Origin of the sequence: Paraburkholderia sp. J11-2, from assembly GCF_905220185.1 — a bacterium.
Taxonomy (GTDB): domain Bacteria; phylum Pseudomonadota; class Gammaproteobacteria; order Burkholderiales; family Burkholderiaceae; genus Paraburkholderia.
This window is the reverse complement of record NZ_CAJMYY010000004.1, coordinates 286608-343287: the sequence shown is the minus strand read 5'-3', so window position 1 is coordinate 343287 and position 56680 is coordinate 286608. Positions and strand designations below refer to the sequence as shown.

Here is a 56680-nt window from a genome sequence, read left to right as displayed (position 1 = left end):
TGTCGACGCTGCGCCAACTCGGCGGCATTTCGGGCTTCCCGAAACGCGACGAGTCGCCGTATGACACGTTCGGCACCGCGCACTCGAGCACGTCGATCTCGGCGGCGCTCGGCATGGCCGTGGCGAGCAAGCTCAAGGGCGACAACGCCATGGGCATCGCCGTGATCGGCGACGGCGCGATGACGGCCGGCATGGCGTTCGAGGCGCTGAACAACGGCGGCGTCGAAGACGACGTGCCGCTGCTCGTCATCCTCAACGACAACGACATGTCGATTTCGCCGCCGGTGGGCGCGCTCAATCGCCATCTCGCGCGCCTCATGTCGGGCCGCTTCTACGCCGCCGCACGCGCAGGCGTGGAGCGCGTGCTGCGCCATGCGCCGCCGGTGCTCGACCTCGCGCGCAAGCTCGAAGAGCACGCGAAGGGCATGATCGTGCCGGCCACGCTGTTCGAGGAATTCGGCTTCAACTACATCGGGCCGATCGACGGTCACGACCTCGATTCGCTGATCCCGACGCTGCAGAACATCAAGGAACTGCGCGGCCCGCAATTCCTGCACGTCGTGACGAAGAAAGGCCAGGGCTACAAGCTCGCCGAAGCCGACCCGGTCCTGTACCACGGTCCCGGCAAGTTCAACCCGGCTGAAGGCATCAAGCCGTCGGCAACGCCCGCGAAGAAGACCTACACGCAGGTGTTCGGCGAATGGCTGTGCGACGCGGCCGAGCTCGACCACCGCGTGATCGGCATCACGCCGGCCATGCGCGAAGGCTCGGGCATGGTGGAGTTCGAAAAGCGCTTCCCGGACCGTTACTACGACGTGGGCATTGCCGAGCAGCACGCGGTGACGTTCGCGGGCGGTATCGCAGCCGAGGGCCTGAAGCCCGTGGTCGCGATCTACTCGACCTTCCTGCAGCGCGCCTACGACCAGCTGATTCACGACGTGGCGCTGCAGAACCTGCCGGTCGTGTTCGCCATCGACCGCGCGGGTCTCGTCGGCGCCGATGGCGCGACGCACGCGGGCGCCTACGATCTCGCGTTCATGCGCTGCATTCCGAACATGATGATCATGGCGGCGTCCGACGAAAACGAATGCCGCCAGATGCTGTACACGGCACTCCAGCAGGACTGCCCGACGGCCGTGCGCTACCCGCGCGGCGCGGGCACGGGTGTTGCGACCGTCAAGCAGATGGCCGCGCTGCCGGTGGGCAAGGGGGAAGTCCGCCGCGAGAGCAAGGCGCCGGCAGGCAGCCGCATTGCGATTCTCGCGTTCGGCACGATGGTTGCGCCGTCCCTCGCCGCAGCGCAAGAGCTGGACGCCACCGTGGCGAACATGCGCTTCGTGAAGCCGCTCGACGCGGAACTCGTGAAACAGCTCGCCGAAACGCACGATTACATCGTGACCGTGGAGGAAGGCTGCATCATGGGCGGCGCCGGTTCGGCCTGCGTGGAAGCCCTCCTTGAAAGTGGGGTTATCAAGCCCGTACTACAATTGGGCCTCCCCGACCGCTTCATCGACCACGGCGACCCGGCAAAGCTGCTGGCGGGCTGTGGGCTCGACGCAGCAGGGATCGCGAAGTCCATTCGCGAACGCTTTCTCGACAAGGCGGCGAATGTGTCCGGCAAGTCGGTGATGCGCGTCGCGTAAGGTCGATCGAGGCTGCTCCAGGTTAATTGGCGCCTCGCGCCAGACCATTCACATTTGAACTGGCGGGCGGGTTTCGTACCCGGCTTTCCGCCAGCAAACGCCGGCTCATGCCGGCGTTTGCCATTTGCGCGCCGCACTCGGCGCGGCTTGAGGATAAGAACATGAATCAGATGAACCCGGCCTTCGTGATGCCGGACGTCCAAAGCTCCGTCGATACCCGTCAGATCGTGATCCAGCGCGTGGGCGTGAAGGCCGTGCGCCATCCGCTCACCGTGAAGACGGGCGCGGGTGACGTCCAGCCGAGCGTCGGCATGTGGAACCTCGACGTTCATCTGCCGGCCGACCAGAAGGGCACGCACATGTCGCGCTTCGTCGCGCTGCTCGAAGAGAACAAGGCGCCGCTCGAGCCCGCCACGTTCCGCGCGATGCTGGCAGCGATGCTCGCGAAACTCGAATCGCAGGCGGGCCGGATCGAAGTCACGTTCCCGTATTTCGTGAAGAAAGTCGCGCCGGTTTCTGGCGTGGAAAGTCTGCTGGACTACGAAGTGACGCTCACGGGCGACGTGCGCAACGGTCAAACGCGCCTCTTCCTCAAGGTGCTCGTGCCCGTGACGAGCCTGTGCCCGTGTTCGAAGAAGATCTCGCAATACGGTGCGCACAACCAGCGCTCGCACGTGACGATGAACGTCGAGTTCGAAGGCGATCTACCGGTTGAGGACCTCATTCGCATTGCCGAAGAAGAGGCGTCGTGCGAACTGTGGGGCCTGCTCAAGCGCCCGGACGAGAAGTTCGTGACCGAGCGCGCGTATGAAAACCCCAAGTTCGTCGAAGACCTCGTGCGCGACGTGGCCGTGCGCCTGAATGCCGATGCGCGCGTGATCGCCTATACGCTCGAAGCCGAAAATTTCGAGTCGATCCATAATCACAGCGCCTACGCCGTGATCGAGCACGACAAGCGCGTGGCGTAAAGCTGGCCGCCTGGTTGCGCCATCCGCAAAAAAGCCGCCCTTGGGCGGCTTTTTGCTTCTACGGCGGCAAGCACGTTACTGCACAAGCGACGTCGAATCCCGGCGCACTTCATTTCACTCAGACAAGCATTGCTTTGTAATCCTGACATTCTTTTCCTAAATATTTCCTTGAGCCCTTTCTGAACTGTCGCGCTTTCGCCAGCGCAGCATACGCGGTTTCGCATAGACGAACGCGCGCTTGAGGTGCGGCAAGGCTACAGCCTGCCTTCGTCGTTATAACTCCACTTCGGTGCAACGTCATCACGCGCCGGCATACGCACCCGCGAGCGACGGCCAACGCATCAATGAGAAACAGTCAGTGGAGGAGACATCATGGGCTTTTGCATAAAGAGCATTTGCGGTGCAGCACTGATTCTGGCGGTGAGCGGTGCGAGTGCGCAAACGAGCGTCACGTTGTATGGCGTTGCCGACGCGTTCGTCCAGTTCCTCAACAATGGCGGCAAGCAATCGTGGTCGCAACGCAGCGGAGGGGGTGTGCCGTCGCGCTTCGGCATCAAGGGCTCGGGGGATCTCGGCGGCGGCCTGAGAGCCGTATTTACGCTCGAAAATGGTTTCAACATCAACAATGGCACTGCCTTTGCCGATACGGGCGCCATGTTCTATCGACAGTCGTGGGTGGGGCTTGCGCACGAGAAGTACGGCACGGTCTCCCTGGGGCGCCAGTATCAGCCGACTTTCTGGGTGCTCTACCCAGGCGACCCGTTCCTTGCCAATGAAGTGATATCGCTGCTAGCCGCAGCGGGCAATGTCGTCGACCGTAATACGGTTGGCTTGCAGTCGAGCGGCGGGCGCTCGAGCAATTCGGTCGTCTATCGGTCACCGAGTCTCAAAGGGCTCCAGCTGCTGGCCATGTACGCGTTCCAGTCCAGCGTGACACAGCCTGCGCCGCAAACGAACGGCAATATCGTCGATGTTGCCGCCACGTGGTCGGGCTATGGTCTCTATGCGGGGATTGCGTACCAGTATCAGCATCCGGGCACGAAGACTCTGGCCAGCTTGCCGTCCGTCCTGAATACGGCAGGAACCGAGCATTTCAATACTGCGCTCGCTTATCAGATAGGGATCGTCAATCTTCAGTTCATCTACGGATATCATCGCCCGAAGCACGACGACGCGAGTCCGCTCGCGACGCAGCTTTCGGCCGTGCATTCGTATAGCTTGATACAAGCCGGCGCCACGGTTCAAGTCACGCCCGCGGATTCAATCGAAATCGCGGCGCTGCAACGCGCCGTACGCGGCGTGCATGACAATATGTGGGCCGTGCAACTGGGTGTCGACCACAGTCTTTCGAAGCGGACGTCCATCTATGCGCGCGCGGGCTACATGAAGAACAATGGCTCGTCCACGATGAGCTGGTCTGGCGTGAGCGTGACGGCCCCGGCTACCAAACAAACGCTGGCAGTCGTAGGCATGACACAGCGTTTCTGAGTTTCAGGTGTTGGCGGATCGATCCGCGATGCGCTCGGCGCTTACTGCGCGAGCGAAGTCAAATCCCAGCGCGGCTTCACCGTGAACGCATAATCGCGCGTGGCTTGCTCGGGCCAGCGCTTCAGGCGCAGCGCGCCCGCGAGCGCGATCATCGCGCCGTTGTCGGTGCACAGAGACAAATCGGGGTAATGCACCTCGAAGCCGCGCTTTTGCGCCGCCGCCGAAAGCGTCTCGCGCAACTGCTTGTTCGCACCCACACCGCCCGCCACCACGAGGCGCTTCATCTTCGTGCGCTTGAGCGCGGCGAGCGACTTCGCGGCCAGCACCTCGACGGCGGCATCGACGAAACCGCGCGCGATATCGGCCTTGCCCTGTTCGCAGATATTCGTGCCGAGCTTCTTCACTTGCGTGAGCACGGCCGTCTTGAGTCCGCTGAAGCTGAAGTCGAGATCGCCCGAATGCAGCATCGGGCGGGGCAGTTCTACCGCGCCAGGTGTGCCGAACTCCGCAAGGCGCGAGACTTCAGGGCCGCCCGGATAGCCGAGGCCAAGCAGCTTGGCCGTTTTGTCGAAGGCTTCGCCGGCGGCGTCGTCGAGGGTTTCGCCGAGGGTTTCGTACACGCCCACGTCGGTCACGCGCATCAGTTGCGTGTGGCCGCCCGACACCAGCAGCGCGACAAACGGAAACGGCGGCGGCGCGTCGACCAGCAGCGGCGAAAGCAGGTGCCCTTCGAGATGGTGAATGCCCACGGTCGGACGATTCCAGGCCATGGCGAGCGCGTTGGCGATGCTCGCGCCCACGAGCAGCGCGCCCGCGAGGCCGGGACCTTGCGTGAAGGCGATGGCGTCGATGTCGCTTTTCGCCGCGCCGCTCTTCGCGAGCACTTCCTCGAGCAACGGCAGCGCGCGGCGGATATGGTCGCGCGAGGCAAGCTCCGGCACGACGCCGCCGTACTCGCGGTGCATGGCGATCTGCGAGTGCAGCGCGTGCGCGAGCAGGCCGCGCTCGCTGTCGTAGAGCGCGAGGCCGGTTTCGTCGCAGGAGCTTTCGATGCCGAGAACGAGCATGATGTGGGTCGCGGCGACAGTTTCGCGCGGGACGAACCGCTAAAAACCGTCGCTAAATCAAGAATTAAGAGAACATAAAAGTATAGCAGCGCGCGTGAAAGCCGGCTGGGGGCCGCAAGCGGAGCCCCCCGCGGACAAGCCCCGCCGCCGCACAGGTAGAATGCGCGCCATGGAATCTTTCGACATCGCCGTGATCGGCGCAGGGGCGGCCGGCATGATGTGCGCGGCGGTGGCTGGCCAGCAGGGCGCCCGCGTGGCGTTGATCGACCACGCCCCGCGCCTAGCGGAAAAAATCCGCATCTCGGGCGGCGGGCGCTGCAACTTCACGAACCTGCACGCGAGCCCGGCCAACTATCTTTCGAACAACCCGCATTTCTGCCGTTCGGCGCTCGCGCGCTACACGCCGCGCGACTTCCTCGCGCTGCTGCGCCAGCATCGCGTGACCTGGCACGAAAAGCACAAGGGCCAGCTTTTCTGCGATCAGTCGAGCGAGACGATCATCGATGTCCTGCGCGCCGAATGCGACGCCGGCCGCGTGTCGTGGCGCCGCCCGCTGCCGGTGGAAGCAGTGAGCCATGCCGACGGCGCGGGCTTTACGCTCGGCACGCCGCAGGGCGAGATACGCGCGAAAGCGCTCGTGATCGCGACGGGCGGCCTGTCGATCCCGAAGATCGGCGCTACCGATTTCGCGTATCGCGTTGCGAAGCAGTTCGGCCACAAGCTGATCGATACGCGTCCGGCGCTCGTGCCGCTCACGTTCGCGCAGGACGAGTGGACGCCCTACGTGCCGCTCGCGGGCGTGTCGCTCGAAGTTCACGTGGCGACGGGCGAGCGCAAAACCGGCGGCGCCTTCGATGAAGACCTGCTCTTCACGCACCGAGGCCTTTCCGGACCCGGCGTCTTGCAAATTTCGAGCTTCTGGCAGCCGGGCCAGCCGATCCGCGTGAACTTGCTGCCCGAGCACGATCCGGCGGCGGCCTTGATCGAGGCCAAGGGCGCGACGAAACGCCAGATCGGCAATCTGCTCGCCGAGTGGGTGCCGGCGCGGCTAGCGCATGTGTGGCTGGAGGCGCATCAAGTGAAGGCCGACGCACGTATCGCCGATCTGCCGGATAAAACGCTGCGCAAGATCGGCGAAGGGCTCGCCCAGTGGACGCTCACACCCACTGGCACCGAAGGCTACAAGAAGGCGGAAGTCACGCGCGGCGGCGTGGACACGCGCGAGCTTTCCTCGGCGACGATGATGAGCCAGCGCGTGCCTGGCCTCTACTTCGTGGGCGAAGCCGTGGACGTGACGGGTTGGCTTGGCGGCTACAACTTCCAGTGGGCGTGGGCCTCGGGCGTCGCGGCCGGGGAGGCCGCCGCCCAGTATTCGGCGAGCGCAAGCTGATTTTCTGACCGACACGCACTGCCGAATCTCTCGCGGTTGACCCGAGTCATGGTTGCCTGGGCGCCCGAGGTTCACGCTTGAATACCTGACCATGAGGAAAAGGTACGAAACGTGAATCGAGAGGAACAGCAGCACATTGAGGCAGTGCGCGGGCCACTGCGGCGAATCATGATCGCGGTGGACGATTCGAAGGCATCGACGCAGGCGCTGCGTTTTGCGTCGCGAGTGGTGCCACGCGACGCCCACGTGCGGATCGTGTGCGCGGCCGAACAGCCGCGCGCGTGGAATGCGGGCGGCGCTTACACCGCGGGCGACGCGTGGATGACGGACGCGCTCAGTGTCGCGCGCGACGAATATCTCCACGCGGCCGAGCGCACGCTCGAGCAGGCGATGGCGGCGTTCAACGGGCAAGTGGCCCTGGTCGAAGGGCAGGTGGTCGGTCTTTCTGCCGAGGCAGGCGCCGTCGTGCCGGCGCTAGCCGATGCGGCGCGTGACTGGCAGGCCGAGATGCTGATCGTCGGCACGCGGCACCAGGGGCGCATGAAGCGCTGGATCGACGGCTCGGTTTCGGGCGCGCTCGCGGTTTGCGCGCCCTGTCCGCTGCTGGTCGTGCCCGTGGAGTACGACGAAACGCGCGCTCACGCGCCGCTTGCCCGCATCCTGCTGGCGACGGACGGCAGTCCGGCCTCGGCGCAGGCGATCAACGCGGCGGTGCGGCTGGCCGAACCGCAAACCACGTTGCGCGCGGTTTATGTCGTGGACCGCAGCAGTGTGGCTGGCGACCCGGTGCCGGGATCGGTGCTCGAAGACGCGCTCACCGACCTTGGCCGCAAGGCGCTGGCCGGCGCGCACGAGCCACTCGAAGCGTCAGGCAGTGCCTATGAAACCGCGCTCGTGGCCACCGCTCGCCTGCGCGACGACATCGCCCACACTGTGTTGCGCGACGCGCAGGACTGGCAGGCCGATCTCGTCGCACTCGGCACGCAGGGCCGGCGGGGCGTCGCTCGCTGGCTGCTCGGCAGCGTGGCGCAGCGTGCCATCGAGATCACGCATGTGCCGCTGCTGCTCGTCGGGCCGGGCGCTGCCTGATGCCGCGCAGCCCCGCCAGGGAAGGCTCCGGGCGCGGTCGACCCCCTCGCATGGGATTGGGGTTTCCCCCCAAGCAGGCGCACGATGCGCAAACCCGGAACTGCTATACTCAATCCTCTTTACCCCCGATCCGTTATTGGAAAATGACGACCATCCGCGTAAAAGAAAACGAACCCTTTGAAGTTGCCATGCGCCGCTTCAAGCGCACGATCGAGAAGAACGGTCTGTTGACCGAACTTCGCGCGCGCGAGTTCTACGAGAAGCCTACGGCTGAACGCAAGCGCAAGAAGGCGGCGGCGGTGAAGCGCCACTTCAAGCGTCTGCGCAGCCAGATGTTGCCGAAGAAGCTGTACTGATTCTGGCGTCGCCGTGGCGCGTGGCCGCGCAGTTCCAGCGTGGACTTCGCGTGAGCTTCGCGGCGACGTGGACAGCCGGCCCGCGGCCTTGGGTGACTTAGCGCAACGCGGCCGCCGCTGCCCTCTGGTGTGGTCGCAACCATGTCGAATTTGCGCCAACCCGCCTGGAAGCGTTTCCAGGCGGGTTTTTGCATTCCAGCAACCCCAACGTATTTCAGGTGAGTGATGAGTCTCAAAGACCAGATTAACGACGACATGAAAGCCGCGATGCGCGCGCGCGAAAGCGAACGCCTTGCCACGATTCGTCTGCTGCTCGCCGCTATCAAGCAACGTGAAGTCGACGATCGCGTGACGCTCGACGACGCCGGCATCACGGCGGTCATCGACAAGATGATCAAGCAGCGCAAGGACTCGATCAGCCAGTTCGAGGCCGCGGGCCGCACCGATCTCGTCGAGAAGGAAGCCGCCGAGCTGACCGTCCTGGCCGCCTACATGCCCGCGCAGCTCTCGGATGCCGAGATCGCCGCCGAAGTGCAGGCCGCCGTCGCCCAGGTGGGCGCAGCCGGGCCGCAGGACATGGGCAAGGTGATGGGCGTGCTCAAGCCGAAGCTCGCCGGGCGCGCCGACATGACGGCCGTTTCCGGGCTCGTCAAAGCCGCGCTCTCGAAGTAAGCGCAACCGGTTCGCACGCGGCGCCGGCCCGGCCCAGGGGCGACGCCGCGAGGCCCGTACGTGATGTATTCGGGCCGCGCGAGCCCTGGTTGCCCAAGCGCGTTCGCTTCGATGATTCCGCATTCGTTCCTGCAAGACCTGCTGAACCGCGTCGATATCGTCGACGTGGTGGGTCGCTACGTGCAGCTCAAGAAGGGCGGCGCGAACTTCATGGGCTTGTGTCCGTTCCACAACGAGAAAAGCCCTTCGTTCACAGTTAGTCCAACCAAACAGTTCTATCACTGCTTCGGCTGCGGGGCGCACGGTACCGCCATCGGCTTCCTCATGGAGCACGCGGGCCTGACGTTCCCCGAGGCCGTCGAACAACTCGCCCAGTCGGTCGGCCTGACCGTGCCGCAAGAGCCTTCGCCCCTGCGCGGCGGCGGGGCTGGTGCGGCCGGCGGCTATGCGCCGGCTGTCTCGAAGGCCGTGTCCACCGCGCTTTCCGATGTCATGCAGACCGCGTGCGACTACTACCGCAAGCAGCTGCGCAGCGCGACCAACGCCATTCAGTACCTCAAGAAGCGCGGCCTCACGGGCGAAATCGCCGCGCGTTTTGGCCTCGGCTACGCGCCGGATGGATGGCAGAACCTCGAATCTGCGTTTACCAACTATCGCGACGACGCGCTCGTGGAGTCAGGCCTCGTCATCGTCAGCGAAAAGCAGGACGCGCAAGGCCAGTCGCGCCGGTACGACCGCTTCCGCGACCGTGTGATGTTCCCGATCCGCAACGTGAAGGGGCAGGTCATAGGATTTGGCGGCCGCGTGCTGGATGGCGGCGAGCCCAAGTATTTGAATTCCCCGGAAACGCCGCTATTTAACAAGGGCAGCGAGCTGTACGGGTTGTTCGAGGCGCGCCTCGCGATCCGGGAACAGCGCTATGTTCTGGTGGTGGAGGGGTACATGGACGTCGTCGCGCTTGCGCAGCTGGGTTTCCAGAACGCCGTGGCGACGCTCGGCACCGCGTGCACGCCGATCCACGTGCAGAAGCTCATGCGGCAGACCGACACGGTGATCTTCAGCTTCGACGGCGACTCGGCGGGCCGCCGCGCCGCGCGGCGCGCGCTCGACGCGTGCCTGCCGCACGCGGCCGACAACCGCACGATCCGCTTCCTGTTCCTGCCGCAGGAGCACGACCCGGACAGCTACGTGCGCGAATTCGGCGCCGAGGCGTTCTCGGAGCAGGTCGAGCGGGCCATGCCGCTGTCCCAGTTCATGCTCAACGAGGTGCTGGCGGACAAGGAACTGGACCAGCCGGAAGGGCGTGCCCGGGCGCTGTTCGATGCGAAACCGCTGTTGCAGGCGCTGCCGGCGAATGCCCTGCGGGCGCAGATCATGCACATGTTCGCGGACCGCCTGGACGTGCCGTTCGAGGAAGTGGCCGCGCTGTGCGAAGTCGACGCGCGCATCGCCCAGGCGGCGCGCCAGGCGCCGGCACGCAAGGACCGGCACCTTGTGACCGGTATCGAGCGCAAGGCGCTGCGCAACCTCGTGATGCACCCGCGTATCGCGTCGCAGCTCGACGAAGAGGCCGAAAAGGCGCTGATTGGACTGACGCGCCACGGCGAGTTGTTCGAGGAAGTGACCACTCACGCGCGGGCACTGGGCGACGCGGCGGAATTTCAGCTGCTGTCGGACCTGCTGAGAAATGGGGCCAATGCTCCAACCTTCGAGGAGATTTTTCGCGAAATTCTGGACTATGATGAAAACGTTCGGGATTTGCTGATGAAAAATCCGGAAGATGGCGCTGCGCTAGAGGAGCGCCGCGAGCAGGAGCGGCTCGTGAGCGAAGAATTGACGGCGGCAATCCTGAAGATGCGGTACGACGCCTGTTGCGAGCGGCTGGACGCGCTTTCGCGGCAGTCGCGACATACGCCTGAGGAACTTGCCGAATTGATGTCACTGAATCAGACGCGGGCTGACATGAAGCGTCAGCTCGGTTTGTAAGGGAAGGACCGCACAGGGGGATTATTGCCCTGCGTGGTAAAATAACAGGTTTTCAGCGGTTTGTTTTTGTTTTTTCCGGGCGGACATAATGGGTTGGGGTAACCCATGAATGTTCAGTTTTCCAGCAAGGGGCGGAATGGCAATGGCAAAGACTACAGGCGGAAAAAAGGCAACCGGCAAGGGCTCGACGGAGCCGACCAGCAAGGTCACAGAGGCCGCAGTTGCCAGTTCTTCCGCCCGGTCGTCGGGCAGTGAGTCCACCAACCGTTCTGAACCGGCTACCCGGAAGAGGTCGATGACTGTTTCGGCTGCGCGAGCAGCGCCTGCACGTGCGGCGAAAGCCGTTACGCAGCCGGCAACGAAGCGGTCCGGTTCGAGAAGTGCAAGGGAAGTGCCTGCCGTCGAGGACGATGCGGCAGAGCGCGAGGCTCAAGCATCCACGGTTCACGAGGCTGTTGTCCAGCAGCCGCGAGTCGAGACACTAGCCGGTACGGCGAACTCCATGACGAAAAAGCTGAATGAAGTACCCGTCGATGACGACGCAAACCAGAGCGAAGACAGCACCCCCGCCGCGGGCAAGGTCGAAAAGACCACCCGTGCGCGCGACCGGCGAGCGAAGGAGAAGGCGCTGCTGAAAGACGCGTTCGCGTCGTCGCAGCCCGGCACCGTCGAGGAGCTCGAGGAGCGCCGCACGAAGCTGCGTGCGCTCATCAAGCTCGGCAAGGAGCGCGGCTTCCTCACCTATGCGGAAATCAACGATCACCTTCCGGACAACTTCACGGAAACCGAGGCGATCGAAGGCATCATCAGCACGTTCAACGACATGGGCGTGGCTGTCTATGAGCAGGCCCCCGACGCGGAAACGCTGCTGCTCAACGACAACGCGCCGAACGCTTCATCGGACGACGAAGTGGAAGAGGAGGCAGAAGTCGCGCTCTCCACCGTCGACTCCGAATTTGGCCGCACGACCGACCCGGTGCGTATGTACATGCGCGAAATGGGCACGGTCGAGCTCCTCACGCGCGAAGGCGAAATCGAAATCGCCAAGCGCATTGAAGACGGCCTCAAGCACATGGTCATGGCGATCTCCGCTTGTCCGACCACGATTGCCGACATCCTCGCCATGGCCGAGCGCGTGGCGAACGACGAGATTCGCGTGGACGAACTCGTCGACGGCCTGATCGATCCCAACGCCGAAGACACCGACGGCTTCAACGCCAAGGAAGCGGAAGAGATCGAGAACGAGGACGAAGAGGAAGAAGCCGAAGAGGAAGAAGAAGAGGAGGAGGAAGAGGACGACGGCGCGGCGCAGGCGACGGCCAACGCGGCGCAGCTCGAAGCCCTCAAGCGTGCCTCGCTCGAAAAATTCGCCCTCATCAGCGAATGGTTCGACAAGATGCGCCGCGCGTTCGAGAAGGAGGGCTACAAGTCGAAGTCCTATCTCAAGGCGCAGGAAACCATCCAGAACGAGCTGATGTCGATCCGCTTCACGGCGCGTACCGTCGAGCGTCTGTGCGACACGCTGCGCGCGCAGGTGGACGAAGTGCGCCAGGTCGAACGCCAGATTCTTCACACGGTCGTGGACAAGTGCGGCATGCCGCGCTCGGAGTTCATCGCGCGATTCCCGGGCAACGAAACCGACCTCGAGTGGTCGGAGAAGATCGTTGGCGAGAGCCATGCGTATAGCGGCATTCTCTCGCGCAACATTCCGGCCATTCGCGAACAGCAGCAGCGCCTGCTCGATCTGCAGGCGCGCGTGGTGCTGCCGCTCAAGGACCTGAAGGAAACCAACCGTCAGATGGCGGCCGGCGAACTCAAGGCGCGCCAGGCGAAGCGCGAGATGACCGAGGCCAACCTGCGTCTCGTGATCTCGATCGCGAAGAAGTACACGAACCGCGGCCTGCAGTTCCTCGACCTGATCCAGGAAGGCAACATCGGCCTGATGAAGGCGGTGGACAAGTTCGAATATCGCCGCGGCTACAAGTTCTCGACTTACGCGACGTGGTGGATCCGTCAGGCCATCACGCGCTCGATTGCGGACCAGGCGCGCACGATCCGCATTCCGGTTCACATGATCGAGACGATCAACAAGATGAACCGTATTTCGCGGCAGATCCTGCAGGAGACCGGTCTCGAGCCGGATCCGGCAACGCTCGCCGAGAAGATGGAAATGCCGGAGGACAAGATCCGCAAGATCATGAAGATCGCGAAGGAGCCGATCTCCATGGAAACGCCGATCGGCGACGACGACGATTCGCATCTGGGCGACTTCATCGAGGACAACAACACGGTGGCGCCGGCCGATGCCGCGCTGCATGCCTCGATGCGCGATGTGGTGAAGGACGTGCTCGACTCGCTCACGCCGCGCGAAGCGAAGGTGCTGCGCATGCGCTTCGGTATCGAGATGAGTACCGATCACACGCTCGAAGAAGTGGGCAAGCAGTTCGACGTGACGCGCGAGCGGATTCGCCAGATCGAAGCGAAGGCGCTGCGCAAGCTGCGCCACCCGAGCCGCTCGGACAAGCTCAAGTCGTTCCTTGAAGGAAATTGAGCTTGATTAGCGTTTAATGCACGGAAGTCGCGTGCACGATGGCCAGGTCGGCCCGCTTTCGTGTAGTATGTCGGCCTGTCATCGAAAAGCCCGGCCTTTGGGTAGACCGGGCTTTTTTGTTGACGCATTGCCGTTCTTTTGTTCTCGCTACGCTTCGTAGCTTCGTGGGCCGGACGCCGTGTTGGTTGCAGGCAGCGGACTCATAATCCGCCTCCGAAAGGACGTCGTGGGTTCGAACCCCACCCGGCCCACCATTTCTCTTCTCTCGCCGGATCCTGGGCGTTCTGCCTTCCGTTCGATCAGAGATCGATAGGCATGCCTATCAATTTCGGTCAATTCTCGTCGCAACTACCTCAGCAGCCGCAATCACTCGCTGCTCGGCGCCATAGATTGCTGTGGCGACTCACCGAACAATCTCCGAAACATCGCGGTAAAAGCACCAAGCGTGCTGTATCCAGGATCGAGCGCAACGTGCGTGGCCACCCTGCCCAAAGCAAGCCAGGTCATCGCCTCGGCTGCACGCATATGCTGGCGCCAGTGTCCAAAGCTCATACTCGTTTCCTCCTTGAAATGCCGCGCAAGCATTCTGCCGCTGATACCGATCTCGCCCGCAAACGCTCACCGAGATCTACGGTATCCCGATGACGACACTTCCTCATCCGCACGGCGGCGCCGCGTCCATTGGCTTCCCGTTGTAGCCGGAGAAAAAGCGCGCTCGAGGTGGAAGATCGGCGCCACCTCGCTCGCGCGATGTGCGGTACGACGATTGCTGTCCCGGCTTACCGCTGCTCGAAGGCTTCGACAGAAGCGCGGGAAGAGGCCGGGGGGAACATCATGTCGGTCCGTACGAAACTCGATCGCTGGCGCAACGTCGGGCGTTTCGTTGTGCGACCACTCGAGCTGGGTTGCGCGCAATGTTCGCGCGGCAGTGGGCCGACGCTAATGTGCGCGGAGTGGCAGGATAGGAGTTCCGGCGGTTCGGGAGCGCAGCGTGCGCTTTCGCGAATTGCCTCAGAATGGATCCCCTCTTTTCACGGGAGAGTGACGATGGCCAAGTCTCATTCCTTGATGGTCGCTGCGGTGACCGCCCTTTCCATCGCGCTTGTACCGGGAATAGCCGGTGCGCAAACGAGCGCGCCCGACGCTTCGAACCCCGCCAGCATGACGAAAGCGCAGCGCAAAGAAGCACGCAAGGAAGCTAGGGCACGAAAGAACGCGGAATTGAAGAAACTCGAACAGAACGGATACAACCCGGCCACAGCAAACGACGCGAATTACCCCAATGATATTCAGAATGCCGAAAGAAAGGCAGCGTCGCCTGGTGCCGCGAGTCACTAGCGGAATATCTGTATGGGCCTAAAGACGAAATCATCAGCTTAATACGTCACGCCTTCGTACGAGGGCCCGCCGTTACTGCGTCCCACGTGTGCTTGACGATACGCTGCACGTCGGCCTTGAAGGCCTTTTCGTCTTCTGCGCTATCGATGAGCAGTGCCGACTCGCAGATCATGCGGCCGATCATCCGCGCCGCGAGCGGCACGTTCTTCGCCGCAGCGCTGCCGCGCGCTGCCTGCGCCTGCAGCGCTGCGCTCAACAGACCGAACGTGCTCGCTTCCTCTATTTCGCGGCAGCGGTCCGAGCCCAGCACCGCGGTTGCCGTTTCGAGCACGAGGTGCCGGTAGGTCGACTCCGAGCACACATCGAGGAACGCAGCGATGCCCGCGCCGACCCGCTGCGACGCCTGCGCAGCGGCGGAGGCGGCGCGTACGCGCGCCGCGGCATCGGCCTGCAGCGCGACGACGAGCGCATCGAGCAGGTCGGTCTTCCCAGAAAAATGGTGATAGAAAGCGCCGCGCGTCACGCGGGCCTTTTGCGCGATTGCCTCGAGACTGATCTGCTGATAACCGTGCGACGTGAACAGTTCGCGCGCGGCATCAAGCAGCGCTTCGCGTGTTGCGTCCGCATATTCGGCACGACGGGTCTTGAATGTTTCTGCCATGAGACCAGGAAGGTTGACTTTTCACAGACGCATCGTAGTATACATACACGATGTATGTGAAAATCATCGTGTATGTAGTCACGTTTATGGTGCAGATCAACCCTCACGAGGTCAGTCCATGACGGATTCCAGCCACACCGAAGCGAAGTACGTTCCCCCCACGGACCTGCAGTTGCACGCGGCGCAAGACATCGTGCGCCGTTTCGCGCAACGCTGGCGGCGCCCAGTTGCGGAGGAGTTGCGCGACCTGATGCATCCGGACACGCAGAACCTGATTCCGCCAATGTCGGTCCCCGCTAATTGCGAAGGCGTGGTCGAGCATTTCCGGCAGGTCCTGCAACAGCTACCCGATCTCAAAGTCGAGGTGATCCGCTGGGCGCCGACCGGCGACGCGGTGCTGGTCGAATGGCGAGCGCATGCAAGCGTCGCGGGAGAGTCGCTCGAATGGCAGGGCGTTGATCGCTTCAACGTACGCGGTGACCGCATGTACCAGGCACAGGTGTATTGGGACACGCGTGGGGTCGCGCAGCAGATTGCCGACGCCGTACGGCGCGCGCAAGAGCGAGCCGCCGCGCAAGGATAGCGGCGGCCAGCAAGGGCGCTGATCTTACGGCGCTCAGAAGCGTCTATGGTCGCTAGCCACGCGTAATGGCCGCTTCGAGCAAACAACCAAATTCGGACGCGAATTCGACCGAGACGCGCGCATGGACAGCGCCTTGTTTGTCAAAGAATCGCTGCGACCCTTCCAGTGTGAACACGCCTTCATGCCAGATGTTGGGGTGAATATAGAGACCCTGCTGCCCGTCGAAACGGAAGCAGACGAACTTCTGTGGCGTGATATCGTCGCCGGGCAATGCCAGCGGAACGTAGAACGGGTGACGATCGAGCGGGAAAAACAGTTGGCCGCCGTCCGGGTGATAGTTCGCATGCCAAATTAACATGCGTTCCGGTGTAGCCGCGCTGTCTTCACGTGCGTCGCCTGGCTCCGTTGCGTATGCGAGAACGTAGTTGCCGCTTACCGCTTCGTTTCGACCGTAGAGAATGTCACCGCGCCATTCGCTGACGAACGTGCCCTCGGTCGTACCCGCTTCGTCACCGGTTCCCGGGTCGATCGGCCTTGATCCCACAGCGGGCCATTGCACGATTTCCACGTGGCATGTGTCCGGATCGTCCACCAGCTTGCCGTAGCCATGCAGCGTTGCCGGAGTCGCGTCGACCACGGGCATCGCCACGCGCCGCAGGCCCCGAGGAAGGGCGGGGTTGAGGTAGTCGATCGCTTTGCTCATACGAATCTCACTGGAAATCAAGGGCTGGGCCTGCGTTCAGAGCGCCATGGGCACGAAGCTTGGAGTGTCCCGGCGGCGGGGCGTTCGCAGGATTCAGCGCCCTTTCAACGCTTGACGCTGCCGGGACGTGTCACCTTGACAGGCGGAGTTGGCCGTCCAACACCAGGGACATTCCTGGGGTGGCTTTGGGGGATCCCGCTTGACCTCATGTATTCCTGTGTGTGAATATTCATTCACGCAGGTGAATTTATGGTGACGCACTCATGTCGAGCCGATACGGGACGACTTGAAGGCTCTCCAACATCAGATATCTGTTGGCGGTGCACTTTCCGGCCGCGTCGCCGTGGTGATTTTTGCGTTTTCGGTTCTTATCAGTCAGTACTACAGATCAAAATGAACAAACCATCAACTCCAATCGCTGGATCGCTGCACGGCTTGCGCGTCGTAGATCTGTCCCGTGTTCTCGGCGGCCCCTACTGCACGCAGATTCTTGCCGACCACGGCGCGGAAGTCATCAAGGTCGAGCCGCCTGGCGGCGACGAAACACGCGGCTGGGGGCCGCCGTTCGACGGCGAGACAGCTTCGTACTTCCAGGGCGTCAATCGCAACAAGCTGGGCGTCGTGCTGGATCTCACGCAGCCGGCGGAGCGCGAACGCTTGCTCGCGCTGCTCGAAACGGCTGACGTACTGGTGGAGAACTTCAAGGTCGGCACGCTCGAGCGATGGGGGCTCGGTTACGACACCGTGCTGGCCGCGCGCTTTCCGCGGCTCGTGCATTGCCGCGTGTCTGGCTTCGGCGCGGACGGCCCGCTCGGCGCCTTGCCCGGCTATGACGCGGCGATCCAGGCGATGACCGGTCTCATGAGCGTCAACGGGGAGGCAGGTGGCGCGCCGCTGCGCATCGGCGTGCCGATCGTCGATCTCGTGACGGGACTCAATGCGGCCCTTGGCGTTCTGATGGCGTTGCGCGAGCGCGAGGTAAGCGGGCGAGGCCAGTTCGTCGAGTCGACGCTGTTCGATTGCGCGCTCTCGATCCTCCACCCGCACACGCCCAACTACTTCTACTCGGGCAAGGAACCGCAGCGCACCGGTAACGCGCATCCGAACATCACGCCGTACGACATGTTCCATACCGGCAACGGCGACATCTTTCTCGCGGTCGGCAACAACACACAGTTCGCATCACTTTGCAGGCTGATCGATGCGCAACACCTCGCCGACGATCCGCGCTTTACCGACAATCGCTTGCGCAGCCAGCACCGCAACGACTTGCGCGCGGAACTCGAGCAATGTTTCGTCCGCTGGGATGGTCCACAGCTTGCTGACATGCTTGTGCGCCACGGCGTGCCATGTGCACCGGTACTCGGCGTGGGTGCGGCGCTCGCGCATCCCCACGTCGACCATCGCGCGATGAAGGTCGAGATGGGGTCCTACCGCGGGATCGCGTCGCCAATCAAGCTCGCCCGCACGCCGGCCACCTACCGAAGCGCGCCACCGGCGCTCGACGAACATGCGGCACAGGTTTTCGGCGACCCATCGCGCGAGCAATAGCCGTCACATCGACAAGCTATCCAATCGCACCACGACAGCGGCATACGAAACGCCGCGCAGGAGACAGCAATGACACCTGGCAACCAGGCAGGAAGCAGGGCGCACACGGGGACTCGATCATGCTCGCGCTAATCGGCACGCTCGCGATCATCGCTCTCTTCACGCTGATCATCACGAAGCGTCTTTCGCCGCTCGTCGCGCTGATCGCCGTGCCCATCGTCGCCGCGCTCGCTGCGGGATTCGGCCTTTCCACGGCGAAGTTCATCGTCCACGGGGTGCAGAACATCGGCCCGGTTGCGGGAATGTTCGTATTTGCGATACTTTTCTTCGGTATCCTTACTGATGCGGGAATGCTCGACCCGATTATCAATGGTGTATTGCGCGTGGTGGGTTGTCATCCGCCGCGAATTGTCATGGGCTCGGCACTGCTTGCACTGCTGATTCACCTCGATGGTTCGGGCGCGGTCACGTTCCTTGTCACGCTGCCCGCGATGATGCCGCTCTATACCCGCCTCGGGCTCGACCGTCGCATTCTCGCGTGCGTCGCCTCGATGGCGGCGGGCGTCAACTTTCTCCCTTGGGTTGGACCCATGCTGCGCGCTTCCGCGGCCCTGCATATTCCGGGCACCGTCATCTTCTATCCGATGATTCCCGTGCAGATTGTTGGCCTGGTTTTCGTGTTTGGCACGGCATACGTGCTCGGAAAGCGCGAGGAAAGACGCCTCGGTCTCACGCGCGAGCATGCGGCCAGCATTGCCGCCACTCCACGCGTGCTTACGCCTGAGGAACTGGCGCTGCGCCGGCCTCAGCGCTTCTGGATCAATCTCGTGCTGACGCTCGTCGTGCTCGTGACGCTAGTGTCGGGCATCGTCGATCCCATGGTCATGTTCATGATCGGCACTGTGCTGGCGCTCGTCATCAATTACCCCGATGTGAACCAGCAGCGCGAACGGGTCAACGCCCATGCGAAGGCCGCCCTGATGATGGCGAGCGTGCTGCTAGCTGCGGGTGCTTTCACCGGCATCATGACCGGAACCGGCATGCTCAATGCCATGGCTGAAGTGGTTGTGCGCCATGTGCCGGCCGATCACGCGCGCCATATGCCATTCGCGCTGGGACTCGTTTCCATGCCGCTCAGTTTGCTTTTCGATCCCGATTCGTTTTACTTCGGTATCCTGCCTGTATTGGCGAAAAGCGGGGAACTGCTAGGCGTGCCACCCGTGCAGATGGCACAGGCGGCGCTCCTCGGGCAGATGACGACCGGCTTCCCCGTTAGCCCGCTCACGCCGGCAACGTTCCTGATTGTTGGCCTGACGGGTGTGGAACTTGCCGAGCATCAGAAGTTCACGATTCCCTTCCTGTTTGCCGCCACGGTGCTGATGGTGTTCACCGCGGTGCTGGTCGGTGTGTTCCCGCTTTAATACCGCTTTTGTTTACGCCTTGAGAGGAAGTCCGTATGAATTTCAACCTCAATGAAGACCAGCAGTCGATCGTCGCTGCAATTGAAAAGATTTGCGAACGTTTCGACGACGGCTACTGGCTCGAACGCGACCGCGAAGGCGGCTTTCCGCACGATTTTCACCGGGCACTCGCCGATGCGGGCTGGCTTGGCATTGCGATGTCGCCGGACTACGGCGGTTCCGGGCTCGGCATGACCGAGGCGGCGCTGATGATGCGCACGATCAGTGCTTCCGGTGCGGGGCTCTCGGGCGCGTCGGCTGTGCATATGAACATCTTCGGACTCAATCCGGTGCAGGTGTTCGGCAGCGAGGCGCAGAAGCAGCGATTCCTGCCGCCGCTCATCGAGGGCCGCGACAAGGCTTGTTTCGCCGTGACCGAACCCGACGCCGGCCTCGACACGACGCACCTGAAAACCCAGGCCGTGCGCGACGGCGATCACTATGTGCTCACCGGCCGCAAGATCTGGATTTCGACGGCGCAGGTCGCGAACAAGATGCTCATCATCGCGCGCACGACGCCGCTGGACCAGGTGGCGAAGCCTACCGATGGCCTGAGTCTTTTCTATACCGACCTGGACCGCACGCGAGTCGAAGTCCGCGAGATCGAGAAGATGGGCCGCAAGGCCGTCGATTCGAACATGCTCTTCATCGACGGCCTGCGCGTGCCGATGGAAGAACGCATTGGGGAGGAGGGCAAGGGCTTTCACTATTTGCTGCATGGCCTGAATCCGGAGCGCATCCTGATCGCCTCGGAGGCGGTGGGGCTCGGCCAGGCGGCGCTGCGCCACGCAACGCAGTACGCGAAAGACCGTGTCGTGTTCGGACGTCCCATTGGGCAGAACCAGGCTATCCAGCATCCGCTCGCGCAGGCGTGGATGGCGCTCGAAGCCGCGAACCTGATGGTCATGAAAGCGGCCACGCTGTACGACGCGGGCGAGCCGTGCGGCGCCGAAGCCAACGCCGGAAAATACCTGGCTGCCGAAGCGGCGTTTCAGGCGTGCCAGACGGCCATTGCTACGCTGGGCGGCATGGGTTATGCGAAGGAATACCACGTCGAACGCTATCTGAGGGAGTGTATGATTCCAAGGCTCGCGCCCGTCAGCCCGCAAATGATCATGTGCTTCATTGCGGAAAAGGTGCTCGGGCTGCCGAAGTCTTACTGACCACCGCAAGGGGCGCGCGCGCCGCCTTGCGACCCACTGCCCGACCCATGGACGTCAAACTCGTTGCCCGCACGCTCGACCTGTTCGAACTCTTCGCCGCCGAACAAAGACCATTGGCGCTCGCCGAAATGGCGCGGCTGCTGGAGGTGCCCGCATCGAGTTGCCTCGCGCTTGCCCGCACGCTTGTGAGCCGCGGCTATCTGTACGAGGTGCGCAAGCGCGGCGGCTACTATCCCACGCGGCGTTTGCAACTGCTCGCCAACGCGATCAATGCCGTCGATCCTGTGGTCCAGATGTTGCACCCCCGCCTTGTCGAGTTGCGCGACGCAACAGGCGAAACCGTCGTGCTTGGCAAGATCCATGGCACGCAGGTCGTCTATCTCGACGTGGTCGAATCGGAGAAGGCAGTACGCTACGCATGCGCACCCGGCTCGCTGCGCCCGTTGCATGCGAACTCGATCGGCAAGGTGATTTGCGGCGAACTCGACGCGCCGGCGCGCGATGCGCTTTTCGCAAGGCTTCAGTTCGAGCGGTTCACCGGCGCGACTGTCACCGATCTCGCCACGTTCATCGATCAGGTCAACGCCGCGCATGAGCGCGGCTGGTATGCGAACATCGGAGAGAGTGCGCCTGAACTTTCGGCGGTTGCCGTTGCCCTCGATTTCGGCGGCGACCTGTACGGACTCTCGATTGGCGGCCCGACCGAACGGATTCGCGAGCAACTGAACGAGCACGTGGCAACCCTGACCACCGCAAAGCAGCATATTCTCTTGACCTGGCAAAAGAGCGAGACTGACTGAGCTTCGCTTTTCTACGCACCATCCTCAAAGAACGTTCACGCCGCTGAAGCCAAAACCCTGGTTGACAACACTCGATCGTTTAATTAACGTACGTTAACTAAACGATCGTTCGATAACAGGAGGCGGCATGCAGTCCGATAAAGTACAACCCAAAGTCGTGCTCGTGATTGGGGCAGGAGATGCCACCGGGGGAGCGATCGCGTCGCGATTCGCCCGCGAGGGTTACATCGCCTGTGTGAGCCGCCGCTCGGCAGACAAGCTGGAGCCGCTGGTTGCACGTATTCGCGAGGCCGGCGGTGAGGCCTACGGGTACGGCAGCGACGCGCGTAAGGAAGAGGATGTCATCGCATTGATCGAGCGCGTCGAAGCCGAGCACGGTCCGATCGAGGCCATGGTGTTCAACATTGGCGCAAACGTGCCTTGCAGCATTCTCGAAGAGACGGCGCGCAAGTACTTCAAGATCTGGGAGATGGCCTGTTTTAGCGCATTCCTGAACGGCCGCGAGGTAGCGAAGCGGATGGTTGCGCGAGGGCGCGGGACGATTCTCTTTACGGGCGCGACGGCAAGCGTTAGGGGCGCGGCAGATTTCGGCGCATTTGCGGGCGCCAAGCATGCGCTTCGGGCGCTAGCGCAAAGCATGGCCCGCGAACTGGGGCCGCGTAACGTTCACGTCGCCCACATTATTGTCGACGGCGCCATCGACACCGACTTTATTCGCACGAACTTCCCTGAGCGCTACGCCCTGAAGGAAAAGGACGGCATCCTGAATCCGGAACACATCGCCGAGAACTATTGGTATTTGCACCAGCAGCCCCGCGACGCCTGGACGTTCGAGCTGGATCTGCGCCCCTACATGGAGCGTTGGTAAGCGCGGACTGCCGAAAGCGCTGCCGAAATGCGAGGGCTACTTCAGGGTATCGATGTCGAGCGCTTCACCCAGCAGCCGCCGGCTGGACGCGAGGATGTCGCGCCTTGTGCGCTCGCTTTCCACGGTGCGCGCAAGCAGAAGGGCGCCGACACATTGCGCCATGACTGCCCAGGCGGTGTCCTTGTCGTCGAGGTGAGCACTCCAGCTTTTCTGGATTCGCTTGAGCGCCTTTTCGACTTCCGCGCGCGCGGTGGGCGTGCCTCGAGCGATTTCCGGGCCGATCGCGGGTAGCGCACAACCCGATTCAGGATGCAGAACGTGGTACGTGCTCAGGTAGCTTCTCAGGCGTTTGCCTAGATCCGCTTCGGGTGCGCTGTCGTCTACCGCTAGCAGATCGGCGCTGTTGGACGCCTCCTCGCCTACGAGGGCGTCGAAGAGCGCCTGCTTGGAAGGAAAATGATTGTAGAACGCGGCGCCTGTCAGCCCGATCGACGCCATCAGCGCATCGATGCCCGTGGAAGCAAAACCGCCTTCCTTCGCAATGGCGCGGCTGCTTTCGATAAGTTTGCGGCGCGTTTCCTCTTTGTGCGAGCTTGAATAGCGCATGGTCAAGGTCTAGTCAGGATATCGAATCAGAATAGCATAACCTTCGTTCAGTTAACGTTCATTTATCAAAGACCTTTACGGGGCGTCCGATACGCATTGCATCAGGGACCGCAAAGGGTGTCAGGGGGAGAGATGGTGAAAACAGTAGAGTTCTACTTTGACTTCGGAAGCCCGGCGAGCTATCTCGCCTGGACGCAACTGCCGGCCATTGCTGCTCAAAGCGGCGCTGAGCTTGTGTATAAGCCAGTCCTGCTGGGCGGTATTCACAAGGCGACGAACAATGCGTCGCCGGCGGCCATACCTGCAAAAGGCGCATGGATGCAGATCGATCTCGCGCGCTTTGCCCGGCGCTATGGCGTCCAGTACACCCATAATCCGCATTTTCCGATCAACACGCTGATGCTCATGCGCGCCGCAACCGGTGCGCAGACGCATGACGAGCCACTGTTCCAGCGCTATGTCAGCACGGTGTTTCGTGCGATGTGGGAACACCCCCGCAACATGGCTGACCTTCCCACCGTGCACGCCGTTCTCGAGGGTGCCGATCTCGATAGCGCACGCCTGTTCCAGTTCGCAGAGGATCCCGCAGTGAAGGAGCGGTTGAAGCGGGAAACCGAGGCGGCCGTTGCACGAGGTCTCTTTGGCGCGCCGACGATGTTCGTGGGCGACGAGATGTTCTTCGGGCAAGACCGACTCGATTTCGTCAAGGAAGCATTGCGCTAGCCAGGCACACTGAATCGGCACAGATCACGGAACATGAGAAGGAGGCGAGCGTGCAACGGAAATGGCTTGAGCAGTATCCAATCGGTGTGCCTGCCGATATCGAACTTGAGGACTACGGATCGATAGCGGATTTCCTGACCAGAACGGCCGCGGCATATCCGGCCCGAACAGCACTATGTTGCGCAGATGTCGAACTCGATTTCGCCACGATGGCCGAGTTGAGCGAAGCGTTCGCGGCCTACCTGCAGGTCATCGAACGTCTGCCGCGTGGCAGCCGCGTCGCGCTCATGATGCCCAATGTTGCGCAATATTCCCTGGCGCTATTCGGAGTGCTCAGCGCGGGCATGGTTGTGGTCAACCTGAATCCGCACTACACCGAGCGGGAAGTTCGTTTTCACCTGGAAGACAGCGGAGCGACGATCCTCATCGCGTGGGAGGGCGCGGAAGCGGTGGCCCGTGCGGCAGCAAGCGAGTTGAATTGCCGATTGATTCTGGCGACGCCAGATGAGCTTGCCAAGCTCCCGCCCCTGCGAAGCGCTCCGCCGCGAACGCACGGAAATGCAGAGGCGGCGCAAACGACCTTCATCGCAGCGCTCGAAGCTGGACGTCATCGCTCGAGGCCGCAGTCGCCGGTGTCACCCGATGCCATTGCATTTCTTCAGTACACAGGCGGGACAACGGGAAATCCGAAGGCCGCCGTCTTGACTCACCGGAACGTCATGGCGAATGTTCTGCAGTTGTCGGCGTGGTTGCGGCCCGCATTGGATGGCGCGGACGTTTGCGTCGTGACCGTGCTGCCGATGTATCACATCATGGCGTTGACCGGTAACTGTCTGCTCTCGGCTGCGCGTGGCTGGAAGAACGTTCTCATTCCCGACCCGCGCGATCTTTCTACCCTTGTCGAGCAGTGGCGTAAGCATCGCTTTTCGTTTTTCGTAGGTGTCAACACGCTGTTCAACGCGTTGATGGATTTCGAGCCTTTTGGAAAACTCGATTTCGAAGGCCTCGCGTATACGTGTGGCGCGGGCGCAGCCGTCCAGCCGGTCGTTGCGGAAAAATGGCGCAAGTTGACCGGGTGTGCGCTTTCAGGCGGATACGGGCTGACTGAGGCGTCGCCTACCGTCTGCATGACGCCGGTTGGCGTGACCGGTCGCGAGCAAACAGTCGGGGTACCTGTGTCGTCTACCGAAGTGAAATTGCTCGACGACGAGGGGCATGAAGTGAAGGCTGGGACGCCCGGCGAAATCGTCGTGAAGGGCCCGCAGGTGATGGGTGGATACTGGAACCGCGCGGAAGAAACCCAATCGTCCTTTACGCCAGACGGTTTCGTTCGCACCGGCGACATCGCGGTAATGGACGCGCAAGGCTATGTCACCATCGTAGACCGGAAGAAGGACTTGGTTCTCGTGTCCGGCTTCAATGTCTATCCTAACGAGATCGAGAAAGTGGTCGCGAGCCATCCCGACGTTAGCGAGTGCGCGTGTATCGGCGTGCAGGACGCGAAGACCGGTGAAGCCTTGAAAGTGTTCGTCGTTGCCCGGAACTCGCGATTGACGGCCGACGCGCTGCAAACCTGGTGTCGCGAGAATCTAACGAGCTACAAGGTGCCGCGCCAGTTCGAGTTCAGGCAAACTCTCCCCAAGTCGACGGTGGGTAAGATTTTACGAAGGGCGCTGCGTTAGCCGATACGCAGGCTGAAAACGGCGCGTGCGCGCGGCCGATGTGACGCTCAGACGAACGACAGAGATCGCTATGCCTTCGCTCGCTGCGCAGCATCAGCGATTCTGTCCCGCACGACACCAATTGCCTGCTTGAGCGCGTAGACGTCCTGAAAATAGCGATACGGAATCCGTATCTGGCTCGCATTCGCGTCGATGTTTTCAATCTCGTCACGCCATTGTGCGATTTGTGAATGGGTTGGCTCGCGGCTGTTCCACACCTCGTCTTCCAGTGCCTTGATCTCGCGATACCAGACGATGAAGCGCTTTTTCATCCGTGCTTCGATGAGGCGTGGTAATGCCTGAATCAAACCGATGAGAAGCGCGGCGAACGGCACGAGGATCAACAGCCGCCGCTCAATCAGACTCGCAAGCCAGAATGGCAGATAGCGGTACAGGAACGGCTGTCCGGACTTGAAGTAGCGCGCGCTTTCGTCTGAGATTGGAAATTCTTCCGTTTTCAGATTGGGAAACGTGCCGAGCGGTGTGAAATAATCCTCGCCGCCGTGAACGGCGTGGGCCGCGTCGAGCAGCAGATAGACGAGAGCCGGATGCATCGTGTCTTTCGATACGAGCAGTGCGGTTGCCGCGAGCAGTGTCACGTCGCTGCGCGGCAGATCGTCGGCGACACTCGCCGACGCGCGCGGCAAGACGATCTTCGAAAGCGATGGGAACTTCTGTGCCAGTGCATCGGCCTGCGCGAAACTCATCAACTTCAGGTTGCTGTTCAGCAACGTCTTCTGCATGTCGGCGTCGGGTCTGCCGATGAAAAAAGCCGCGTCGATCTGGCCGCTTTCGAGCCCCTGATAAGCGGCAAGCGCGTCCATTTGCAGCAGTGTGGAGTTCTGGCTCGTGATGCCGCTATAGCCGAGCAATCCCTGCGCAACGTTGAGCAGGCCACTGCCGGGCACGCCCATCGAAATCTTCTTTCCGCGCAGTTGTGACAGCCGGTCGACCGTGGCGTCGCCGCGATAGAACACCCAGATCGGTTCGTACGAGACGGCCGCGATCGTCTGCAGATTGTCGGTTTCCTTCGGGCTGGTGGTGCCCGACTGAATGAAGCCGACTTCGTAGGCGCTATTCGGGTCCCTCAAACGCTCATAATTTTCCACCGAGCCCGAGGAACTGCGAATAACGAGCTTGATACCCGCGCGCTTCAGGATGGGCGCATAGCGATCCGCAAATCCACGATAGATGCCGCCGTCCGCGCCACTCGTCATGACGATGGTGCGCTGAAACGCCGGTTGGACGATGATCGCCAGGAGCCAGCCAAACGCTGCTAGCAGAACGACCACGCCGATGAAAAAGAGGCGTCGCCGCGCCCGGGTCATGGGCGCTTTCTGACTGCGGTGCAGTGTTGGATTGTGTCTCGGCATCGTTCTCGACCCCTTCGGGTTTTATCGCTAACAGGATCGCGGCGCACCCCGACCCGCAATGGCAAACAGACTTACGATACCAATGTTATTGGCTCGCACGGCTGTGTGAGGGCAGTGACATCGCATCGCCGAGTTTCTCCACAAGATATTCGGCGAAGACCGCTACCGCGGGCGGCACGGGCGGGCGGCTCGTGTACACGAGTTGCAGGCCGAGTTCGCTGCTCGATCGCCGCCAGGTCGGCAGCACGCGCACCAGTTTCCCCTCTGCCATGATCGAGTCGACGATCAACTGCGGCAGTTGCGCAATACCAAGACCGGCGACACACGCCTGCGTCAGCACTCGCATGTCGTTGACTGCGAACCGGCTTTTGATCGACACGTCCTGAATGCCGCGCGGACCCTCCAGACGCCAGCTGTTGCGACCCTGGCGATTCGATATCGTCAGGCAGTCGTGTTCGGCGAGTTCACGCAGCGTACGCGGCGCAGCGCGCCGTGCGAGATAGGCCGGACTTGCCGCGAGGATCATTTCACCGGGCGCCAGCCTGCGCACCCTGAAGCCGGTTCCCGTCTCGATGCCCATGCGCAAGGCCAGGTCGATACGCTCGGCGACCAGGTCGGACGGCGTATCGTCCAGCAGGAACTCAATGCTGATGTTCGGATAGCGCGCGTAGAACTCGGCCAGCCATTCAATGCGGAAGATTTCGAACAGGCCGGCCATAGCCGTGACGCGAACCGAGCCGGAGGGCGTTTGCTCATTTCCATGGAACCGCCCGATTTCGAGAATTTGATCGATCGCCGGCGCATAGCGCTCGAACAGCGTTTGACCTTCCGTGCTGAGCGCGAGCTTGCGCGTCGAACGATGCAGCAAACGAGTACTTAGTTGTCCTTCGAGCTGGTCGATGCGCCGGCTCAGCGTATTGGCCGGCATGCGCAGGCGCCGCGCCGCCTCGGAAAAGCTGCCCGCGCGGACCACTTCCACGAACAACGCGAGGTCATTCAGGTCGAGCATGCCATTGCTCCATAAATGGACGAATGCAATCCGATTCTGCCGACTAGTGTAGAGCTTTTTTCGATCCCATACTTGGGATTCGTGTTGATTGCCCGCGTGGGCGGCACCCCAACGTCTCAAGGAAAATTTCATGAAGCTGCTACACGTAGATTCCAGCATCCTCGGTCAAGGTTCGGTCAGCCGCGAGCTGTCGGCGAATGTCGTCGCGACGTTGCGCACTATTCATCCTGACTTGACTGTCACGCGCCTCGACCTGGCCGCCACGCCGATCGGCCATCTTACGGCGGCCCACCTCGCGGCCGCGCAAGGCGCGCCGGTCGATGACGCGGTGAAGTTCGACGTCGCCATGGGCCAGGCCGCGCTCGAGGCGTTCCTCGCCGCCGATCTAGTGGTGATCGGCGCACCCATGTACAACCTCGGCGTGCCTTCTCAGCTGAAGGCCTGGATCGACCGGATCTCCGTTGCCGGGCAGACGTTCCGCTATGGAGACCAGGGACCGGTCGGACTGTGCGGCGGCAAGAAACTCGTCATCGCCTCGTCGCGCGGCGGCATTTACAGCGATGGGTCGCCCGCTGCTGCGTTCGATCATCAGGAAAGCTATTTAAAGGTGGCTTTCGGATTTCTGGGCATCACGGATATCACGTTCATTCGTGCGGAGGGTGTGGCGATGGGTGACGTGGCGCGCAACGGGGCGATGGATTCGGCGAGGAAGGAAACCGCTGCTCTTGCGGCGTGAGCTAACGCCGGCCGTTCACCGATTGCATTTGACCGGAGCGTATGATGACCGTCATTTCCAGGGGCCGTGACATGACGCATGGAATCGACGAACGCAAACGCTGGCTTGCCCTCATGGTGCTGTGCCTCGGCGTGCTGATGATCGTGCTGGACACGACCATCGTGAACGTTGCACTGCCGTCCATCCGCGCGGATCTGAGGTTCACCGAGACCTCCCTCGTGTGGGTCGTCAATGCCTATATGCTGACCTTCGGCGGCTTTCTGCTGCTAGGCGGGCGGCTTGGCGACCTGTTCGGTCATCGGCGCCTGTTCCTGCTCGGTATCACGGTTTTCACGCTGGCTTCGGCGGCCTGTGGGCTCGCGAATTCGCAAGCGCTGCTGATCGCGGCGCGCGCGGTTCAAGGCCTGGGCGGCGCAGTGGTCTCGGCCGTGTCGCTCTCGCTCATCATGAGTTTGTTCACCTCGCCGGCGGACCGCGCAAAGGCGATGGGCATTTACGGGTTCGTGGGCGGCGGCGGCGGCAGCATCGGCGTGTTGCTGGGCGGCGTCTTGACGAGCGCGCTGAACTGGCACTGGATCTTCCTCGTCAACTTGCCGATTGGCGTGGCGGTGTATGCCGGCTGCGTGGCGCTGCTGCCGGCAGGCAAGCCCCTCGCGGATCGCGCCCGGCTGGATGTGGCGGGCGCGATCGCCGTGACCGCGTCGCTCATGCTGGCGGTGTACGCCGTCGTGCATGGCAACGAAGCTGGCTGGACGTCCGCGCAAACGCTCGTCCAGCTGGGAATTGCCATCGCGCTCCTGATCGCATTTCTCGTCATCGAATCGCGTGTGTCGCATCCGCTCATGCCGCTACACATGTTCGCGCTGCGCAACGTGGCCACGGCGAATGTGGTGGGCGTGCTGTGGGCGGCGGCGCTGTTCGCGTGGTTCTTCATCTCGGCGCTCTACATGCAGCGCTTGCTGAACTACAACGCCATGCAGGTGGGGCTGGCCTTCCTGCCGGCCAACGTCATCATGGCGGCGTTCTCGCTCGGTCTTTCGGCAAGACTGGTCATGCGCTTCGGCATTCGCGCGCCGCTCACGCTCGGCTTGCTGCTGGCGGCGGCCGGCCTCGCGCTGTTCGCGCGTGCGCCGGTTGGGGGCAGCTATGCGCTGGACGTGTTGCCAGGCATGGTGCTGATGGGCCTGGGGGCAGGCGTGGCCTTCAACCCCGTGCTGCTGGCCGCCATGAGCGATGTCGCGCCGGACGAGTCGGGCCTCGCATCGGGGGTGGTGAACACGTCGTTCATGATGGGCGGGGCACTGGGTCTGGCGATCCTCGCGAGCCTTGCGGCGGCACGCACCGATGAACTGGCCACGGCGGGAGCCGATGCCGCTGCCGCGCTTAACGGCGGGTATCACCTGGCGTTTCTGGTGGGGGCCATTGCGGCGTTATTTGCCGCTGCGCTGGCCGGCGCGCTCGTGCGCACGCGCACGCAAGGCCAGGCGCAAGAGGAGGCTTCCAGCATTGTCGGCTCCTGATCCGCGCGGATTCCGGTCTCGCGAAAGAGTGTTGTATGATTTCGTGTGACAATGGATCGTTTTCAACGAGATAGTTCCAGGCGAATTCGACCCATATCGAATAATATGTGGTGAGAAAGTCGAGATCAGCGACCTCTGGAATTGGCCGGCCTGCGCAACTGTCACGCGTCTTGCGCCGCCCGGATCTCTGGCCGCTGGCTCGACCACGCGCCGAGGAACAAGTGAATGGCCAAGACAAATTCGTCCGCAGTGAAAGCCGCCAAGGCTGCTCCAACGCCTGCTGAGGCGCCGGCAGAACGGTCATCGGATGTGTTCGACGATCGAGGCAGGACCGTTCCGTGGATGGCGCGAACGGTTCACCGGCTCTATGACGCAAAGGCGCAAAAGATCCTCGACCGGGAAGGGCTGCCTATCGCTTACTGGTACTACCTTCGCGTGCTGGCCGAGCGCGGCGAGGTGAATCAGCTTGAACTGAGCAAGCGCGTCGGCATTGCGTCGACGACCGCGGTTCCGGCGCTCGACAATCTGGAAAAGCGCGGTCTCGTGCAAAGAGTGCGCGATCCCAACGACCGGCGAAAGCATTTCATCAGGCTGCAGCCCGAAGGCAAACGCCTGGTCGACGAATTGCTTCCCGAACTCACTGAAATGATTTCGGCGTCACTCGACGGCATTTCGCAGAGAGACATGAAAGTGTTCTGGAAGGTCGTGCACCAGATCGAAGCGAATCTTTTCCAGATGGCGCAGGGCGAAACGGTCGTCGACTGATCCGTGCGTCAGCGGTAGCGAGAAGGATCACGGCGGACCTCAACTTCGGCGAAGCCGGGTCTGCCGGGGGGCTCCCGAATGCCGAGCGAATATATTATTTCGGATGCCTGATTGATTTGCGTGGTAAGCATGCTTCCCCGGCGTTCGCCATCGTTCTACTGCAGGCAACGTTGCTTTGTGTGCCCGGACATTTCGCGCCCATGTTTGCCGATATAGCATTGATCCGTGGCTGAGCCGTCGTTCACGACGGTCGGCAGCTTCAATTTACTGAAGGAAGCGGAAATGCTTGTACATAGACGTTGGGCCGCGCTCGACGGGGCCGATTATGGCTGGTTGCGCGCCAAATACCATTTCGCTGTGAATGCCGGAGGCAATCCAGCGCATGCGGCGTTGGGGCCTCTGATCGTGTGGAACGATGACGAGATTGCGGTTGGCGGCGGTTTCCCGATGCATGGGCACCGGGACATGGAGATCGTCACTTACGTCCGCGAGGGCGTTCTTGGGCATCGCGACACCATTGGTTCCGAAGGGACGATTCGCGCTGGCGACGTGCAGGTCATGAGCACGGGTACAGGCATACGGCACGCCGAGTACAACCAGGGCGATGTCCCGCTCAAGCTCTATCAAGTGTGGCTGTTGCCGCGCAAGGCGGGTGGCGAACCGCGCTGGGATACCCGGGCGTTTCCGAAGAGCGACCGCTCTGGTCGTTTCGTCGTGCTCGCCAGCGGCTTTGCCGAAGATGAAGGCGCGCTTCCCATTCGCGCCGACGCGCGCCTCTCCGGCGCTACGCTCAAGGCGGGTGAGCGTGTCAGGCAGGGCTTCCTCGTAGAAGGTTGCGCATATCTCGTCGTGGCGTCGGGCTGTATCGAAATCGACGGCGAGAGGGTAGGCCCGCTAGACGGCGTGGCAATTACGAACGTGGCGGCAAGCGAGATAGCCGCTCTGGAAGACTCCGAACTCGTGTTGGTGGAAACTAGCGGGAGTTCCTCTTTCTAGTCGAGGTGCGTGGCGCTTACCGATTGCCGTGCATTCGCAGTTGCGCAGTTGGGTGACAAGTCACTCCAGGCGTCACAAACCTCCTGATCCCGGCGCTGCCGGTATGTGTTGAAAGGAGCCTGTTATGTCGAAAGTTCTGGTGCTGTACTACTCCTCCTATGGGCATGTCGAAGCCATGGCAGAGGCCGTTGCGGAAGGCGCCCGCGCCGCGGGTGCAACCGCCGACGTCAAGCGTGTGCCCGAAACCGTGCCGCAGGAAGTCGCCGCAGGCGCCCATTTCAAGCTGGACCAGCAGGCGCCGGTCGCGACCGTTGCGGAACTCGCCAATTACGATGCCATCGTCATCGGAACGCCGACCCGTTTCGGACGCATGTCGTCGCAGATGGCGGCGTTTCTCGACCAGGCCGGCGGCCTGTGGATGAGCGGAGCGCTCAATGGCAAGGTCGGCGGCGCTTTCACGTCGACGGCCACCCAGCACGGCGGGCAGGAGGCCACGCTCTTTTCGGTCATCGCCAACCTGTTGCACTTCGGCATGGTCGTCGTCGGGTTGCCGTACAGCTATCAAGCTCAGATGACGCTGGACGAGATCGCAGGCGGTTCCCCCTACGGCGCGACGACGATTGCGGGCGGACAGGGCCAGCGGCAGCCGAGCAAAATCGACCTGGATGGCGCACGCCACCAGGGCGAATTGATTGCGAAGGTGGCGAACAAGGTGTTTGGCTAACCGGCCGCCTGCGTGTCAGCCCTGACCGATATTCTGGGCTGCCCGCGAAGTGGGTTTGCTCGCAAGCGTGGCCCGTGACGGATCACGCTTTGCTAGCGCCATGGCGGCCAGGTAGCCGAACGTGAGCGCTGGGCCGAGTGTAATTCCGGCTCCAATGTAGTGGCCGCCAACGGGCGAGTTCATGTCATTGCCACACGCGAAGATGCCGGGAATCGGCTGGTTGTTGTGATCCAGGACTTCGCCGCTCGGCCCTGTGACGAGGCCGCGGCTCGTACCGAAGTCGCCCGGCATCAGCTTGACGGCATAGAACGGTCCCTGCGCGATTGGCCCGATGCACGGGTTCGGCGCATGGGCCGGGTCGCCTTTGTAGATGTTGTAGGCAGAGGCGCCCTTGCCGAAATCTTCGTCGACACCGGTTTGCGCGAAGTGATTATTTCGAAGCACGCTGCGTGCGAGGCCATCGGCGTCGATGCCGATTTTGGCGGCGAGTTCCGCGAGCGTGTTGCCGCTATGCAGATAGCCTGCCCGTTCATAGCGGCGCAGCGACATGCCCGGAAGAATGACGCCAATGCCGTACTTTTTCACGGCGGCTGCATCGGCGACAAGAAATGCGGGAATCGCGCCGGCGTCGAACATGCCTTGCGTGAATGCGTGGTACGAGGCCGCTTCGTTCGTAAAGCGCTTGCCTTCCTTATTGACGGCAATGAAACCGGGCTTGGGCCGATCGAGCATGAAATGGCCCCACAATGTCTCGTTGTTGCCATTCCTGAAAACGGAGACCGGCACGTAGTAGCCGGTGTCGAGCGCATTGTGATCGAGCCGGCCGCCCACGGAAAGGGCTAGCCGAATGCCTTCACCGATGTTGCTCGGCAAGCCCAGTCCAAGTTCCACCGTTGGCTGACGCGAATGCTCGCGCCGCATGGCGGCGCTTCCGCTATAGCCCCCGGTTGCGATCACCACACCGCGGCGTGAACGCACGCGCAACATGCGGCCGTCGCGCGTGACTTCGGCGCCGATCACGGCGCCATTCGCGGTGATGAGTCGCGTTGCGTGGGCGCGCAGCCAAAGTGGAATCTGTTCATCGAGAACCGTTTTGTAGAGGCGTGCAACGAGCGCGTTGCCACCAACGAGTCGTGTGCCGCGGTGATAGCTCAGGCGGTCCATGCCATAGCGCAGGAAGCGCTTTGCGACGTGGGAGAACGACTTGAACGAGCGCGTGAGGGCAAGGAAGTGGTTCAAGTCCACGAGGTCGAGCATCATGCCGCCAAAGGGTGCGAACGCGGGGAGCGGAGCGCGTAAATCCTTGAAGTGCGCGCCGAGTTTGCGGCCGTCGAAATCCAGCGGGGCATGGGCGCGTCCGAACATGCCGCCATCGGACTCGGGGTAATAGTCCGGATAGTCGACTGCCGCCACCTTCAGCTCGGAATGCCGCACGAGGTAGTCCAAGGCAACCCGGCCCTGCGTGATGTAGCTTTCCTGAAGCGGGTTGCCCACGCTGTTGCCGACCGTGGCGGCAAAGTATCGGCGCGCTTTATCGAAGGAATCCTTGAAGCCCGCGCGCTGCATGGGCGCGCTGTCCACAAACCACATCATGCCGACCGACCAGGCGGAGGTGCCTCCGACCTGGTCCGTCTTTTCGAGTACGAGCGGCTCGAGCCCTTCATGCTTCGCGACGATCGCCGCCGAAAGACCACCTGCGCCTGCTCCCAGAATGATGACATCGACCTCCAGGTCCCAATCTTTCGTCATATCAGTGCTCATGGCGTGTGCCTCTGTTCTTCCTAATCATTCTATATAGAATGATCGCAAATGGGATGAATTTAAACGGAATGATGGGCTGGAGTGCTGTGGATGTCAAGGAACTCAGGGATTCTCCTGGGAGGCCGGCCAGCGCCCCACATGAGGACATACTGATCTTGACAACATCAATACCGTTTAGGATCATTCGATATAAATCGAATGTGCCGAGGTGCGGCCTTTCCGGTTCCGAGTCATGAGAAATTTTCGAGGTATTGAGGAGAGGCAATGAGCAAGCTTCAGTTATCCGTTGCCGTAGGGAACTACGACCGGATTCGCCCACTGGTGGATGGTGATGTACAGATCGAGGGCGTCGATCCAGTTTTCATGCTTCAGGATCCCGAAGAAATATTCTTCCGCGCATTCCGGCATGCAGACTACGACGTCTGCGAACTTTCGCTCAGCAGCTACTCGGTGAAAACCGCTGCGGGTACGTCGCCGTACATTGCCGTGCCGGTCTTTCCGTCGCGTGCGTTTCGACACACGTCCATCTACGTGCGCGCGGACCGCGGGATCGAGCGTCCCGAAGATCTCAAGGGTAAGCGTATCGGCGTGCCCGAGTACCAGCTCACCGCCAACGTCTGGGTGCGCCTGTTTCTCGAGGAAGATTACGGCGTCAAGGCGTCGGACGTGACGTGGGTGCGCGGCGGCTATGAGGACGCGTCGAGAGTCGAGAAGATTACGCTGCAGTTGCCAGACGATATCAGGCTCGAAACGGCGCCCACCGGGAAAACAATTTCGGAACTGCTGGCCGATGGAGCAATCGATGCCGTGATCGGCCCGCGTGCGCCGTCGTGCTTCGACCGCGGGCATCCTCAGGTGAAGTACCTGTTCGACGATCCGCACAAGACCGCCGCCGACTGGTACACGCGTACTGGCCTGTTCCCGATCATGCACACGCTGGGCGTGCGCAAGACGCTCGCGGAGCGTCATCCGTGGCTGCCCGGCGCGCTGATGAAGGCGTTCGAGAAGTCGAAGGCGCTCGCGCTAACGCGCCTGAGCGACACGTCGGCAACGAAAATTACGTTGCCCTTCGTGGAGGACCAGCTTCGAGCGGCGCGCAAGCTGATGGGCGAGGACTTCTGGTCGTACGGTTTCGCGAAGAACGAGCACGTCATCAACCGCTTCCTGGAACGCCATCATGCAGAGGGTCTGTCGAGCCGCCGCCTTGAAGCCCGCGAGTTGTTTCATCCAGCCACGCTCGAAAGCTTCGCTATTTGAGCGCTGAAATGCGCCCGCTTGTCCGTTCTCGAACGCGGCAGGCGGGCGCGCCCAAAGGCGCCCCCGCACAAACGATCAATACAACAGGGTGCCGAGGTTGACGCTGCCCGTGCGCTCCCGCGTTGCGATGACCTTCTCCTGACCGTCCTTGCGCACGCGCACTTCGACCGTCGAAGTCATCGTATTCAAGCCGGAAAAACGGAAGTCGCCGAAATGATCGGTTCGCGTCGTGCGCTCCTCGCCGCTCGCGGAGTCACGCAGCACCACTTCGATACCTGCCAGATTGCGCGGGCGTCCGTCTTCCATGGTTTCGCACACATTGCCCGCCACGAGATGGCTCAGCGCGTCCTCAAGATGGCGGTAGAAGACGCGTGGCTTCGTGCCGAACTCCGGGTGAATGACCGTGAGGTTGTCGTCTTTCACGATCTTCTCGAGTTCGGGCTCCGGTACGTTCAGCGCGCGAATGGCCTTGGTGGGGCAGGCCTGGGCGCAGCGCGGCTCCTTCCATCCGGCGTCGAGCAGGTGGGCGTCGAAGTTCCAGTTTTGCGGCACCTGTTCCTGTTCGTTCCATTCGATCATGCCGTACGGGCAGCTTTTCACCAGATCGCGCCTGCCGCGCGCTTTCTCCGGATCGATCATGACGATCCCGTCCGGGCGCTTGTAGATCGCGCCGTCCGGCGCGGCCTTCACGCAAGGCGCGTTGTCGCAATGATTGCAGGCCTTCGGGATATACGTGACGTCGACGAGCGCGCCTTCTCCCCGCACATGCCGTTCGACACGTATCGTCTCTAGCCCCTCGGGCGGGTGCGGTGCCGAATAGCCGGGAAAGGCGTTGCCGCTGTATTCGTCTTTCGTGGCGATGACGCAGTTGCGGCAGTTGATGCAAAGCGAAACGTCGATAACCAGTGCCCAGTTGCTCATGCTGCGTTCTCCAGTGTCGCGTCCCATTTTTCCACCTCCACCCAGCAAGTGTTGGGCATGATTCCGTCTGCGGTTGTGCTCATTTTCCGTCCCGGCGTGAGCAGGTTCAGACAACCTCCGCGGTCGACCATGCCGACCGCAGTCTTGATCAGATCGAGTTCGGCGCACGATTCGTTTCCGCGCGCAACGCCATCCTTGATCAGCTCCGAAACGTCCAGCGCGCAGATGACCGAGGCCTGCGCGTTGTGCACGCGTACGAGATCGCCGGAGTGCAGCCCACGTGCGGCGGCATCCTTTACGCTCATTCGGAGTACCCAGTAACGATAGCCGCCCACATTGAGCCGGTGCTCGTTGATCGTGCTGATATGGCTGTTCTTTCCGTCCGCGTGGGTATGGAAGCTGTAGACCGGATGATTGGTCACGAGCTGCAGCGGATACGGGTGCTTGATTGCGCTGTCGCGATTGATGTACCGGTTGACGGCCGGACGCACGGGATCGATCGCTTCGATGCGGCGCAGGCTGGAGGGCACGAACTCGAATTTGCCGGACTGCGTGGGCAGTCCTTCGCCGAACGTGTTCGAGTAGACGCCGGGCAGCGGATTCGCTTCCGGCAGATCCTTCGTGCGGCCTTCGGCGAACCAGCGCATGTCCACGGGCGGACGATCGTCGTCGGCAGGCGGCGGCACGATGTGATAGCCCTTCTTGAGGAACTTCTTCCAGGTTGTCTGCTTTGGCAGGTCGGTCGAGTTGAACATGCGCTCGCACCACGTAAGCTCAGACCCGCCGCCTTCGGAGTACATGCCGCCATAACCGAGCCGCAAGGCGATATCCAGAAAGATCTGGTAGTCCGAGCGGGATTCGCCCAGCGGCTCGATGCACTTGTGCTGCATGATCATCATCCGGTGATTGATCTGGCTCTGCGCGTGCTGGATATAACCGCCGCAATTGCCCCACTCGGAGATGTCGTCGCGTTCGAGCGCCGTGCACGCGGGCAGGATGATGTCGGCGAACTGCGCTTCGTTCTCCATCCAGATCGACTGGTTGACGACAAATTCGAGCGACGAGTGGCGGTACGCGTCGATCATCCGGTTCGATCCGGGGACCGTGCCGAACGAAGACGAGCCGTAGCGGTACAGCATATGAATGGGCGAGTAACCCGGCCGCGGATACGAGTAGTAGGCAAATTGCCCTTCGATCGAAAATCCGTCCCACAGGTAGCCATCCGCTTTGCCTTCCGTAATGGCTTCGGCAAGGCGCTGACGGGGGACAGACTGCTTGACGGGGTTGATCGTGATGATGTGCGGCATGCGGCAATAGTTGTGCGCCGCACTCGCCGTGTAGTTCAGATCGCCGGAAATTCCGCCCTCGGCGTAGCCTGGGAAGTAGAAGTTCAGGTCCTGCGGTGCGCCGATCTGCAGATTGCCGAAGTTGATGCCTGGTTTCCCCCAGCCTTGCATGGCCATCATCATGACGACGTTGCGCGCCCACTGGGCGCCGGTTTCCGTGCGGCAGGCGCCGCCGAAGCCCGCGCCCAGGCCACCCGCTGCGAGGTAAGTTTTCTTCGACGCCCACAATTGGGCGAGACTGCGCACGTCCTTTGCCGGAATGCCGGTTTCGGCTTCCTGCCATTCGGGGGTCTTGGGTATGCCATCCTCTTCGCCGAGCACGTAGGCGCGCCACTCGTCGAAGCCCGTGGTGCGGTTCGCAACGTACTCCTTATCATAGGTATCGTTCACCATCCACTCGTGCATGATGGCGATCGCAAAAGCCGAGTCGGTGCCGGGACGGATGGGAAGCCACTTTCCGCCAAGCAGCTGGGCCGACTGCGTGAGGTACGGGTCGATGTGGACGAACTCGACGCCGAGCTGCTTTGCCCACAGGCGGCGCTCCGTGCCTTCGAACCCGGCGTAGACCCCATTGGTCGACTCGGGATCGCTCGACCAGAACACGATGAGTTCGGCGTTTTCGAGGCAATCCACGGCGGTGCCGTAAAAGCTCGGCGTACCGAGGCGCAAGCTGTTGCCATAGTGGTGCATGGCGCCCCAATACCAGCCTTCCCAACTGATCGGGCTCATTTCCACGCGCGTGTAGCCGATCAGGTTGCCGAAGCGCTGCATTGCGCTCAGGTAGTAGTTGATGTTTCCCCACTGATGGTGCGCGCCGGTCGCCATGGCGATGGCGCCGGGACCGTATTGCTGCTTCATGCGGCGGATTTCACCGGCGACGATATCGAGCGCTTCGTCCCAACTGATCCGCTCGTAACCGGAGATGCCGCGATTCTGGATGTTGCGCTCGCCGTTGGGGTCGAAGTCGACACGCTTCATCGGGTAAAGGATGCGCTTGTCGGAGTAGACGAGCGACTTGAGCGAAAGCGCATGCGGGCTGACCGTGCCGCGGCGGGCGGGCGAAAATTGGCGCCCGCGCGCGCGAATGGTCCAGCTCGGTCCATCTTCCTCCACAAGATCGATCGGGGTCGTCCGGATGATCTTGTCGTCCTTCACGTAAACAAATACGGGGCCGCCGTTGGTCAGCGTGACATAGCGGGTCGTGCCGTCCTTCATCGGCGTGCCCTTGCGCCACGAGGCCGTCTTCATCGTGTTGACGAGCTGGCCAAACCAGACCAGCGCCTCGTCGCTGCCGCCCTGGGTGATCTTGAAGTTCTTCAGGGCGTCGATCAGGAACGCATGGTCGGTCGTTGGCGCGAGCATGCGGCGGGCAGTGGCAACGTCCATGAACACGAGTTCGGCGTCCGGCGCGGCGTACGGTCCCCAGCTGGCAGACAGGGTGCCGTCCTTGAAATGGAGTTGCCGCGCGAGGCTGTTGTCCCGCAGCCGCAATTGTATGACCCATCGCCCGGCGCCCAGGTGCTTGCGCACGCTGGGAAACCGGCGCGCGGCCATGCGAAGGGCGAATGGCATGAGCCAGAGTATGAGCACAAGGAGTTGTCGTTGCATGCCAGTCTCGATCGTGAATTGAACCAGGCGCTGTGACGTGGGATATCACCGCCGGTGACAATCTGGATTATCCCTTGAGAGATCATCCAAATTGAGATAGATTGATATCGAATGATGTGTTCCGGGACGGGCAAAGTCAAGGGCTCCAGGGAATTCCCTGCACCGAAGGCATGACCGATCTTTCCGCGGCCCCCATGTTGAGGAGTGGCTTATGTCAAAGCTGAGTTCGAATGCAGTCAAGGAAGCCCTGGAACTGGAGGGGCTCGATGAACAGGGCGCGACGTCGCGTTCAGTCGCGGTCGATGTGCGCGGCAGAACCGTTCCGTGGATGGCACGCACGCTATACCGGCTTTACGACAGCCAGGCGCAAAAGGTGCTGGACAGGGAGGGTATTTCGGTTGCGCACTGGCTCTATCTGCGCGTGCTTGCCGAGCGTGGCGAAATGAACCAGCTGGAACTCAGCAAGCGGGTAGGCATTGCCTCGACCACCGCGGTGCCGGCGCTAGACAGCATGGAAAAGCGCAATCTCGTGCGACGTACGCGCGACCCGAAGGACCGGAGAAAGTATTACGTCAGTCTGCAGGAGGAGGGGCAACGTCTCGTCGACGAACTGCTGCCAGAAATTACGGCGATGGTTTCAGGTTCGTTCGAGGGCATCGCGCCGAACGACCTTCACGTTTTCTGGAAAGTCATGCGCCGGATTGAAGCCAATCTGACCCAGATTTCCCAGGGCGACTCCATCGTCGACTAGCTGGCGGCGGGTAGGGCGGCGCCAAGCCGCCCTGGCTGCGTTCAGGCCACCCGCATGCTGGGGCGCTCCCGCCCTTGCGGGAAGATATGCCAAAGGCCGTCCGTGTGGCGAAAGAAGAACAGGGCCGCGGGGCCCGCTGCCCGGCTGGCTTCGACACACACATAGCATTGACACTTCGCGCGCCGGTTCCGGAATTCGACCACGTGAACCGCGTCCATCGAGGTCGGGGCGAGCCAGAACTCGACCATCGCGCGCAATGACTTTTCTGCGCTGGCCATTGTCTTCTCCTCATCACGCGCGTCTTAATCGTCGCGTGACCAGAACATGCAGGACGGCCTTGCTCGAAGCGAAGGCGTCCACCTCCCACTGCCCGGCCTGCCGGACGTGCTTGCGCGCTTTTACCCCACTTTCACCCGTTTGCCGGCTCGACTCGATTGCTCGATCGCTTCGAGCACCTCGTGAAGCGCGCGTGCGTGGTCGAAACTGGGGGCGGTGCGCGTGCCATGAAGCAGGTCCTGGCCCATCAACCGGTAAATACCGGCGACGTTGCGTGCGGCAACCGCGTCTTCGGCATCAATGGGGAAGGGATCGGGAATCGCGAGTTCCGTGTAGCCTTCCTCGCCCTTGCGGCCGAACTCCACACGTAATGGTGAAATATTCACGCAAGGCACGTATTCGTTCCGTGCGGTGACACGCAAATCGCCTTGGCTTCCGTTGATTTCCCACAACAGCTTCGTTCCGCGCGGAACGCCGCCGCGCAATTCCAGCGACAGCGGTGCACCGGAGCGCAAAACGGCGTTTGCCATGACGTGATCTGGCGTTTTCATCTGCACGGCTTCGCCCGTTTCGATCGCACGGACCGTCTGGCGGCGTTGCGATAGCACCGCGCCGATCTCGCCGATCTCGCCGAGTACCGCCTGAATCGCGGCAATAGCGTGCCCGCCGATCACGGAAAGCAGCGTGGCGCCGTTGCGGTCATCCATGGCGTAGGCGTCGCCCCGCAGGATATCGCCGCCCCAACTGATGCCGGACCCCACGTACGTCGACGAGAGGACGTCGCCGATCTCACCTTGCGCGACCAGCTTGCGCAGGAACTGCACTTCAGGCGAGGCAATCGCCTGCGTGCCCACGACAGCGAGCGCCTTCTTCTCGCGTGCAAGCTCCGCGAGTGCGATGGTTTCTTCCAGGCCATTGCCGAGCGGCCATTCGCAGTACACGCTCTTGCCGGCCTGCAAGGCCGTGGTGACGACCTGGCGGTGGTGCGGGACCTTGACGGTGACGACGATAACGTCGATATCCGGCGACGCCGCAAGCGCTGCGGCGTTTTCGAATGCGCGCGGGATGCCGAACGCGGCGCTGGCGGCCTGCGCGCTGGCGAGCGTCGTATTGGCGACGCCCACAAGCTCAAAGACATCGGGCAACGCCCGCAAGGCGGGAAGATGGGCCATTGCCGCCCAACCGCGATCTGCGCTCAGGCCGACAATGCCCACGCGAAGTTTCCTGTCCATGTGTTCCTCTTGCTTCAGATAACGGGCGCACCCGTCATACGGTCTGGTATTGGTACGAGGGATCTTCCCTGTCGCGGCGGCCGACATTCGAATTGCCGAGCGGCGCCTGGCCCTCGGGAACCGGGTCCGAACGCTGCGAATCGAGTACCACGACCCGGTCGGCAATGCGCCATTCGCCGTTGCGCCGCTCCATACGGTCCACGTAGCGAATGTTCACCACCCAATCCATTGCGGGCTTGCCGTCTTCGGGCCTGGTCCGGTGGCTGGCGCGCGCATAGTGCTCCGCGAACGCCCGATCGCCGTGTACCTCGACATACTGGTTGCCCGTGAAATGCTGCGTCGATTCGAAATTCGGCAGCAATTCGGCTGCCCATTCGATGAAGCCTTCTACGTCGCCGTTATACGCACCGTGCCGGTCGATTGCGTCGGGGTGATAGCACGAGCGCACGAGGTCCCAATCCATCCGGTCGATGCCGCGGCAGTAGCGGATATGAACGCGGCGAATCTCGCCTTCGTCCAGCATTTGCTGAAGTTTCGCTTCCAATTTCGGTCTCCTTTCTAATTGGCCTCGCCTGAGCGTGGTGCCGAGCGAGTCGGGCCACGATCAGCGTGTCATTTCGCGGCGCCCGGATGAGGCGCGTAATTGCCGGTTTCCATCAGCTGTGAGATGGCAAGGGCCTCTGGCGTCCAGCGCAAAGTTGCGCGCGTTTCGAGCAGCCATGCCTGGTAGCCTTCGGGAACGTCCTCGGACGGCCCGTGGTGGATCACGCCTTTCGGCACCCAGGTCAAGGTGCCGGGTTCCGTACAGCCGCCCCACGCGCCGGGGCCGCGCACGTAGCAGATCATTTCATCGAAATCGGCATTGATATGGACGGGCGGCCGGCCTCCCGGGCGCGCGCTGAGGTTGAACAACAGCAGGTCGCCCGTGCCCGACGAAAGGAAGGGGCTCGGCGGGCCGCCCTCCGGAAGATAGGTATGAACCTGGATTTTCGTGAGATTGAGCTTCCACACCGGCACGCTATCGGAAAGCCGCACGCCCAGCGAGAGCGGGTCGTGTGGCATGACGAAAACGGTGTTCTCGCCGTCGAGCGTCTTCAGGATCAACCGGGTCGGACCGCCTGGCGCGATGTCCGGATCGATTTCGGCGTATTTCAGATCCCGCGCGACGTTGAGCATGCCGGATGGCGCGGGCGGCGAGAGCTTGAGCGCCGAGGGACTCTCCACGATGAGGCTGCGCATCGCGCCATCCGTCGGGCCGTAGCGGTAGGCAATCGCGCGCGGAATGCAGACGAAGTCGCCCTCCCCGGCGATGAGGCTGCCGACATCGGTTTCGAACTTCACCGTGCCCGACTGGATGAAGTGAATCTCGTCCGCCTCGACGTTGCGCACCACGAACGGCATCGGCGCACGGCGGGCGGATACGTGCACTTTCACGCCGATCCGCGATGTTGCGACAGTCGTCGGGAGGGCTTGCGGGTCGCTCGCGTCGCCCGGAATCAGGCGCTCGAGCACGGCTCTGCGGGGCGCATGCGGCCCTTCGACAGAAAGGTAATCGGGCGCATACGTCGGTCGGGTCACGACCGAAAGCGCACCGAGAAACCCGTCCCGCGTCCACAACTGCACGGTGGGCTCCGCGCCTTTCGTTTCATCGTTCATCTGTCATTTCTCCTGGGGGCTTGAAGGCACCGGGCCGTTACAGGCGTTATAGGCGCGATCTCGCGACCGTGGCTCATTGCGCTTGAGGCCACGGTCGCGCGGCCCCGTTCTCAGCGGGCCGGCTTGCCGATCAGCTGCCGGTACTCATTGGCCGTTGCCGGCTTGCGTCCGAGCAGGGCCGCGATATCGCGCGCCATGGTGAACATTTCGAGGTTGCTCGCGAGACGTTCGTCGCTGTTCGGGTACTTCCACGGCGTGTCTTCCGTGCCGACGCGGATATGCAGCCCCATCATGGTGGCGAGGGTCGTCATGTAGAGCGTTGCGCGTCCCGCCGCGCAGACGCTGATCACCGACGTCGGATCGATCTTGCGAATCTGGTCGACCATCAGGAACAGGTGTTTCGTCATGTCCTCGGTGTCGCTCACCCACGTGCCCGAGACCAGCGTGCGTCCGACATTGAACGGCAGGCCGTACAGGATCAGCCAGTTGTACGGCGGCTTGAGAATGCCCGTGTCGATCAGCTTGCGCTTGGCAAGCTCGATTTCGCCGGAGCTGTGCACCGCCAGTTCGGGCTTGACGCCGACTTCCTCGAGCGTGGCGACGGCCGGCACCGCGAAGGCCTCAGGGTGACCCGGCGCGCAGGGCGCGACTTCGGTCAGGCCTTCGCGAGCGGGGCCCATGCACATGTCGAACGTCGTGCCGTGCAGCACGTTCACGTTCGGCACGAAATCGTTGCCGAAGCGCTTGCGCAGCGGCTCGATCACCTGTTTGTAGGCCTCGACCGGCACGATGTCGCGATCGAGGCGGCGGCCTTCTTTGTCGGTCATGAACGAGAAGTCGATGTGAACGCCGCAGGCCCCGGCTTCGATCACGCTGGTCGCTTCATCCACGTAGGCCTGAAAGGACGTCGTGTCTTCAAAGCGGCCGGAAACGGCAGCATTGATGGCGACTTTCTCAGGCACGTCCCACTTGGGCTGCAACTCGGCCCCAGCAATGAATTGGTACTCCTCCATTTCGCGCTTGGCGGCTTCCCAGAGGGGCAATTTCTCGATCATGATGATCCTCGACACAGGTAGTGAATTTTGGTCCGCAAAGCTTCCGAACCGACGGCAATCAAACTGGAGAGGTTTTGCCGGGGCGCCAGTGACGTCACGGCCCGTGCCCGCCCGGGGCGCGGGAGGTGGATGCCTCTCACCAAAATCGTTTGCGCAGAGATCATTCCGAGCAAGATCGATTTATATCGAATGATGTTGTTTGGAATGAATTAAGTCAAGGGACCCAGGGAAATTACCTGGGTGGGCGCGGCCACTGCGTCAGATGACAGCAAACGTGGAGCGGCACCGAACCGGCGCGGGGCGGCGCTAGGGAGATTCCCCAGGAATCTTGACATCGGTCATTCCGAAACACATCATTCGACATAAATCGATTCTGTATCGCATCATTGAGTTTGGGAGTGGCCTAAGCGTGGACAAATAACAAGGAAGTGGCCAGGAAAGGCTTGGAGACCAATCCATATATTTCGTAGTACGGATGAAGCGGCGCATCATGACGCTTCGAATCACACTCAACACGACATCGAGGATCACCATGTTCGACCCGCTTCACGTATGGCCGAATGGCACGCGAAACAACCATTCGCACGGCCTCACCCAACATGCCATCGAGAGGAAAGAAGCTCATGCACTGTCCAGGTCCCGCCGTATGCTCGCGCAGATCGCGGCGTTGCTCGGCGCGAGCGTTATCGGCACGGCGGCTTACGCGGCTGGCGACTCGGTGACGAACCAACAGGGCGATATCACGCCGTTGTGCGGCACCAAGCCGATGATCGTCGGCGTGTCGGACGGCTATGGCGGCAATACATGGCGCAAGACCGGCCTTGCCGAGGTCAAGGACGAGCTGAGCCGCTGCAAGAACGTCAAGCGGATCATCTACAGCAACGCCAATGGCGATCCGCAAAAGGCCAACTCCGATATCAACAGCATGGTGGCGCAGGGCATCAACGTGCTCATCCTGCTTCCTGACTTCGGCGCGGTGCAGCTTCCCGCCATGCGGGCGGCCATGAAAGCGGGCGTTGCGGTGGTGCCGTACTCCGCGCAGATCGCGGGCGTACCCGGACGCGACTACGTCGTGAACGTGGTTGGAGACACGAAGCAGATTGGCGTGCTGTGGGCCGACTGGCTCGGCGCCAATGTGAAGAAGGGGAATGTGGTGTTTCTGGGCGGGTCGCCGGGCGCTGCACCCTCGCAGAACTTCCTGGACGGCCTGAAAGCCGGGCTCAAGCCATACCCGAATCTGAAGCTGCTCAACGAGCAGTTCGTCGTGACGAACTGGAACCCCGTAGATGCACAAAAGGCCACGGCCGGCCTCATTGCGCAGTATCCGAAGATCGATGCGATCGTCACCGATTTCGGCGTAACGGCACTCGCGGCGGCTAAGGCATTCGAGCAGGCGCATCTGCCCGTTCCGGCGATTGCGACCATTGCGAGCGACAACGAGTTGAACTGCCACTACATGGCGGCCAAAAAGGCCGGCACGCATTTTCCGTATTACACGGTCGATGGCACGACGTCTTACGTTCGCTTCGCGGTGCGCCAGGGGGTAGCGGCTTATCAGGGGACCCAGGACAAGGAGTCGCCGTCGATCCTTCCGTTCACGTACGCCGATAGCGCCAAAGGCATCGATCCGAAGTGTGATCCGTCGGCGCCGCCCGACGCCGATCTTTCCTCCGCGCTGCCCGCCGACAAGCTCAAGCAAGTCTTTGCCCAGTAAAACGTTCGAGACGAATCATGAATGACCAGAAAACGCTGCTGCAGGTCGACGGTGTCACGAAGATCTTTCCGGGTGTACGGGCGCTCGACAACGTGACGTTCTCGGTGGTGAAGGGCGAAGTGCACGGTCTCGTGGGTGAGAACGGCGCTGGCAAGTCCACGCTGATGGCGGTCGCTTCAGGTGCGCTGGTTCCGGAGCGCGGGCGCGTGGTGATCGACGGCGTGGAAACGCGAGGCGATACCGAGCAGGCACGCCGCCTGGGGTTGACCATCGTGCGGCAGGAACCGGCGCTCATGCCCGACCTGACTGTTGCAGAGAACCTCTATCTCGGCGTGCCGATCGAGCAGCGTCCAACGCTCATGCAAGTCGCGCAATGGGCGCAAGGGCTCCTGAAGCAATGGAGCGATGACGTCGCCATCGATGCGAACGAGCGCGTGGTGAGTCTGAATCCGGAGCAACGGTTCATCGTCGAGATCGTCAAGGCGCTTGCGGCGAAGCCCAAGGTTCTGGTCCTCGATGAACCGACCGAGCATCTGCTGGCGGAAGACGTCGAGCGCCTGTTCGAGCGCATCCGCAAGATTACGGCTTCGGGTTGTGCGGTCGTGTACATCTCACACCGGATCCGCGAAGTGCAGAAGATCGCGAATCGGCTGACCGTGCTTCGCGACGGTCAGGGGCAAGGCACCTGGCAAGCCGCGGGCCTGAGCGAACAGCAGATCGTCGAACTGATCGTTGGCGGGGCGCTCGATCGCGACTTTCCGGTCAAGGGCAACGATGAAGACGCGAGCGTCATTCTCGACGTGGCGGGACTGCGTGGCGCAGGCTTCAGCGATGTTTCGCTTCGGGTCAGCAAAGGCGAGATCGTAGGTCTCGCGGGTATCGATGGCAATGGCCAGCGCGAATTCATGCGGGCGCTTGCGGGCCTCGCGCGAAGCCGCGGCCGCGTCACGGTAACGGGGGCTCAAGCGAGACTTCACCATTCGCAGGCCGCGGCCGCGTCAGGCATCCGGTATCTACCGGGCGATCGTCATCGAGAAGGCATCTTCGGCGAATTGTCGGTGCGTGAAAACTTTTCGATCCGCAGTTTGCCCTTCGATTCCATCAGGGGCTGGGTCAGCCAGCGCAGCGAAGCGAGGCGCGCGCGAGACGCAGTGAAGCGATTCGCGGTCAAGACGCCGTCCATCGACACGACGATTCGCAGCCTGTCGGGCGGCAACCAGCAGAAACTGGTGCTGGCGAGTGTGCTGGCCAGCCAGCCGAAGGTGATGCTGGTCGACGAGCCGACTCAGGGTGTGGACATCGGCGCGCGGATGGAAATCTACAAGGTGTTGAGAGAAGCGGCTGCCGCGGGCACGGCTGTGATCGTCGTTTCGTCCGATGCGCACGAAGTGGCGGGACTGTGTGACCGCGTGCTGATCTTTTCACGCGGGCACGTCGTGAAGGAACTTGCCGGCGACGCGGTCAGCGAGAACACCATCACATCTGCCGTCCTGACTGTGACGACCGAGCGGGAGAAAGACGCGTCCACAACGGCACGGTTCTGGAAGTGGGCTTCGGGGGATCTGGCGCCGATCGTGATGCTCGCGGTGGCCGTGTGCGCGCTCGGTCTGTATGCGGCGCATGTCAATCCCGCTTACCTGTCCGCACGAAACCTGAGCGGCATGCTGGCGCTCGTCGCCACGCTGGCCATCGCCGCTTATGGGCAGCAGTTGCTCATGCTGGTCGGGGGCATCGATCTTTCGGTGGGGCCGCTCATGGGCCTCGTTGTGGTGATCCAGTCGTTCTTCCTAAACGATGGCGCCACATTGGGCCATCAACTCTCGGGCTGGGTGATCGTGCTGCTCGTGGCCCTGGCCGTCGGGCTGGTGAACTGGACGCTGGTTGGACCGTTCCGGCTGCATCCCATGGTGGCGACACTCGCGACTTATATGGCGCTTCAGGCCGTCTCGCTGCTTCTGCGCCCGGTGCCTGGCGGCCTCATAGCCGATCGCGTCGTGGACGCGATCGGCGCACAGTTCGGCTTCATGCCCGTCGTTGCGATCGTGGCGATCGCGATGGCGGCCGTGCTCGAAATCGCGCTGTTCAAGTCGAGGGTGGGGCTCACGCTTCGCGGTGTGGGTTCTCGTTCCGAAGCCGCTCGGATGGCCGGCGCGCGTCCCCAACTGACGACGCTCGCCGCCTACCTTGGTTGCTCATTGCTTGCGGCTGTTGCGGCAGTGCCGATGATGGCGCAGGTCGGTTCCGGCGATGCCAGCGCCGGCATCAACTACACGCTCGGAAGCGTTGCGGCGGTGGTGATCGGCGGAGCGAGCCTTTTTGGCGGGCGCGGCTCCTTCGTTGGCGCACTGCTTGGTGCGCTCCTCATCATTCAGGTGAACGTGGTGACGTCATTTCTCGATATCGGCGACTCGTGGCAATCGTACCTCCTGGGCGCAATGATCCTGGCTTCGGTCGCGCTCTATTCCAGAAGCAGAGAAATGGCGGTGGCGAAATGAGAAAGGCAATGCACAACCAGGCGGAAATCATGTCGGAATTTCTCGAACCCTCCTCAACGAAATCAAAAGCAAAGCCGGCGTGGTTCCCCGCGATCGATGAATTCTCGTGGATCTGGGTGGGGTTGATCCTGCTTTTCGCGTGCAGCTTTATCGTTGCGCCGGGCACCGTTTCGCACGGTTCGATCCTCGCCATGCTCCCTTTTGCCGGCATCCTTGCGATCGTCGCGACGGGGCAAACGCTGGTCATCCAGCAGCGCGGGCTGGACATGTCGGCAATCGGCATGGTTTCGCTGGCGGGCATCGTCATGGCCAGAACCGGATTCGTGTTCGACTCCATTGTGCTTGCCGTTGTTATCACCGTTTGCGTTGGCGGCATCGTCGGTATCGTCAACGGCGCTTTGGTCTCGAAGGTTGCGATTACGCCACTGGTTGCAACGCTTGCCGTCAATGCGTTGTTGATTGGCCTCGCACGCTCGCTGACGGGCAACGTTCCGGTCAATGTCCCGACTGTCATGCAAACCATCTCGCATGCGCAGTTCCTCGGCCTGCCTGCCAATGTCTGGTTCGCGCTCGTTTTCGTTGCGAGTGCCTGGCTAATCACGCGCAAGACCGCGGTAGGGCGCAGGTTCATTGCCGTGGGCGTCAATCCGCGCGCGGCCGAAGCCGCGGGCGTCAACGTGTTGAAGTACAGGATCGGCGCGTACTTCGCGTCGGCCGTGTGCTTTTCGGCGGCGGGCATGCTGCTCGCCGGCTTTATCGGCAGCGCGTCGCAAACGTCCGGTAACGACTATCTGCTGCCCGCTATCGCAGCGGTGGTGGTGGGCGGCACGCCATTCACCGGTGGCCGGGGCAGCGTCGTTGCGAGCGCTGTAGCCGCGCTATTCATGGCGCAACTCGGGCAACTGGTGCTGGCGCTAGGTGCGGGTGCTGCGGTTCAGCTACTCGTACAGGCGTGCGCGATCCTGCTGGCAACGACGGTGCGTCATCTTCCGGAGTTACTCAGAGCACTTCGCAAAGCGCGGAGGTAGGAACTTCGCAGAGGCTTTCAGAGGATGGAGTGGAGACAATTTTTTGCTGAGGAATACAAAATGAAAAGATTGGCATTGTTTGCAGCTTTAACGACCATCGGAATCTGCAACGCGTATGCGCAAAGCTCGGTGACGCTGTATGGGCGCATTGCGGCAGGCTTCGACTACGTGACGAATGTGGCGACTCCGGAAGGCTCAAAGAACAACTTCCGGTTTGGCAGCAATCAGTACGGCTACAGCTGGTTTGGGCTCAAAGGTGATGAAGACCTTGGCGGAGGTCTACACGCGGTGTTCAAGCTTGAAAGCCTCTTTACTTCGGGAACCGGCGAAATACCGCCGAACACCATCTTTACGCGGGACGCGTACGTAGGCCTCGCGAGCGACCGTTTCGGCAGTATCTGGTTTGGTCGCGCGATGAGCCTGACCGACGAGACCGGCTGGTACATCGACCCCCTGGGCGAGCAGGTAGGGATCGGCGTCGGCAATTTCGCGTACGGTCGCGCCTGGGGTCCGCGGCCGAACGTGGTCACCTACAATTCGCCGAATTGGGCGGGATTCTCATTCCGCGTGCAGAACGGATTTGGCGGCGTGGCGGGCAACTTCCAGTCCGGCCGCCAGTTCAGCGTGAGTGCGCAATACACGCGGGCGAGCTTCGCCGCGTACGGCGTATATGAAGAAATACGCGACGCGAACGGGCAATTCTCCGACCTGTATGCGGCTTCGCGAGAGTACATGATCGGGGCCACCTATACGCTTGGGTCACTGAAGTTCTATACCGGCTTTCAGCAGCTGGTGTCGTCCGGACAGGATACGGTCGCGACCACATTCAATCCGTTTGCGGCAACGCGCAGCCAGCAGGAGTGGATTGGCGCCTCGTATCAGGCTACGCCTGCTCTCGCGATTCAGGGCGGCTGGTATCACGGTAACGTGAATCATGGTGGTGGAACAGGCAATCTCGCCGCTCTAGGCACGACTTACAACCTCTCTGCACGGACATTCCTCTACCTGACCATCGGCGCCATGTTCAACGGCAAGCAGTCCTCATTCCCGGTGGAAGCGACAGACTCCCTGCCGCTGCCGGGCCACAACCAGCAAGGTGGCTACTTCGGCATCATGCACTTCTTCTGATGACGCCTGGGGTCAAGGCGCGGTGCTATCCCAGACGGGAGCGAGTCCTGGGGGATTGACGATGCGGCTGTCGGCTGTCGTCAACGAGTGGATTGCCGACATCTCCGCGTCGTCGAGCGCAAAGTCGAAGATGGCGAGATTTTCCGCGAGGCGTTCGATCCGGGTGGTTCTGGAAAGGGCAACCGTGCCGGGCTGCTGAACGAGCCACCGAAGAACGATTTGCGCAATCGTCTTGCCGTGGCGGCCTGCGATTGCTTTCAATACATCGTCGCCGAATACGCGTCCGATCGCCATCGCGCAGTAGGCCGTGACGGCAAGACCGGCTTGCCGTGCGCTTTCGATCAGCACGGACTGGTTCAGGTACGGATGGTATTCGAACTGATTCGTCACGAGGGGCGCGGCGGAAAGGCGAATGGCTTGCGTCATCATTGCGCTGTTGAAATTGCTGACGCCAATATGCCGAACCTTGCCCGCCCGTACTACGGCATTCAGGCCTGCGATTTGTTCGGCAAGCGGGATATCCGACCCCGGCCAGTGCAGTAGCAATAGATCGATGTAGTCTGTCCCGAGCTTGCGCAGGCTCACATTGACGGACGCTTCGAAATGTCTCTCTGCGTAATTGCTCACCCAAACCTTGGTGGTGAGAAAGAATTCACTTCTTGGGCGATTTGAAGCGGCAACGCAGTCGCCAATGGCGGCCTCATTGCCATAGATCTGGGCGGTGTCGAAATGGCGGAAGCCCGCGTCAATGGCCGCGGGCGCCAATCGATGGACTTCGGCTTCGCTCAGACCATAGGTGCCAAAGCCAATGGCCGGTATGGCTGCGTCGCCAACATGAACGTCACGCATGAGGGAGTTCCGAAAGAGAAAGGAGGACAAACGGCGCGGGGCAATCAACTGTCGGACGGCGTGATTCGGGCGTAATTCGACGCTGTCTCGACGTGTCCGTTACCAACGAGTCGATCGATACTGAACAGGCCGGCGCCGTAAATCGAAAGCGCAAGCAGTCCGCCTGCCATGGCCAGATTCGTGAGAAATTGGATCAACTGGTTCTGGTCTGCGAACGCATGGTGAAAGATGATGGCCGTCGAAACACAGTAGGCGGCCAGCATCCATGCTACGGCGCGGGTTCGGTAGCCGAGAATGAGCAACGTTGCGCATGCGAGTTCCAGCAACATTGTGCCGATACACCATAGCTGCGGCTCGGGCAGCCCGAACGTCCTGGCGTATTCAATGGTCGCCAGCGGCCAGAGCAGCTTGTTCACGCCGCTCGCAACGAAAAGGGAAGCGAACAGGAACCGTCCGGCCATGGCGAGCAGATCGTTGCCTGTGGAGTTCGCGATGGCCATGTGCCTGCCCTCGATGCCTTGACGCTCGACTGATCAACGTGTGGGCGTCTGGCCGAAATGGCCGTCGCGCCGAAGCTGCGCACCGATCTGCTTGATCCTCGCTTCTCCCGCGCGCAACGCGTCGGCAGATGTATGAACGGAGTAGTGTCCGAGCACAAGCGGGTGCGGATGGGCGATGGCAGAGCCGAGCACGAACTCGCAGTCCTCACTCGCGGTGAGGGTCACGGCGTCTTCAGACTCGTCGAATACGACGAGTTCGTCGGCGACACGCGCGTTGCCCACTCGCAATGCGCCGCGTTGAACGCTCAACCAGGCAACGCTGTGACCGGCTGGCGGCGTGTACTGCCATTGTTCGCCGGCCTGAAGGCTCACGAGCAGATAGTTGATGCCTGCGGGTGCACGAATGGGGCTTTCTGCTTCCCCGTAGCGACCCAGAATGACAGCTGCTGGACCGGTGCGAGGAATGTCGCTCGCGCTCAGGTACTGGCTGTGAGGAGCCGCCAATTCGAGGGAGGGCGGCAACGCGGTCCACAATTGATAACCGCGTATTGTTCCGTTGCCTCTGGCGCCGCCGCCATGCCAGACCCCGCCGCCCGCATTCATCCACTCTACGCCACCAACGGGCAGTACGCCTGACGCGCCGGTCGTGTCCTCATACTCAACTTCGCCTTGCAGCAGCACGGTCGTGGTCGCGAGACCCGAATGCGGGTGCATGGAAAACTGCAGCGCCGCCGCATCCTTGCTCTCGAAGTAGTCGAGAAAGACGAATGGCTTCAGGATCTCGCCAAGGTCGCCCGGGCTGACGAGTCGCGTGATGGAGCCGTGCTGCCGCCCCGCCGTGCGCAAGACGACCGCTCTCGCGGTGTCTTGCTGCCCGGCGGTATCGAGGCCGGGCCGTACTTGAAGAGGGGCGCATTGAGCGCTCGATGCTTTTGACACGCCGTGCGGCAAGGTTGTATCGGACGACATAATAATCGGGCGCGAGCGCCAGTTGATGACATTGAGCTAGGGTAGGCGCTTACGTGTCTCACGAAAAGCCTGTATTTCTCGATGCAATCCATCGCCAGTGGAGATACGTGAGCGTTGCTGCACGGATGCGATGGTCAATTTCATGTTCCTAGAAAAAGTGCTGGATACCCAGCGAGACGCCGGTTGTCGACCGGCCGGATGCCAGACCGGCGCCCGCAAGCGATGCCACACTATTGGCGCCCGACGCATGCTGGTAGGTGACCTGCTGGTAGATGGAAGTGCGCTTCGAAAAAAGATAGGTGTTCGAGAGCGTTATCGTCTTCCAGTTTCCGCCGTCGAGATTTTCGACCCAGCCGCCAATCGCGACGATGTCGTCGGGCCTGACCGTCCAGTTCGCGCCAGCGTCGACGGTATTGGCGTTGCCCTGGCCTGTGGCCAGGGTGATGCGCGACTGCGTGAAGGCGGCGTGCAGCAGCACGTGAGTGAACTGATAAGTTGCGCCCACGCCCTCGGACGCGCGCAACGGCGTGCCAAACAGCGAGGGGAGGCCGATGAAACTTGAAAGCTCCAGGAAGCGGTTGTTCTCGTTCGCGTAAGTGGCTGCGAGGCTCAACGGTCCGTTCTTGTACTGGACAAAGAACGAGTAGTTCCGGCCTTCGCTAAAGTTGCCGGGCACATTGCCAAATGCGAATTCCACACCGGTCGAGAAGCCGGCAAACGTCGGGCTCACATACTTGACGGCGTTGGCGAACTGGAAAAAGTTCGCGACTTCGTCGAGGTTGCCCTGATGGAGCGAAAGAATATTGCCGAGCAGCAGAGGCGTTTGATAGTTGGCGAGAACGTCATACATGAAGCTGGGCTGGCGGCCGAGCGTGAGCGTGCCAAACGTGTCCGACTGCAGCCCAACGTAGGCCTTCCGGTTGAACAGCGTCCCTGGAACGAGCAACTGCCCGTTGTTCAGCAAATACTCGCCCTGCAGGTCGAAGATCGTGCGCAAGCCGCCGCCAAGATCTTCCACACCCTTCAAGCCGAAGATATCGGGCGAATGCGTGTTGCCTTGCTGAACAAGGGAGTGTCCACCGACATTGCTGATGTATTGGACCGCTGTGTCGGCGATGCCATACAAGGTGACGCTCGATTGCGCGTGGGCGATGCCGAACATTGAAAATGCGGAAAGGGTTCCTGCCACTGCACGTCTGCGAAAGGCCATTGCTTTGACTCCGAAGCGGTAATTGTTCTTCTGATGGATTGTGTCGATGAGAAAAAGAATTGCAGTACTAAGCAATCAATACGTAAAGCTCCATACCAGGGTCCAACGGCTCGTGTAACCTTGCGGTCCACCTGCTTCTCATGATATTGCATTCAACAGTAATGAATGCAATAATTTATGTTGAATACTATAGAAGGCGCCCGCGAAGGGTGTCAACAAGGTTGACGTGCGGGGAAACCCGGGCGGCGTGTGTTCAACAACTTCAATACGGCAGCGATATGACCAATGTGAGCACGAGGCGCGGCATTCAATCCGTCGAGATAGCGTTTCGAATCCTCTCGGCGTTGCAAACGAGTGTGCGAGCCCTTCCTCTGAAAGAGATTGCCGCGCTGTCCGAACTCACGCCGAGCGCGACGAGCAACTACATGATCAGCCTCGTCCGCACGGGCCTCGTTTGCGCCGATGAAAAGCCGGGATGCTACAAACTCGGCCCGGCTTCGCTGGCTCTAGGGATGAGCGCGATCAACCAGCTCGACGGTTTCGATATCGTGCGGCGCGAAGTGATTGCGCTGCGCGACGCCACGCTCAACGGTGCGGCGGTGACGGCATGGACCGACGACGGGCCAGTGAGTCTGTTCAAGCAGGAGGGGGAGACGCGCAGCATCCTCGAATTGAGAACGGGGTTGATCCCACTGGTCACGACGGCAGCGGGAAAGCTCTTTATCGCCTGCCTGCAGGCCAGCCGCACCGACGAACTCATTGCTCGCGAAATGTCTGGCGAGAAGAATTGGAGTGCGGCCGCCATGCGGGAAGAAGCGAGCGCGGAATTGCACAAGAACGGCTTTTCGTTGGTTCATCGCGGCAATCTTGGCTATGTATCGGTTGCCGCCCCGATCTGGGACCGGGACGGGAATCTTCAGTTTGCAATCAGCCTTATCGGCTCGCCGGCCACGCTCGATACGGATATCAACAGCGCGGCAATCAAGGCGCTCCTCGAGAGCGCCGTTCGCGCGACGATTGCACTCGGGGGCAAGGTGTCCCGCCAGATCGGGTAGAAGTCTGCGTCACGTGTATCCACCGGCGGCAGCGGCCAATACGATGGAATTGAACCTGTCCGGCGCTTCAAGCTTCGGCATGTGGCCAATACCTTCGAGCACATGGAGCGTTGAATTGCGCGCAGCCTTGTGTATAGGCCGCGCGTGGTCGTCGCCAGGCGCGATGCGATCTTCGTTGCCGATAACGATGGAAATCGGCGCCTCGACTGATGCGACCACCACTGGCGTATAGGCCGAGAAGAGCATGTCGACCGCATGTTCCCATCCCGTTGGTGTAACCGCGTCCCGGAGTGTCGAGACAAGCGCGCGGACCTGGGGCGTGGCGTTGGCGGCGAGCAGGGCGTCGACCACCGCGGCGCGCGCTTCGGGCGACTGCGCCGCTGCGCTTCGCATCAGCGCCTCGCGCGCGGCGGCGCGATCGGAAAGCGTCAGGTGAGCGCGCGCGACGTTGGGCGCGCTCAATACGAGGGCGTGCGTTGCGTGGGCATAGTGCGCCGCAAAGGTCGCTGCGATGACGCTGCCCCACGAACTGCCGACAACCGTCGCACGCGAGATGCCCAACGCCGTCATCATCGCCATGACGGCCTCCGCATAGTCGGCGGCGCGAGGCGTTGCGATCGCAAACGGGCTGCTTTGTCCGTAGCCCGGGGCATCCCAGGCGATCACGCGATGGCGCGCGGCAAGTCCTGCGAGTTGTGCGCGATATCCCGCCGAGTTCGATCCAATGCCGTGCAGCAGGACGATAGGTGGCGCTGCCTTGTCGCCCGCCTCGCGGTAGGCGATGGTTTGCTTGCCGCTTGGCGAGTCGAGGTTCACCCGGATCTGTGCTACGGGAGGCAAGGCGGCTTCGAGTAAGCGGCTATCTGTTTCAGTCATGGCTTTCGTGGGGTCGCTATCGAGTGCGCTATGTGCGGAGCGGGCATTCATGCTTCGCGCAGCGCTAGAGAAATCTCCTGTGCGGCGGCTTTGAGGGCTTGCGCGCACGGTCCGTCGGTTGCCGCATCGAATTGCTCCGCGGGGCCAATCGCGGTCAAGGCAAGCACTGCCCTGCCGTCTGGCGAAAGGATGGGCACGCTGATTGCGTTGGCGAGGACTCGGTCGTCATGAAACGGTCCGGGGCGCCTCGTCGCTACGCGCGAAGCTTTGACCGATTCGAGCATGCCTGAGAAGGTCTCTGCGGCAACGGGCAAACCCTGTGATTCGCGCCGAGCGTTTTCACGCAACTCCGCGACAACGAACCGGTCGATCGCTTCACGCGGAAGAAAGGCCGCGAGTGCAAGCCCGGAAGCCGAAGACGTCACCGGCAGCACGAGCCCCAAAGGCAGATCCGCGGCTACAGGTGTCGCCGCGGCCTGCCAG

At 62.0% G+C, this 56680-nt stretch carries 52 protein-coding genes and 1 tRNA gene (2 of these 53 only partly in view); 31 read left to right on the top strand and 22 right to left on the bottom strand.

Annotated features, from left to right (window positions below; genetic code table 11):
- From dxs to U5A57_RS08090, 3 genes are all read left to right on the top strand, one after another.
- Nucleotides 1-1643 carry the 3' portion of a 1-deoxy-D-xylulose-5-phosphate synthase gene (gene dxs / locus U5A57_RS08100; protein ID WP_321909701.1) on the top strand. It extends 265 nt beyond the left edge of the window, so the window shows 1643 of its 1908 coding nt (coding positions 266-1908); its start codon lies off the left edge, out of view; its stop codon occupies nucleotides 1641-1643.
- A 161-nt stretch (nucleotides 1644-1804) separates the two neighbouring features.
- Nucleotides 1805-2611 (top strand): GTP cyclohydrolase FolE2, encoded by an 807-nt coding sequence (folE2, locus tag U5A57_RS08095; protein ID WP_321909699.1) that lies wholly within the window; start codon nucleotides 1805-1807, stop codon nucleotides 2609-2611.
- 372 nt (nucleotides 2612-2983) lie between these two features.
- Complete coding sequence (locus tag U5A57_RS08090; protein WP_321909696.1) at nucleotides 2984-4099, top strand: porin; 1116 nt, start codon at nucleotides 2984-2986, stop codon at nucleotides 4097-4099.
- Nucleotides 4100-4140: 41 nt separating this feature from the next.
- Here U5A57_RS08090 and tsaD read toward each other — a convergent pair whose 3' ends face one another.
- On the bottom strand, nucleotides 4141-5166 hold the full coding sequence (gene tsaD, locus U5A57_RS08085) for a tRNA (adenosine(37)-N6)-threonylcarbamoyltransferase complex transferase subunit TsaD (RefSeq protein WP_321909694.1): 1026 nt from the start codon (nucleotides 5164-5166) through the stop codon (nucleotides 4141-4143).
- A gap of 169 nt (nucleotides 5167-5335) precedes the next feature.
- Between tsaD and U5A57_RS08080 the strand changes: the two genes are divergently transcribed.
- The 5 genes from U5A57_RS08080 to dnaG all read left to right on the top strand — a co-directional run bounded on the left by U5A57_RS08080 (nucleotide 5336) and on the right by dnaG (nucleotide 10659).
- A complete protein-coding gene (locus U5A57_RS08080) occupies nucleotides 5336-6556 on the top strand; it encodes an NAD(P)/FAD-dependent oxidoreductase (RefSeq protein ID WP_321909691.1) in 1221 nt (406 codons plus the stop codon).
- Between the two features lie 168 nt (nucleotides 6557-6724).
- Nucleotides 6725-7645, top strand: coding sequence for a universal stress protein (locus tag U5A57_RS08075; protein ID WP_321909688.1), 921 nt, complete (start codon nucleotides 6725-6727; stop codon nucleotides 7643-7645).
- 143 nt (nucleotides 7646-7788) lie between these two features.
- On the top strand, nucleotides 7789-8001 hold the full coding sequence (rpsU, locus tag U5A57_RS08070) for a 30S ribosomal protein S21 (protein ID WP_013434742.1): 213 nt from the start codon (nucleotides 7789-7791) through the stop codon (nucleotides 7999-8001).
- A 225-nt stretch (nucleotides 8002-8226) separates the two neighbouring features.
- Nucleotides 8227-8673, top strand: coding sequence for a GatB/YqeY domain-containing protein (locus tag U5A57_RS08065; RefSeq protein ID WP_321909686.1), 447 nt, complete (start codon nucleotides 8227-8229; stop codon nucleotides 8671-8673).
- 111 nt (nucleotides 8674-8784) lie between these two features.
- Complete coding sequence (dnaG, locus tag U5A57_RS08060; RefSeq protein WP_321909684.1) at nucleotides 8785-10659, top strand: DNA primase; 1875 nt, start codon at nucleotides 8785-8787, stop codon at nucleotides 10657-10659.
- Nucleotides 10660-10680: 21 nt separating this feature from the next.
- Here dnaG and U5A57_RS08055 read toward each other — a convergent pair whose 3' ends face one another.
- Nucleotides 10681-10920, bottom strand: a complete 240-nt coding sequence (locus U5A57_RS08055) for a hypothetical protein (protein WP_321909865.1) — start codon at nucleotides 10918-10920, stop codon at nucleotides 10681-10683.
- Between U5A57_RS08055 and rpoD the strand changes: the two genes are divergently transcribed.
- Complete coding sequence (rpoD, locus tag U5A57_RS08050; protein ID WP_321909683.1) at nucleotides 10802-13210, top strand: RNA polymerase sigma factor RpoD; 2409 nt, start codon at nucleotides 10802-10804, stop codon at nucleotides 13208-13210. The genes U5A57_RS08055 and rpoD overlap by 119 nt on opposite strands.
- Nucleotides 13211-13376: 166 nt before the next feature.
- A tRNA-Ile gene (locus U5A57_RS08045) sits at nucleotides 13377-13464 on the top strand.
- A gap of 112 nt (nucleotides 13465-13576) precedes the next feature.
- Here the strand turns inward: U5A57_RS08045 and U5A57_RS08040 are convergent.
- Nucleotides 13577-13813: a helix-turn-helix domain-containing protein gene (locus tag U5A57_RS08040; protein ID WP_321909856.1), complete on the bottom strand. Its 237-nt coding sequence runs from the start codon at nucleotides 13811-13813 to the stop codon at nucleotides 13577-13579.
- Between the two features lie 444 nt (nucleotides 13814-14257).
- Here U5A57_RS08040 and U5A57_RS08035 point away from each other — a divergent pair, with 444 nt between their 5' ends.
- On the top strand, nucleotides 14258-14548 hold the full coding sequence (locus tag U5A57_RS08035; protein WP_415773415.1) for a hypothetical protein: 291 nt from the start codon (nucleotides 14258-14260) through the stop codon (nucleotides 14546-14548).
- A gap of 46 nt (nucleotides 14549-14594) precedes the next feature.
- On the opposite strand, the gene U5A57_RS08030 is transcribed toward U5A57_RS08035, so the two are convergent.
- The gene (locus U5A57_RS08030; RefSeq protein ID WP_321909681.1) at nucleotides 14595-15209 is read right to left on the bottom strand and encodes a helix-turn-helix domain-containing protein; all 615 of its coding nucleotides are present in this window, start codon (nucleotides 15207-15209) and stop codon (nucleotides 14595-14597) included.
- A gap of 118 nt (nucleotides 15210-15327) precedes the next feature.
- Between U5A57_RS08030 and U5A57_RS08025 the strand changes: the two genes are divergently transcribed.
- Entirely contained in the window at nucleotides 15328-15792 is a 465-nt protein-coding gene (locus U5A57_RS08025) for a nuclear transport factor 2 family protein (protein ID WP_321909680.1), read from the top strand.
- A gap of 52 nt (nucleotides 15793-15844) precedes the next feature.
- Here U5A57_RS08025 and U5A57_RS08020 read toward each other — a convergent pair whose 3' ends face one another.
- Nucleotides 15845-16495 (bottom strand): ureidoglycolate lyase, encoded by a 651-nt coding sequence (locus U5A57_RS08020; RefSeq protein WP_321909678.1) that lies wholly within the window; start codon nucleotides 16493-16495, stop codon nucleotides 15845-15847.
- Between the two features lie 393 nt (nucleotides 16496-16888).
- On the opposite strand from U5A57_RS08020, the gene U5A57_RS08015 reads away from it, so the two are divergent.
- The 5 genes from U5A57_RS08015 (at nucleotide 16889) to U5A57_RS07995 (ending at nucleotide 22337) form a co-directional block, all read left to right on the top strand.
- The gene (locus tag U5A57_RS08015) at nucleotides 16889-18046 is read left to right on the top strand and encodes a CoA transferase (RefSeq protein ID WP_321909677.1); all 1158 of its coding nucleotides are present in this window, start codon (nucleotides 16889-16891) and stop codon (nucleotides 18044-18046) included.
- A 119-nt stretch (nucleotides 18047-18165) separates the two neighbouring features.
- On the top strand, nucleotides 18166-19467 hold the full coding sequence (locus U5A57_RS08010; protein WP_321909676.1) for a citrate:proton symporter: 1302 nt from the start codon (nucleotides 18166-18168) through the stop codon (nucleotides 19465-19467).
- 35 nt (nucleotides 19468-19502) lie between these two features.
- Nucleotides 19503-20669 (top strand): acyl-CoA dehydrogenase family protein, encoded by a 1167-nt coding sequence (locus U5A57_RS08005; protein ID WP_321909674.1) that lies wholly within the window; start codon nucleotides 19503-19505, stop codon nucleotides 20667-20669.
- A 47-nt stretch (nucleotides 20670-20716) separates the two neighbouring features.
- Entirely contained in the window at nucleotides 20717-21469 is a 753-nt protein-coding gene (locus tag U5A57_RS08000) for an IclR family transcriptional regulator (RefSeq protein ID WP_321909673.1), read from the top strand.
- Nucleotides 21470-21596: 127 nt separating this feature from the next.
- The gene (locus tag U5A57_RS07995; protein ID WP_321909671.1) at nucleotides 21597-22337 is read left to right on the top strand and encodes an SDR family oxidoreductase; all 741 of its coding nucleotides are present in this window, start codon (nucleotides 21597-21599) and stop codon (nucleotides 22335-22337) included.
- Between the two features lie 36 nt (nucleotides 22338-22373).
- Here the strand turns inward: U5A57_RS07995 and U5A57_RS07990 are convergent, their stop codons facing one another.
- Nucleotides 22374-22943, bottom strand: a complete 570-nt coding sequence (locus U5A57_RS07990; protein ID WP_321909670.1) for a TetR/AcrR family transcriptional regulator — start codon at nucleotides 22941-22943, stop codon at nucleotides 22374-22376.
- A gap of 132 nt (nucleotides 22944-23075) precedes the next feature.
- Here U5A57_RS07990 and U5A57_RS07985 point away from each other — a divergent pair, with 132 nt between their 5' ends.
- Both U5A57_RS07985 and U5A57_RS07980 read left to right on the top strand, forming a co-directional pair.
- Nucleotides 23076-23666, top strand: a complete 591-nt coding sequence (locus U5A57_RS07985; protein ID WP_321909853.1) for a 2-hydroxychromene-2-carboxylate isomerase — start codon at nucleotides 23076-23078, stop codon at nucleotides 23664-23666.
- Between the two features lie 50 nt (nucleotides 23667-23716).
- Entirely contained in the window at nucleotides 23717-25348 is a 1632-nt protein-coding gene (locus U5A57_RS07980; protein ID WP_321909669.1) for an AMP-binding protein, read from the top strand.
- Between the two features lie 68 nt (nucleotides 25349-25416).
- Here the strand turns inward: U5A57_RS07980 and U5A57_RS07975 are convergent, their stop codons facing one another.
- Both U5A57_RS07975 and U5A57_RS07970 read right to left on the bottom strand, forming a co-directional pair.
- Entirely contained in the window at nucleotides 25417-26715 is a 1299-nt protein-coding gene (locus U5A57_RS07975) for a TAXI family TRAP transporter solute-binding subunit (protein ID WP_321909668.1), read from the bottom strand.
- Nucleotides 26716-26845: 130 nt separating this feature from the next.
- Nucleotides 26846-27769 (bottom strand): LysR family transcriptional regulator, encoded by a 924-nt coding sequence (locus U5A57_RS07970; RefSeq protein WP_321909851.1) that lies wholly within the window; start codon nucleotides 27767-27769, stop codon nucleotides 26846-26848.
- 130 nt (nucleotides 27770-27899) lie between these two features.
- Here U5A57_RS07970 and U5A57_RS07965 point away from each other — a divergent pair, with 130 nt between their 5' ends.
- From U5A57_RS07965 to wrbA, 5 genes are all read left to right on the top strand, one after another.
- Nucleotides 27900-28505, top strand: coding sequence for an FMN-dependent NADH-azoreductase (locus tag U5A57_RS07965; RefSeq protein WP_321909666.1), 606 nt, complete (start codon nucleotides 27900-27902; stop codon nucleotides 28503-28505).
- A gap of 71 nt (nucleotides 28506-28576) precedes the next feature.
- The gene (locus U5A57_RS07960) at nucleotides 28577-30025 is read left to right on the top strand and encodes a DHA2 family efflux MFS transporter permease subunit (RefSeq protein WP_321909665.1); all 1449 of its coding nucleotides are present in this window, start codon (nucleotides 28577-28579) and stop codon (nucleotides 30023-30025) included.
- A 342-nt stretch (nucleotides 30026-30367) separates the two neighbouring features.
- Nucleotides 30368-30790: a MarR family transcriptional regulator gene (locus U5A57_RS07955; RefSeq protein ID WP_321909664.1), complete on the top strand. Its 423-nt coding sequence runs from the start codon at nucleotides 30368-30370 to the stop codon at nucleotides 30788-30790.
- A gap of 282 nt (nucleotides 30791-31072) precedes the next feature.
- A complete protein-coding gene (locus U5A57_RS07950) occupies nucleotides 31073-31786 on the top strand; it encodes a pirin family protein (protein WP_321909848.1) in 714 nt (237 codons plus the stop codon).
- A 124-nt stretch (nucleotides 31787-31910) separates the two neighbouring features.
- A complete protein-coding gene (wrbA, locus tag U5A57_RS07945; RefSeq protein WP_321909662.1) occupies nucleotides 31911-32510 on the top strand; it encodes an NAD(P)H:quinone oxidoreductase in 600 nt (199 codons plus the stop codon).
- Between the two features lie 15 nt (nucleotides 32511-32525).
- Here wrbA and U5A57_RS07940 read toward each other — a convergent pair whose 3' ends face one another.
- Nucleotides 32526-34271 (bottom strand): FAD-dependent oxidoreductase, encoded by a 1746-nt coding sequence (locus U5A57_RS07940; RefSeq protein WP_321909661.1) that lies wholly within the window; start codon nucleotides 34269-34271, stop codon nucleotides 32526-32528.
- Nucleotides 34272-34535: 264 nt separating this feature from the next.
- On the opposite strand from U5A57_RS07940, the gene U5A57_RS07935 reads away from it, so the two are divergent.
- Entirely contained in the window at nucleotides 34536-35528 is a 993-nt protein-coding gene (locus U5A57_RS07935) for an ABC transporter substrate-binding protein (RefSeq protein WP_321909660.1), read from the top strand.
- Nucleotides 35529-35603: 75 nt separating this feature from the next.
- Here U5A57_RS07935 and U5A57_RS07930 read toward each other — a convergent pair whose 3' ends face one another.
- Together U5A57_RS07930 and U5A57_RS07925 are read right to left on the bottom strand one after the other, a co-directional pair.
- Nucleotides 35604-36449, bottom strand: a complete 846-nt coding sequence (locus U5A57_RS07930) for a 4Fe-4S dicluster domain-containing protein (protein WP_321909658.1) — start codon at nucleotides 36447-36449, stop codon at nucleotides 35604-35606.
- Entirely contained in the window at nucleotides 36446-39403 is a 2958-nt protein-coding gene (locus tag U5A57_RS07925) for a molybdopterin-dependent oxidoreductase (protein ID WP_321909656.1), read from the bottom strand. Before U5A57_RS07925 ends, U5A57_RS07930 begins: the two co-directional genes overlap by 4 nt.
- A 211-nt stretch (nucleotides 39404-39614) precedes the next feature.
- On the opposite strand from U5A57_RS07925, the gene U5A57_RS07920 reads away from it, so the two are divergent.
- Nucleotides 39615-40154 carry a MarR family transcriptional regulator gene (locus U5A57_RS07920; protein WP_321909655.1) on the top strand — a complete coding sequence of 180 codons (540 nt, stop codon included), beginning with the start codon at nucleotides 39615-39617 and terminating at the stop codon, nucleotides 40152-40154.
- A gap of 41 nt (nucleotides 40155-40195) precedes the next feature.
- Here the strand turns inward: U5A57_RS07920 and U5A57_RS07915 are convergent, their stop codons facing one another.
- From U5A57_RS07915 to U5A57_RS07895, 5 genes are all read right to left on the bottom strand, one after another.
- On the bottom strand, nucleotides 40196-40432 hold the full coding sequence (locus U5A57_RS07915; RefSeq protein ID WP_321909654.1) for a hypothetical protein: 237 nt from the start codon (nucleotides 40430-40432) through the stop codon (nucleotides 40196-40198).
- Between the two features lie 120 nt (nucleotides 40433-40552).
- Nucleotides 40553-41662 (bottom strand): Gfo/Idh/MocA family oxidoreductase, encoded by a 1110-nt coding sequence (locus U5A57_RS07910; protein WP_321909847.1) that lies wholly within the window; start codon nucleotides 41660-41662, stop codon nucleotides 40553-40555.
- Nucleotides 41663-41696: 34 nt separating this feature from the next.
- Nucleotides 41697-42206, bottom strand: coding sequence for a nuclear transport factor 2 family protein (locus tag U5A57_RS07905; protein ID WP_321909652.1), 510 nt, complete (start codon nucleotides 42204-42206; stop codon nucleotides 41697-41699).
- A 68-nt stretch (nucleotides 42207-42274) separates the two neighbouring features.
- The gene (locus U5A57_RS07900; protein WP_321909650.1) at nucleotides 42275-43318 is read right to left on the bottom strand and encodes a homogentisate 1,2-dioxygenase; all 1044 of its coding nucleotides are present in this window, start codon (nucleotides 43316-43318) and stop codon (nucleotides 42275-42277) included.
- A 110-nt stretch (nucleotides 43319-43428) separates the two neighbouring features.
- On the bottom strand, nucleotides 43429-44373 hold the full coding sequence (locus U5A57_RS07895) for a 3-keto-5-aminohexanoate cleavage protein (protein WP_321909648.1): 945 nt from the start codon (nucleotides 44371-44373) through the stop codon (nucleotides 43429-43431).
- Nucleotides 44374-45019: 646 nt separating this feature from the next.
- On the opposite strand from U5A57_RS07895, the gene U5A57_RS07890 reads away from it, so the two are divergent.
- The 4 genes from U5A57_RS07890 to U5A57_RS07875 are packed head-to-tail and all read left to right on the top strand — an operon-like array spanning nucleotide 45020 to nucleotide 50738.
- Complete coding sequence (locus U5A57_RS07890; protein ID WP_321909645.1) at nucleotides 45020-46087, top strand: substrate-binding domain-containing protein; 1068 nt, start codon at nucleotides 45020-45022, stop codon at nucleotides 46085-46087.
- Between the two features lie 17 nt (nucleotides 46088-46104).
- On the top strand, nucleotides 46105-48582 hold the full coding sequence (locus U5A57_RS07885; protein WP_321909643.1) for an ATP-binding cassette domain-containing protein: 2478 nt from the start codon (nucleotides 46105-46107) through the stop codon (nucleotides 48580-48582).
- Nucleotides 48579-49610: an ABC transporter permease gene (locus tag U5A57_RS07880; protein WP_321909641.1), complete on the top strand. Its 1032-nt coding sequence runs from the start codon at nucleotides 48579-48581 to the stop codon at nucleotides 49608-49610. The genes U5A57_RS07885 and U5A57_RS07880 overlap by 4 nt, the downstream gene beginning before the upstream one ends.
- A gap of 60 nt (nucleotides 49611-49670) precedes the next feature.
- Entirely contained in the window at nucleotides 49671-50738 is a 1068-nt protein-coding gene (locus U5A57_RS07875) for a porin (RefSeq protein WP_321909639.1), read from the top strand.
- A gap of 12 nt (nucleotides 50739-50750) precedes the next feature.
- On the opposite strand, the gene U5A57_RS07870 is transcribed toward U5A57_RS07875, so the two are convergent.
- The 4 genes from U5A57_RS07870 to U5A57_RS07855 form a co-directional block, all read right to left on the bottom strand.
- Nucleotides 50751-51617 (bottom strand): aldo/keto reductase, encoded by an 867-nt coding sequence (locus tag U5A57_RS07870; RefSeq protein ID WP_321909638.1) that lies wholly within the window; start codon nucleotides 51615-51617, stop codon nucleotides 50751-50753.
- 14 nt (nucleotides 51618-51631) lie between these two features.
- The gene (locus U5A57_RS07865) at nucleotides 51632-52087 is read right to left on the bottom strand and encodes a DoxX family protein (protein ID WP_321909636.1); all 456 of its coding nucleotides are present in this window, start codon (nucleotides 52085-52087) and stop codon (nucleotides 51632-51634) included.
- 33 nt (nucleotides 52088-52120) lie between these two features.
- A complete protein-coding gene (locus tag U5A57_RS07860) occupies nucleotides 52121-52933 on the bottom strand; it encodes a pirin family protein (RefSeq protein ID WP_321909634.1) in 813 nt (270 codons plus the stop codon).
- A 271-nt stretch (nucleotides 52934-53204) separates the two neighbouring features.
- A complete protein-coding gene (locus U5A57_RS07855) occupies nucleotides 53205-54245 on the bottom strand; it encodes a porin (RefSeq protein WP_321909632.1) in 1041 nt (346 codons plus the stop codon).
- A gap of 299 nt (nucleotides 54246-54544) precedes the next feature.
- On the opposite strand from U5A57_RS07855, the gene U5A57_RS07850 reads away from it, so the two are divergent.
- Entirely contained in the window at nucleotides 54545-55321 is a 777-nt protein-coding gene (locus U5A57_RS07850) for an IclR family transcriptional regulator (RefSeq protein ID WP_321909630.1), read from the top strand.
- A 9-nt stretch (nucleotides 55322-55330) separates the two neighbouring features.
- Here the strand turns inward: U5A57_RS07850 and U5A57_RS07845 are convergent, their stop codons facing one another.
- A complete protein-coding gene (locus tag U5A57_RS07845; protein ID WP_321909628.1) occupies nucleotides 55331-56197 on the bottom strand; it encodes an alpha/beta fold hydrolase in 867 nt (288 codons plus the stop codon).
- A gap of 47 nt (nucleotides 56198-56244) precedes the next feature.
- Nucleotides 56245-56680: the end of a flavin reductase gene (locus tag U5A57_RS07840; RefSeq protein ID WP_321909627.1), read on the bottom strand. It continues 674 nt past the right edge of the window; the window shows 436 of its 1110 coding nt (coding positions 675-1110); its start codon lies beyond the right edge, outside the window — the gene reads right to left on this strand; its stop codon occupies nucleotides 56245-56247.

What these genes read in the sequence shown, in the direction of transcription:
- folE2 (WP_321909699.1), top strand. Translation starts at nt 1,805, where the DNA reads ATGAATCAGATGAACCCGGCCTTCGTGATGCCGGACGTCCAAAGCTCC.
- U5A57_RS08090 (WP_321909696.1), top strand. Translation starts at nt 2,984, where the DNA reads ATGGGCTTTTGCATAAAGAGCATTTGCGGTGCAGCACTGATTCTGGCG.
- tsaD (WP_321909694.1), bottom strand. Translation starts at nt 5,166, where the DNA reads ATGCTCGTTCTCGGCATCGAAAGCTCCTGCGACGAAACCGGCCTCGCG.
- U5A57_RS08080 (WP_321909691.1), top strand. Translation starts at nt 5,336, where the DNA reads ATGGAATCTTTCGACATCGCCGTGATCGGCGCAGGGGCGGCCGGCATG.
- U5A57_RS08075 (WP_321909688.1), top strand. Translation starts at nt 6,725, where the DNA reads ATGATCGCGGTGGACGATTCGAAGGCATCGACGCAGGCGCTGCGTTTT.
- rpsU (WP_013434742.1), top strand. Translation starts at nt 7,789, where the DNA reads ATGACGACCATCCGCGTAAAAGAAAACGAACCCTTTGAAGTTGCCATG.
- U5A57_RS08065 (WP_321909686.1), top strand. Translation starts at nt 8,227, where the DNA reads ATGAGTCTCAAAGACCAGATTAACGACGACATGAAAGCCGCGATGCGC.
- dnaG (WP_321909684.1), top strand. Translation starts at nt 8,785, where the DNA reads ATGATTCCGCATTCGTTCCTGCAAGACCTGCTGAACCGCGTCGATATC.
- rpoD (WP_321909683.1), top strand. Translation starts at nt 10,802, where the DNA reads ATGGCAAAGACTACAGGCGGAAAAAAGGCAACCGGCAAGGGCTCGACG.
- U5A57_RS08035 (WP_415773415.1), top strand. Translation starts at nt 14,258, where the DNA reads ATGGCCAAGTCTCATTCCTTGATGGTCGCTGCGGTGACCGCCCTTTCC.
- U5A57_RS08030 (WP_321909681.1), bottom strand. Translation starts at nt 15,209, where the DNA reads ATGGCAGAAACATTCAAGACCCGTCGTGCCGAATATGCGGACGCAACA.
- U5A57_RS08025 (WP_321909680.1), top strand. Translation starts at nt 15,328, where the DNA reads ATGACGGATTCCAGCCACACCGAAGCGAAGTACGTTCCCCCCACGGAC.
- U5A57_RS08020 (WP_321909678.1), bottom strand. Translation starts at nt 16,495, where the DNA reads ATGAGCAAAGCGATCGACTACCTCAACCCCGCCCTTCCTCGGGGCCTG.
- U5A57_RS08015 (WP_321909677.1), top strand. Translation starts at nt 16,889, where the DNA reads ATGAACAAACCATCAACTCCAATCGCTGGATCGCTGCACGGCTTGCGC.
- U5A57_RS08010 (WP_321909676.1), top strand. Translation starts at nt 18,166, where the DNA reads ATGCTCGCGCTAATCGGCACGCTCGCGATCATCGCTCTCTTCACGCTG.
- U5A57_RS08005 (WP_321909674.1), top strand. Translation starts at nt 19,503, where the DNA reads ATGAATTTCAACCTCAATGAAGACCAGCAGTCGATCGTCGCTGCAATT.
- U5A57_RS08000 (WP_321909673.1), top strand. Translation starts at nt 20,717, where the DNA reads ATGGACGTCAAACTCGTTGCCCGCACGCTCGACCTGTTCGAACTCTTC.
- U5A57_RS07995 (WP_321909671.1), top strand. Translation starts at nt 21,597, where the DNA reads ATGCAGTCCGATAAAGTACAACCCAAAGTCGTGCTCGTGATTGGGGCA.
- U5A57_RS07990 (WP_321909670.1), bottom strand. Translation starts at nt 22,943, where the DNA reads ATGCGCTATTCAAGCTCGCACAAAGAGGAAACGCGCCGCAAACTTATC.
- U5A57_RS07985 (WP_321909853.1), top strand. Translation starts at nt 23,076, where the DNA reads ATGGTGAAAACAGTAGAGTTCTACTTTGACTTCGGAAGCCCGGCGAGC.
- U5A57_RS07975 (WP_321909668.1), bottom strand. Translation starts at nt 26,715, where the DNA reads ATGACCCGGGCGCGGCGACGCCTCTTTTTCATCGGCGTGGTCGTTCTG.
- U5A57_RS07970 (WP_321909851.1), bottom strand. Translation starts at nt 27,769, where the DNA reads ATGCTCGACCTGAATGACCTCGCGTTGTTCGTGGAAGTGGTCCGCGCG.
- U5A57_RS07965 (WP_321909666.1), top strand. Translation starts at nt 27,900, where the DNA reads ATGAAGCTGCTACACGTAGATTCCAGCATCCTCGGTCAAGGTTCGGTC.
- U5A57_RS07960 (WP_321909665.1), top strand. Translation starts at nt 28,577, where the DNA reads ATGACGCATGGAATCGACGAACGCAAACGCTGGCTTGCCCTCATGGTG.
- U5A57_RS07955 (WP_321909664.1), top strand. Translation starts at nt 30,368, where the DNA reads ATGGCGCGAACGGTTCACCGGCTCTATGACGCAAAGGCGCAAAAGATC.
- U5A57_RS07950 (WP_321909848.1), top strand. Translation starts at nt 31,073, where the DNA reads ATGCTTGTACATAGACGTTGGGCCGCGCTCGACGGGGCCGATTATGGC.
- wrbA (WP_321909662.1), top strand. Translation starts at nt 31,911, where the DNA reads ATGTCGAAAGTTCTGGTGCTGTACTACTCCTCCTATGGGCATGTCGAA.
- U5A57_RS07940 (WP_321909661.1), bottom strand. Translation starts at nt 34,271, where the DNA reads ATGAGCACTGATATGACGAAAGATTGGGACCTGGAGGTCGATGTCATC.
- U5A57_RS07935 (WP_321909660.1), top strand. Translation starts at nt 34,536, where the DNA reads ATGAGCAAGCTTCAGTTATCCGTTGCCGTAGGGAACTACGACCGGATT.
- U5A57_RS07930 (WP_321909658.1), bottom strand. Translation starts at nt 36,449, where the DNA reads ATGAGCAACTGGGCACTGGTTATCGACGTTTCGCTTTGCATCAACTGC.
- U5A57_RS07925 (WP_321909656.1), bottom strand. Translation starts at nt 39,403, where the DNA reads ATGCAACGACAACTCCTTGTGCTCATACTCTGGCTCATGCCATTCGCC.
- U5A57_RS07920 (WP_321909655.1), top strand. Translation starts at nt 39,615, where the DNA reads ATGTCAAAGCTGAGTTCGAATGCAGTCAAGGAAGCCCTGGAACTGGAG.
- U5A57_RS07915 (WP_321909654.1), bottom strand. Translation starts at nt 40,432, where the DNA reads ATGGCCAGCGCAGAAAAGTCATTGCGCGCGATGGTCGAGTTCTGGCTC.
- U5A57_RS07910 (WP_321909847.1), bottom strand. Translation starts at nt 41,662, where the DNA reads ATGGACAGGAAACTTCGCGTGGGCATTGTCGGCCTGAGCGCAGATCGC.
- U5A57_RS07900 (WP_321909650.1), bottom strand. Translation starts at nt 43,318, where the DNA reads ATGAACGATGAAACGAAAGGCGCGGAGCCCACCGTGCAGTTGTGGACG.
- U5A57_RS07895 (WP_321909648.1), bottom strand. Translation starts at nt 44,373, where the DNA reads ATGATCGAGAAATTGCCCCTCTGGGAAGCCGCCAAGCGCGAAATGGAG.
- U5A57_RS07890 (WP_321909645.1), top strand. Translation starts at nt 45,020, where the DNA reads ATGCTCGCGCAGATCGCGGCGTTGCTCGGCGCGAGCGTTATCGGCACG.
- U5A57_RS07885 (WP_321909643.1), top strand. Translation starts at nt 46,105, where the DNA reads ATGAATGACCAGAAAACGCTGCTGCAGGTCGACGGTGTCACGAAGATC.
- U5A57_RS07880 (WP_321909641.1), top strand. Translation starts at nt 48,579, where the DNA reads ATGAGAAAGGCAATGCACAACCAGGCGGAAATCATGTCGGAATTTCTC.
- U5A57_RS07875 (WP_321909639.1), top strand. Translation starts at nt 49,671, where the DNA reads ATGAAAAGATTGGCATTGTTTGCAGCTTTAACGACCATCGGAATCTGC.
- U5A57_RS07865 (WP_321909636.1), bottom strand. Translation starts at nt 52,087, where the DNA reads ATGGCCATCGCGAACTCCACAGGCAACGATCTGCTCGCCATGGCCGGA.
- U5A57_RS07850 (WP_321909630.1), top strand. Translation starts at nt 54,545, where the DNA reads ATGACCAATGTGAGCACGAGGCGCGGCATTCAATCCGTCGAGATAGCG.
- U5A57_RS07845 (WP_321909628.1), bottom strand. Translation starts at nt 56,197, where the DNA reads ATGACTGAAACAGATAGCCGCTTACTCGAAGCCGCCTTGCCTCCCGTA.